Below are 57,671 nucleotides of genomic sequence, written 5' to 3' on the forward strand. Positions count from 1 at the left end.
AAGGTGTGTGCCGGCCCCGTCGGTGCTTCCCTCATCCGCAGGAGGAACCAGTATGACCGCCAGCCGCTCTCGTCGGCCGGGCATGGCCACCCCTCGGACACCCAGGTGGGTCGCCGTCGCCGCCTTCGCGGTCACCGGCGCCCTTCTGCTGTCCGGCTGCGGCGATCAGCGGGACAAGGTGGACGGCTCCGCTTCCGGAAAGGGCCTCTTCAACAAGCTGCCAAAAAGTGTCCAGAGTGCGGGCAAGATCAAGGTCGGGTCCGATATCGCCTTCCCGCCGGTGGAATTCAAGAAGAGCGGACGGACCGTCGGCATCGACCCCGACCTCGCCGACGCGCTCAGCAAGGAGTTGGGCGTCCGCTTCGTGTTCGCCAACGGCACCTTCGACACCCTCCTCACCGGGCTGCGCTCCAAGCGGTACGACATCGCCATGTCGGCCATGACCGACACCAAGGAGCGCCAGGAGGGCATCGACCCCGAAAAGGGCAAGAAGGTCAGCGAGGGCGTCGACTTCGTCGACTACTTCCAGGCCGGCGTCTCGATCTACACGCGTAAGGGCAAGACCCAGTCCATCGAGACCTGGGACGACCTGTGCGGCAAGAAGATCGTCGTGCAGCGCGGCACCGTCTCCCACGACCTGGCCAAGGACCAGGTCAAGGCGTGCGAGGACAAGGGCAGGGGGACGATCGCCATCGAGGCGTTCGACAACGACGTGCAGGCCCAGACCCGCCTGCGGGCCGGCGGCGCCGACGCCGCCGCGAGCGACTTCCCGGTCGCCGCGTACGCCGTGCAGACCTCGGGCGGCGGCGACGACTTCGAGATCGTCGGCGAGCAGGTCGAGGCCGCCCCGTACGGCGTGGCGATCAGCAAGGACAACACCCAGCTCCGGGACGCCCTCAAGGCCGCCTTCGACGAGATCATCAAGAACGGCGCGTACGAGAAGGTCCTCAAGAAGTGGGGCGTCGAGGCCGGCGCCGTCACCGAGGCGAAGATCAACGGCGGCTCCTGACCGCCCCGTTCGTGACGGTTCATGCTGAAAGGCAGCACCTGTGACTGTTGACATCGACAAGGTGACGGGGCCCTCGGGCACCCCGGCTCCTGCCCCCGAGGCGATCAAGGCCATCCCGGTCCGGCACTACGGCCGCTGGATCTCGGCGGTGATCGCGCTCGGCCTGCTCGGCCTGCTCGTCAACGCCTTCGCGCAAGGCAAGGTGAACTGGGGCGCCGTCCCCGACTACTTCTTCGACAAGGACATCCTCAAGGGCGTCCGCAACACGATCTGGCTCACGATCGTCGCGATGGCGCTCGGTGTGGCCCTCGGCGTCGTGCTCGCCGTGATGCGGCTGTCGAAGAACCCGGTCACCGCGTCCATCGCGTGGGCCTACATCTGGTTCTTCCGCGGCACCCCGGTCTACGTCCAGCTCCTCCTGTGGTTCAACCTCGGCCTGGTCTTCGAGTACATCAACCTCGGCCCCATCTACCAGGACGAGTGGGCGGACTTCATGACGCCGTTCCTGGCGGCGCTGCTCGGCCTCGGTCTCAACGAGGCCGCGTACATGGCGGAGATCTGCCGGGCCGGCATCCAGTCGGTGGACGAGGGGCAGACCGAGGCGTCGCACGCGCTGGGCATGAGCCAGGCCAAGACGCTGCGCCGGGTGGTGCTGCCGCAGGCGATGCGGGTGATCGTGCCGCCGACCGGCAACGAGTTCATCAACCTGCTCAAGACCACCTCGCTGGTGATCGCGGTGCAGTACTACGACCTGCTCCAGGCGGCCACCAACGTCGGCCAGACCTCGGGCGGCACGGTCGAGATGCTCTTCCTGGCGGCGATCTGGTACCTGGTGGTCACCAGCGTGCTGAGCGTCGGCCAGTTCTACCTGGAGCGGCGGTTCGCCCGCGGCTCGCTGCGTCAACTGCCGCCCACGCCGTGGCAGAAGGTCAAGGCCAACGTGGGCTCGCTGAGCACCCGCGGTACGAAGGGGGGTGGCGGCGCGTGACCGCCATGGTCAAGGCCGAGGGCGTGCACAAGTCCTTCGGACCCGTCGAGGTACTCAAGGGCATCGACCTGGAGGTCGCCCCGCGCGAGGTGTTCTGCCTCATCGGCCCCTCGGGTTCCGGCAAGTCCACGTTCCTGCGCTGCATCAACCACCTGGAGAAGATCAACGCCGGGCGGCTGTACGTCGACGGCGACCTGGTCGGCTACCGGCAGCAGGGCAACAAGCTCTACGAGCTGCGCGACCGCGAGGTCGCCGCGCAGCGCCGCGACATCGGCATGGTCTTCCAGCGCTTCAACCTCTTCCCGCACATGACCGCGGTGGAGAACGTGATGGAGGCGCCGGTCCAGGTCAAGCGGGAGTCCAAGGCCGTGGCGCGGGAGCGCGCGCTGAGGCTGCTCGACCGGGTGGGCCTGGCCGACAAGGCGGGCAACTACCCGGCCCAGCTCTCCGGCGGGCAGCAGCAGCGGGTGGCCATCGCGCGGGCGCTGGCCATGGAGCCCAAGCTGATGCTCTTCGACGAGCCGACCTCCGCGCTCGACCCGGAGCTGGTGGGCGACGTGCTCGACGTGATGCGCGACCTCGCCGAGTCCGGCATGACGATGATCGTCGTGACCCACGAGATGGGCTTCGCCCGCGAGGTCGGCGACGCGCTGGTCTTCATGGACGACGGCGCGGTGGTCGAGACGGGCCACCCGCGCGAGGTGCTGACCAACCCGCAGCACGAGCGCACGAAGTCGTTCCTGTCCAAGGTGCTGTGAGCCGCCGGCGCCCGACCCGGTTACCGGCCTCCCGGAGTCCGGAGTCCGGCGCCCGGGGCGGGCCGGGGCGGGGCGGCGCCTCGTGCGGACGAGGAGACGGACGAGACGGCGGCACGGGCCCACGCGGCCCGTGCCGCTCCCACACGCCCACTTGTCGCACGCCCACCCGCCGCGCGGCGTCCCCGGCTCCGGGGCGGCCGGCCACCCGTCGCGCCGCCGGCCCGGCGGGCGCCGAAATCACCGGAGTCTTCGGAGTCGCCGGAGCCTCCGGGCCTACTTGAGGCCGAGCACCAGGGCGTCGGTGGCCGAGCACCACACCGGGCGTGCCTCGTCGAACCCGGCCGCGCGCAGCGCCGCCACGTGCCAGTCCACCGACTCGTCGTTGCCGTCGTGGTCGTTGCTGACCTCGGTGGGATTGTTGAAGATCTTGAACCGCTCGGCCGCAGGCCCGCCCAGCACCTCGTCGGCGGCGACCGCCCGCCACCAGTCGGCCCAGTCCTGCACGCCCTCGGCCCGCTCGCGCTCCTGCCGCGCCTTGCGGAACCGGCGCTCGGCGGCATTGATCCGGGGCGTGGACGGGACGGGCATATGGTCGGCGTTCATGAACACCCCGCCCTCCCGTACCAGCTCCGCGACCTGCCCGTACAGCGTGCTCAGCGCGTCGCTGTTCAGCCAGTGCAGCGCGGTCGCGGTGAGCACCGCGTCGTACGAGGCGTGCGGCAGCTTGCTCCGCCACTCGGGGTCCCGCAGGTCGGCGGTGACGAACTCGACGCGGCGCTCGTCCGCGAAGTACCCGCGCGCGATGGTCAGCAGCGCCGGGTCGAGGTCGACGCCGGTGCTGGTGGCCTCGGGGAAGCGGGCCAGCACGCGGTCGCTGATGCTGCCGGTGCCGCAGGCCAGGTCGAGCACGCGCGGCGCCGGGCCGACCGTCGCCTCGACCATGTCGAGCATGGCCCGGAACCGCTCCTCGCGGTCCGGCATGTACCACTCCTGCTGCCGGTCCCAACTGGCCTGCCAGGCTCGCCAGTCAGCGCCCGCAGCCGTGATCGTCTCCGTCATCGCGACCCTCCCATGACCTCTACGTAATACCCTGATAGCCACAGCAGTCATTACCCCACTGCACCGACGACCATAGACCGCCTCCGTAAGGACTACAAGTGGAACTGGCCTATTACTCGGATCTCGCCGTCCAGCTCGTCAACAGCGAGGAGCCCGAGCGCGGCACCGACGGGCTCACCTCGGTCGAGGCCGTACGGGACCTGTTCGGCCCGAGCCAGCAGGTCGCGCGGCGGGCCACCGAGGCCGACGTGACCCGGCTGCGCGGGGTGCGGGGGCGGCTGCGCGCCGTCTTCGAGGCGGCCGACCGAGGCGACGAGGTGCTGGCCGTCGACCTGCTCAACGCGCTGCTCCTTGAGTTCCCGGTGAGCCCGCAGATCTCGGGGCACGAGGTACGGGACGAGGACGGCCGGCCCAAGTGGCACATGCACATCGCGGACTACGCCGCCAACGCTGGCGCCAGCTACGCGGCCACCGCCTCCATGGGGCTCGCGTTCCACCTCACCGAGCTGGGCGCCGACCGGCTCGGCATCTGCGAGGCGTCGCCGTGCCGCAACGCCTACCTCGACACGTCGACGAACCGTTCCCGACGCTACTGCTCCGACCGCTGCGCCACGCGCGCGAACGTCGCCGCCTACCGGGCCCGCAAGCGCCTGGAGAGCGAGCGCTCCGGACGCCCGGAGCGGCCGGCCAGCCGGCCGAGCGGCCCCCGCCCCGAGCCCACCGGCCGTACCGCCGAGGCCGCCCACGACAGCAGCCCCGCCACCGAGCGCTGACCGGCCCCCGGCGGCGGACGCAGCCGGGCCAGCGCCCGCGCCACCACCAGCTCGTCCGGGACGGCGCCGAACTCGCGGCTGTCGTTGTGGACGTACGGGTTGTCCCCCTCGACCCACCAACCACCGGGCCGCCGCCCCACGACGCGCTTGACGATCAGCAGGTCCTGCGCGAACGGGTGGCACAGCACGACCACGTCGCCGACCCGCACGCCCGCCCCGTACCGCACGACGAGCTGGTCACCCGGGCGCAGCGTGGGCACCATCGACGGGTTGTACACCTCGGCGAGACCGATCCGCAGCAGCCCGTGACGCTCGCCGTCTTCCCCCTGCCCACGCTCGCGGCCACGCTCCTGCGTCCGCTCCGGCATCACGGCACCTCCCGGTCCGTCGCTCCATCAGTCCCGGTCCGACACCGGACTTTTGTCCTAAGCCCCCCGGGCCACCCGAGAAAAGCCTTCCCTCACGGAGTAATCTCGCACCTGAGAAGACGATCACGAGGAAGGACAGCTCTATGCTTTCCCGCCTGTTCGCCCCCAAGGTAAAGGTCAGCGCCCACTGCGACCTTCCCTGCGGCGTGTACGACCCGGCCCAGGCCCGCATCGAGGCCGAGTCGGTCAAGGCAGTCCAGGAGAAGTACCAGGCCAACGAGGACGAGCACTTCCGCGCCCGCGCCACCATCATCAAGGAGCAGCGCGCGGAGCTGGCCAAGCACCACATCTCCGTGCTGTGGAGCGACTACTTCAAGCCCCCGCACTTCGAGAAGTACCCGGAGCTGCACCAGCTCATCAACGACACCCTCAAGGCCCTGAGCGCGGCCAAGGGCTCCACCGACCCGGCCACGGGTCAGAAGGCCCTGGACTACATCGCCCAGGTGGACAAGATCTTCTGGGAGACCAAGAAGGCCTGAGCCGCCCGCCGGCTTCTTTCAGCCTCTTTTCGGCGAGCCCCCACCAGGCGCCCGCCCCGCTCTTCCTCGCACCCGGTTCGCCCGCTGTCATCCGTGACGGGGGCGGGCCGGGTGCGGTCTTCTTCTCCGGGCCCGAGTCGCGCGTAGACCCGCAGCGTGCTCACGGCGGACGCGTGCCCGAGGGCCAGCTGGACCTGCTTGACTCTCGCGCCGCCGGCGATGAACGCGGAGGCGTAGAAGTGCCGCAGGTCGTGGGTGACCATGTTGGCAGCTCGACGGCTTGCGGCCCTCGTGCTTGGCCGTCTCGCTCTCCTCCGCCTGGAGCGCTCTGCGGGCACAGTTCCACTCAGTCTTCCAGCGGCGATAGTTGAGCGGCTCCCCCTCCTCCATCGTGAACAGCCACTCCTTGGATGGGCATGCAGCAAGATGCGCGAGGAGCGCGTCGGTGACGACCTGACTGAAGCCGCCGCCGGTCGACGTGGATGGTGCCGGTTTTGAAGTCGACGTCCGACACCTTAAGGCCGAGTAGTTCACCGATACGCAGTCCTGATCCGGCAAGGGTGACGACGGCCGCGCGGATGTACGACGACATCACGCGCGCCATCGCCTCGACCTGCTCGACCGTGGACGGCGTGACCTCCGCGTCCAGCATGGCCGGGAGGGTGATCCGGCGGCACAGGCTGGAGGCGATGACCTTGTCGTCCACGGCCGCCGTCATCACGCGCACCAGGACGTCGTAAACGTTCTGCGCGCTGCCGGGGCCGAGCTGGTCGTATAGGTGCTTGAAGAGCACCTGTACGTCGTTGCGGCGTATCGTCGCGATGGAGCGGGCGCCCGGCGCCGGTAGGAGGTGGAGCCGTAGCGCGTTGTCGGAGATGCGCTCGCCCGCCTCGCTGGCGATGAACGAGCTCTCCCGCTTCTCGGGGTACTTTTCGAAGGTGACGCGGCCGACACGGGGATCGACGTACTGGCCGGTGACCATGCTGGCCGTGTCTTCGCCGAGCCAGCACTGGGCGTCGAGCTTCCGCTCGACCTGCCGAGCGTGCTCCTTGCCGTTGAGGTCGCAGTAGCGGGCCCGCCATTTGCCGTTCGGGCGCTTCTGAATGTTGGCCAAGTGGGCTTCTCCTCTTGTGGCACGGTGGAGGGGGTATGTGATCCCGTGTTGCTTGGGGGTGACCATGGCGCGGCGGAAAGCCGTGGGAGGTCAGTGATGAGCTGTGGGCGGTGATCGAGCCGCTGTTGCCGAAGCATGAACGACGGTTCCGGCACCCGGGGCGCAAGCGGATCGATGACCGTAAGACGCTGCAGGGTGTGCTGTTCATCCTCTACACCGGAATCTAATGGGATTATCTGCCGCAGGAGTTGGGGTTCGGTTCCGGCCCTACCTGCTGGCGGCGACTGGCCGAGTGGCAGCAGGCCGGAGTGTGGCACGCGCAGCGGGTGCTGCTGGATCGGTTGAGGGCGGCGGACCGTCTGGACTTCTCCAAGCGTCACCGTTGACGCCTCGCATGTGCAGGCCAAGCGGGGGCCAAGCAACCCAAAAGTCGGTCCGAGTCCGGTTAGCCGTGCCCGGCTCGAAACACCACGTGCTGACCGACGCCCACGGCACCCCGCTGCGGGTGTCGTTGACGGGAGGGCACCGCAACGACGACACCCAACCCCTGCCACCGGCCGACAGCCTGCCGCCGGTACGGAGGCAAGCGGGGCCGGCCTCGGCGCAAGCCCCGCACCTCGTACGCGGACCGCGGCTACGACCACGACATCGCCTGGCTCCACGGCCCTCGACGCTCACGAACCCGCTGGGAGGCCCGAGACGACATGCGCGACGCCTTCCTCCAACTCGCTCACTCCATGCCCCACGCCCACAAGCACCAAGCATTCTGAAAGCCTCCCTAAGGGCGTGCAGATATTTAACTCGCTGTCTTGATCTTGCTTCGGTTGGGGCCGGCCGCGAGGAATGTTGCAATGACGACTGGGTGTGCGGAACCGGGCGGTGGAGGGGGTGACGTGGTGGCCGTGCGCTTACAGGAGCGGGCGGACTTCTTGGTTCGCGCGGCTGATGGTCACGCCGGAGACGTTGAAAAGTTGCCCGAGGAGGTTCACTGTGCCGAGTTTGCGCAGGTGGAGCACGGTGGCCAGGATGCGGCCAGCTGGGGTGAGCTTGGCTTTTGCGCCCGTGCCGGGGGCCACTAGCCTCGAGCTTTCGTGACGGTCCGCCGAAGGAGTCGGTGGACCGTTTTCGTGCCATGGGCTGAGGGTGGCCAGGCTGAGGGCCCGAGTGTCGTCTCGGGGTGGCGCCGGGTTCCACTGCTCCGGGTGTCGGGGTGCTGTCGTAGGGACGGAGAAGCTGCCGATTAGCCGGGGCTTGGTAGGAGTGCGAGCCGTTCGAGGGCGGCGGTGATGTGACTGGTCCAGGGCCAGTGCCCGGCCAGGCGGAGGATGCGGCGGCGGCCGGTGGTGACGAGCTGTCCGGCCGTGGTGAAAGGCGGAGCCGTAGTCAGCGGGGCTCCCAGAGGCAGGCCTTGCCTGTCAGGGCGAGCATCGGCACTCAGGCCAGCGGGTCGAGTGCGAGTTGCACGATCTCCTACCAGATCCGGTTCTGGGACGTGCGGTGCAGGGGGAGGTTGCGCAGTCCGGTGGCCCGGGCGGCGCGGATGCGGTCCTCGGCTCGGGCCCGCAACCGGTGACGGAGTTCGAGCTCGGTGATCGGCCGGCCGACGGTGTTGGTCGCGAAACACGTCAACCGCATGGCGTTCGCATCCGTGAGCCGCAACTGGGGCCCGGGATGCGGCCCCTCCTTCCTGACGACCAGCCGCGTCCCCTTCGGCCGACCGGTAAGGACATCACCGGTGAGCTCGGCGACCCAGGCCCCTCGCGGATCTCGCCGCCACTCTCGACGGCTAGCGTCCAGGCCGAGGTCGGAACCCGCAGCACATGCTGGTAAATCTGCTCGGTGACTGTCATGCCGACCGAGTAGGACAGCCACCGCCCCCGCCGGGCGAGCCAGGCCACGAAGTCGTGAGCCCCGCCTGCCGAATCGGTACGGACCAGGGTCCGGCGCCCGCGCCGGTACTTCTTCGGCAGCTGGGCCAGGGCCAGCCGGGTGGCGGCGATGTGGTCGGCGGCCGTGTTCGATCCCGCATTACCCGCTCTGAGTAGGGCTGTGAGTGGTTCGCCCGTGCCGCCCGGACCGTGGTCGACGAACCCCATCAGCGGGTGGTGGCCGTAGCTTCGCTTCCACGTGGGTGCGGCGTCCTCCTTGTCCGAGTGCGCGATCACCAGCACACCGTCCAGGTCCACGGTGACCGTCCCACCCGCATCAGGCGCTTCCTGGCCGGCTAACCGCCAGCCGTGTTGGCGGACTTCAGCTCGCGCGGCACGGATGGCCCGCAGGGCCTTCTCCCCGGAGGCGGCGAGGGTGTCGATGAAGCGGGAGACCGTTGGGTCGGAGGGGACCGGCCCGAACACGGCCGGCTCGGCCCGCAGCATGGCGACATCCGCGAGCAGTCTCCGCCCAGCGCGACCGCCAGGGCCGCGTCCAGCAGGATCTTGCCCGGATCGTGCACCGCCCGAGCCTTCCGCCACGGCGTCAGCGCCGCTGATATCGCCGTGTCCAAGCCGGCCTTGCGGACAGTCTCCACCGGCAGCACGCCCTCGGCCTGCGAGACCACCACCCGGCCGCCGCCCTCGACGCGTCATCCCCTCCCTGGCCACATCCCTGACCGCCGTCCACACCCAGCGACAGGCGATGGAAGCCCAGATCAACACGCTTTTGGAGGCCCACCCTCGCTCCCCGGTCCTGACGTCGATGCCCGGCGTCGGCGTCAGGACCGCCGCCGTCCTGCTGATCACCGTCGGCGACGGCACCAGCTTCCCCACCGCCGCCCACCTCGCCTCCTACGCCGGCCTCACACCCACCACCAAGCAGTCCGGGACCTCATTCCACGGCGAACACGCACCCCGAGGCGGCAACCGCCAACTCAAACGGACCATGTCCCTGTCCGCCTTCGCCTGCATGAACGCCGACCCGGCCTCCCGCGCCTGCTACGACAAGCAACGAGCCCGCGGCAAGACTCACACCCAAGCTCTCCTGCGCCTCGCCCGCCAACGCACCAGCGTCCCGTTCGCCATGCTCCGCGACGGCACAATGCACGAATCCCGGACACCGCAAGACGTCGAGCTCGCCGCATAACCCCAACTCCGAACCACACCAAACCCGACAGGGGCGCCTTGACGAAGGGCATAAAGGCACCCCCGAGGGGGACTCGGGAGGAGGCGCAGCCCATCGTCCGCCGCACGGAGCCGGTAGAGATCACGGCACACTTTCTCGGCACACGTGTCTCTCAAGTCGCGCCGGCTAGACGCTGGTTGGCCTATGCTTGCCAGGCGTCTGAAGGGGTGGGGCATGACGGCATCGGGCGAGACTGGACCGGAAGCTAGATCTGTTCGCAATGAGTTCGCACTAGAGCGCTATCGGTACATCCTGCAGCAGATCCATGCAGTGAATGAGAATGCGTATCGCTTTCTCGCTATCTACCAAACGCTCGCTACGTCCCTGGTTGGTGCGGCACTTGCACTCTTCGTTGGGTACCGGAAGTGGGGAGTGTCACCAGACACAGCACGGGGAGGAGTAACTGGGCTATTGATCCTTGCCACGATGGTTGCCGCGTTTACTGTGGCACTTGTCGTGGTGGGGGCCATCACCTGGCTTGATTACCGCAACGAGGAATGCGACCTTACTGATGATATTGTGGCTCCAGGATTTCGCAGGCGCCCGCGGCCCGGAAACCTGATGCGGTGGTATGAAACTTATGTGCTTCTATTCATCGGCGTCTCCGTGATTCTCATGTGGGTACTCGCCGGATTGTTTATTTTTCCGAAAATTGAGTAGCGCAGCAGTGTGAGGCTCTACCGGGTCACATGGCGACGTCAGCGCCACTACAAATAAACGCGGTCAAATTTACAGAAGATTCCTTGGGGGAGTCGTGGACGCATTTTCTACCTTTGCGGAGCGGAAGGCACGAGAAGCAGAAAGCTATGAGGCATTCGGCGGATTCAGCTTACTGCAGACGAGGCGAGATCTCGAAGAGCTTCTGGGTAGGATCGGGCAGCTCGGCTTCTTTGATGAGTACACAAAGCACGATATTACTCATATTGACGCAATGCTCGAGAAGCTCGATTGGCTCATCCCTGATGAAACCAAGAATAATTTGACGGCATCCGACTGGCTACTTATCGTTCTTTCTGCCTATTTTCACGATCTAGGCATGCTGGTCACAAGAGCAGAATATCGGCGACGTGACGAATCTGCATTTGCTAAATATCGCGACGAAGTATTGTTGACGGATGATCCTGGTGGGCGCGACTACTCCTCTCGGATTGCTGAAATGGACGACGATCAGCGGGAGAGGTTTCTATACCAGGAGTTCGTGCGCGAAAATCATGCTTTGCGGGTCAAGAACTGGATCTTGGGCGAGGACTCGTTCGACCCGGGAGTTTCCACCAGCATGATGCTTGAGGTTAAAAGAATGCTCGCTTCTCTGGAGCCGGTATTTCGAGATGACCTTGCGCAAGTATGCGAGAGTCATCATCTCCAAGACCTCTATGACACGAATATTTATCCGGTTCAGCAGTACTATGGGAACAGCAGCCAAGAGGTCGCTAATGTTCAATACGCGGCGATTCTGCTGCGTACCATCGATCTGCTCCATATCACTCGCGACAGAACGCCGTCTATCGCTTTCAGAGTCCTAAGTCCCGCCGACCCGATTAGTCAGGTTGAGTGGGCTAAGCAGATGGCGGTCAGGGCGGTGAAGCCCCTCTGGGGCCTGGATAGTGATGGCAACCGCAGCGAAACAGCCCCCCGTGAAGCTATTGCTGTCTATGCAAAATTTACGGACGGTGATGGATTTTTTGGCCTAACATCCTACCTCCGATATGCCGTGCAGGAGTTGCGTACAAGTCACGATTGGATTCAACGCAGCAACCTTGCGAACGGACTTAACTACCAGTTCCCGTGGAAATCCATCGACACTTCTCGCATCGAAGCCAAAGGTTTTCTGACACAAACGTTTCACTTTTCGCTTGATCAAGCGAAAGTGCTTGATCTGCTGACTGGGCACACGCTATACAATGATTCAAACGTCGTATTGCGAGAACTTCTGCAGAACTCGATTGACGCTGTCAGGCTCGAACATGGCGAGCTATCTCAAAGGGATGGGAAGGTCTGGGTCCGATGGGATGCCGAATCTAGGACACTGGAAATTCGTGACAATGGTTCCGGCATGACCCAAGAGATCATCGAAAGAAATCTCTTGAAGGCAGGGTCGAGTCGTTATCAGGATCCGGAATTTCGCAAAAAGAACCCGACATTCAGCCCAATTAGCCGTTTCGGTATCGGGGTTCTATCTACCTTCATGGTTGCCGATGAGGTTGAAATTATAACCTGTCACCCTGACGACGACGAAGCCCGCCAGCTTTCTCTGCGGTCTGTACATGGTGAGTACCTGGTTAGGACTCTCAGTAAAACTGAACTCGCCGAAGATATTCGCCCGCATGGCACCTGCGTACGCCTCAAGGTTCGCCCGAGCGCCGATGTCGGCGATGTTGCCGAAATCGCACAAAGGTGGATTGTATTGCCGGAGTGTAACGTAATGGTCGATTCGCGTTCTGGGGGCTGGACTCATATCGGCTACACGTCGGTGAGTGAGGCTCTGAGGCACGCCATTGCAGAACACAGAGCTGATTTGCATGAGCAGCTTGATCAGGCCAAAATTAGAATCGTTGAAAAGAACATCGACGGTCTGTCAATTGCGTACGCGGTGCGATGGAATGAGCACTTCAATGAGTGGACTTTTCTCCCCTTCCCGACGCCTTCCTATGCAGGTGGCCATGCCAGTCTTAGCCTCGCAGGCACCTGCATAGGCGGGATTAGAGTCGAAAGTTATCCTCCGGGATTTCGTCATCACTCTGGCGTTTGGGCTCTTGCCAATGCATGGGGCCCGCGGGCACCGCAAACCAATGTAGCCCGGTCAGCGATCGATGCAACGCCAGAATTTAACCAGGTCACCGAAAAGATCTACTCGGCTTATTGTGATCACATTCGCAATGAAGTCGAGGAGCTTCAGTCGGATCGTTCTTACTCCCTGACCTGGGCTACGGGCGAAGCAGCAATTATTTCTCAAACGCTTCTCCTTGGCGATGCCTTTCCGGTTTCCCGGTCATCGCTGAGACAAGGTTTGAGCCATGTTCCTCTCTTCCTGCTTGAGCAGAGTGGAACTCGTCGCCAAGCGTCAGCCGCCGAATTGCTTAAGTTTGATGCTCTCTATATGACAGAAAGTGCAGTCATGGAGCACGTCGAATACCTACTCCGTGAGCTGCCTGGTGGATCCAGGACATCTTTGATGAAAGTCCTGGCAGACGCTGAGGGGCAGGTCGATACATTCGAACCCGTGATCTGCACACGTCTCGGAAACCATGATAATGTGGACGACTTCTTTCTTTCGGCATGGCAAATTTCTGAAATCAGGGCCAGCAAAGAAGATCGCCGATGTGATTTGAAGTGGATTAAGCGCAACGGTACGTCTCTTTGGTCAGACGTGGATCTTCAGGAGGTTGGTCTGGGGCGGTTGCTTTCAGAACAAGAACCCTATGGACGACGCCGGAATCATCAAATGGTGCGTATTCCAATTGCACCCGTACCAGTGAGTGGATTCGTGGATAATGAGATCGGAGTCAATGTAGGTGGGTCGTTTTATCTAATTCCCGGCCATCCATGGGAACGAATGATAGAGGAGATGAAACAGAAGTCGGATTGGAGTGGCGCCTGTGATGAGAGAGCCGTCGCTTTGTCCTGGATGATCGGGGCCTTGATTTCTACAGGTTCCGCAGGTCGAATGATGGGCCAGCGCGCATACGCTCACATTAGTGATTCTCTCGATGATATGCGGATCCATTCCCGTAGGCTGGAGATCAGTCACCTTTTCGATTTTGAAGCCTTCGCTGATGGGGCAATGTCCAGATCGCTAGAATTCTTTGACACTCGCAGGTGGCAGCGATTGGGTGGGTTATTTTATTGAGCTGCTCGGCGAGCCGACATGTACCTCGGTCAATAGTCCAGATACTGTCTACTCTTCAGTTTGCTGGGACTGTGGCAAGCTGCCTATGCTAATGTCTCGGACGCCGTACTGGAAGCACTGGCCGGAGTGATTCGACCTCGAATCACTCATCATCCGTCTCGGGGGCTCTCGACAGACGTGTGCTGTCTGCAATGTCTTGATCGAAAAGACCGGAGAAGCCGCATTGCTCTTGCTGCAGCACCCGTAGATAAATCGCATCCTGCTTGCGTCAGGCGCACCCTCACTGCCTCATCTCCGCAGTGCTCCCGCTGGATGATGCCGTAGTCGAGCAGCCAGTAGAGCGCGCCGTAATTGAGTGCGTCCTGCTCGAGCAGGACGGAGTCGGGGCCATCGCCGACTGTTACGGAGGGCTAGGCTCTCTCGGCGATGGTAAGCAGATCGAAGCCCTCATCCTCAAATACTACCTCGAGGCTAACTTCACCGACCTGCAAAGTATGCTGAAGCGTCAGCAGGACTTCCGCGATCTTTCACGCATCGACGGCGAAAGCGTCGATGCCCGACTCGAGGCAAGAAGCTCTCGATCACTAGCCCCCACTGCCCACTTCTGCCCCGGGATCGCTCGACCTCTGCCCCTGCTGATACAAGAAAGCACTTTAGGGGTCATTGATCGTCGTGATCGGCGGGAACCTGCAAGGAATGACAGCCGAGGATGCCTCTTACGCGCCATGGCCTTGAGCTAAGCGGTCGGCGTCATCATGCCGCTGACCGTGGCGCGCCCCAGTAGAGACAGTCCCTGCCCATGCATGATGCGCACCGGATGCAAGCTCAGCACGGCCATGAAGTAGCTGCTGACTGGAGGGAAAGCCGCACAGAAGGTGGGCACAATTAGGCTTCGGAAGCACGCGGAGCGCCTGCAGCCCGCCGGTGTTCTGCGGACCCGCCACTCGGGCGACCCGCAGCTCACGCCCAGGCCAAGGAGTCCGCACGCAGTCCTCAAGACACCCAATCAAGACCGTCGCACCCCATCGCGGGCAACCGGGAGAAGGCCGGCTCGGTGACCTGCAGCAGCCAGCGCCGCAAGTCACCGACCTGGCCCGTTACGAGGAGACCAAGAGGGCTTGAGCCGGCTCCCGGCTTCTCTCAGCCTCTTTTCAGGCTCTTCCGACGAGCGCCCCACACGGCACCCGTCGGCAGCTCTTTCTCGCACCCGGTTCGCCCGCCGTCATCTCCGACGGCGTGGCGGGCCGGGTGCGGTCGTTCAGCGACCGGTCGCGGGCGCGCGCGTGCGCCCTGTCGCCCACACCGCCCCCGCCAGCGCGCCGGCGCAGACCGCCGACGTCGCCGCCACCGTCCGCACCACCCGCGGTACGTCACGCACCGCCCTGCGCTCCCCGTCGGCCAGGACACAGACGGTGCGCAGGGTGAGGAAGTCGACCTCGTAGTCGACCGCCCCCGTCAACTGGGCCCGGCACGGGTGGTTGTAGGGGAACGGGGCGGAGTCGGCCCCGCCGTCCTGTGCCACCGAGACGGTCATCATGAGGTCCAAGGCTCCCAGCGCGTAGGCGGCCGTGGCCGTCGCGGCACAGGCGAAGGCGGCGGCAGCAGCGGCGCGCCGCCACCCGGTCCAGCGCCCGCCGCCCGGCAGAGCGGCGCGAAGACACTGGAGTGCGAGGAAGACGACCACGGCGCATGCGGCGAGCAGCACCACCGGTACGAAGAAGATCACGACGTTCCCTTCGGCCGGGCTTCGCCGGCACAGCCGTCGGCACTGGTACGCGGGCAGGGCGCCCGGCAACGCCCGGCGAAGCCCATGGGCCAGCCGCCGTGTTGGCCCGGGGAGGTGCGTTCGTCCAGGGCCTCTCGCTCAGACATGTACGGATGCCGAGGCCCGGCCACGGTCACGGTCACCCCTGACGGCACCGCGCGACCGCGACGAGGAGGACAGTCCGTCGCCGAAGCCGGCGGACCACGAGCCCTCCCCCGTCAGTCCCCCTCCGCCCGCCGCGGCACCACCGTGATCGTCGTGGTCTCCGAGCCGAGCGACCCGCCGCCGCTGCGCTCCACCGAGTAGGCGACGGCCACCGCCGTCTTCGCCGCCGCGAGCACCTCGGTGGGGACGACGAAGGCCATCTCGCGACCGACCCAGGAGGTGGAGACGGGCGAGACGTCCGTGTAGAGGTCGCCGAACGTGACCGTGATGACGTCGCCCTTGGCCATGCCCGCGTACGGCGCGACCCTGACCGTCGCCCCGTACGGCGCGTCCGTCGCCGCGAGGGCTCCGTCGACCACGTCGTCCACCTCGGGGGCGGGCAGGTGGACGCTGCTGCCGTCAGCCGCTGATAGCTCGCTCATGGCGGGGCCCTCTCCGGAAAGCCGACGATGCGGTGGCGGGCGACGACGTCGGCGTGCGCCGCCGCTCTTCGGGGTGATCTTTCCGATGCTCGGCCGCTTCGACAAGGGGGCGAGAGCGGCCGGTTGGGCTCCGCCCGATTCGTCCCGGGGAGCGGACCGGCGCGCGGGAGGCGGCTGCCCGCCGGTCATCTGGTGGCCACCGGGAGGTCGCGCGCCGCGCGCCCGCCGGGTGCCGGTCGCCGCGTCGCCCGGGCGTGGCGAGGCGCCGCCCGGAGCCGCCCGGGCACCGCCGCACCGCCCCGTGGCAACCGGCACCCGGCATACTGAGCGCTCCCACACCTCGCAGGAGCCGCCGTGTCGATGATCCGCACCCTTCGGACCGCGGTCCGCATCGGGCGGCGGCGCCCGCGCGGCGTCGACCTCAGTCATCCGGCCCGTTCGCCGCTGGGCAGCGCCGTCGTCAACTGCGCGGTCTACCGCGACGGCCAGCGCCAGCAGGGCAACCTCCCCGCCGCCGACGCCATCCGGCGGGTCCGCGAGGACCGGCCCGCCGTCCCCGCGCAGGGCTCGGGCGGGCGTGGCCGGCCACCCGGGTTCGTCTGGATCGGGCTGCACGAGCCGGCGTACGAGGAGTTCGCGGACGTCGCCGAGTTGTTCGGGCTGCACCCGTTGGCCGTGGCCAACGCCCTCCAGGCCCACCAGCGCCCGAAGGTGGAGCGGTACGCGGCGGACACGCTGTTCGCCGTGTTCAAGACGGTGCGGTACGTGGGGAACGACCGGTCCACCGCGACCAGCGAGATCGTGGAGACCGGCGAGATCATGGCCTTCGTCGGGCCCGACTTCGTCATCACCATCCGGCACGGCGGACACGGCTCGCTCGGCCCGGTCCGCGAGGAGTTGGAGGCGCGGGCCGAGCTGCTGACCCACGGTCCCGCCGCCGTGCTGTACGCGATCGCCGACCACGTGGTGGACGACTACCTCGCCGTCACGGACGCCGTCCAGGACGACATCGACGCCGTGGAGAGCGAGGTGTTCGCGCCGGCGCCGCAGGGCCGCGCGCCGCGCCGCTTCGGCCGCGCCGGCCGCTCCGACCCGTCCGCCAGCTCCGCCCCGTCCGACGGCTCCGGCCGCTCCGTTCGCTCCGCCCGGTCCGGGCACACCGGACACGCCGGCCGCGCCGGCCGCACCGATGAGGTAGAGCGGATCTACCAACTCAAGCGCGAACTCCTGGAACTCAAGCGCGCCGTGGCCCCGCTCGAACGCCCGCTGCACGCCCTGGCCACCCAGCCGTCCCGGCTCGTCGACGAGGACGTACGGGCGTACCTGCGGCACGTGGCCGACCGGCTGACGCGCGTGGCGGAACAGGTCACCTCGTTCGACGACCTGCTGAACTCGATCCTGCAGGCCGGCCTCGCCCAGGTGACCGTCGCGCAGAACGAGGACCTGCGCCGGATCAGCGCCTGGGTGGCGATCATCGCCGTACCCACCATGGTCTGCGGCCTGTACGGCATGAACTTCGACCACATGCCGGAGCTGGGCTGGAGCTTCGGCTACCCGGCCACGCTGGCCTCCCTCGTCGCCGTCTGTCTCCTGCTGCACCGCGCCTTCCGCCGCAGCGGCTGGCTCTGACCCGCGCGACCCCGGCCGCGGGGCCGAGCCGCCGGGCCTGACCCCGGACCCCGCCGGGCCCCAGACCGTTCACCTCCGGCCACGCCCGCGCCACCCCGCGTCCACCGGCGGCCCTGAACATGCGTACGAGGAACGCCGTGCCGCGACGGCCCGTACGGCACCGTGCCGCCGTCCACGCCCCGCCCGGCAGGCGCCCGCAGTGCCACCCCGCCCCAGCCGCGCCCCACGCGAGACGAGAGAACCACCGATGGCCTTACACCGCCGCATCGGGCGGCTCGGCCCCGCCGCCGTCACCCTGGCGGCGCTGGCCGGGCTCTCCGGCACCATCGCCCTCACCGCCACCGCCGCCCCGCCCGCCGGCACGGGCCGTCACCTGCCGACCGACGACCGCACCGGCGCACACACCGGCGCACACACCGGCGACGCGCCCACCGCCTCGGACGGCGGCGCGCACGCGGGCGGCCACCGCGGGGCGCCCCGCCGGGTGGCCCCGTCCGGCGGGCCCGTCGGCGCCGCTACCTCCCGGGCCGCGAGCGCGCCGTAGTCAGCCGTCACCCCCGCCACGCCAGGCTCAGGGGGACGACTCACCGACGGTCGAGAGACATCTGGCCGAACGCGGCACCACATCCAAAGGGCACGCACCACCATTCATGACTGCCGAAGACTCCATATCTCGCCCCGGAACATTGGCGGATCGCACACCTACGCCTCGGCACGCGGCCCGCAGACTGGTAGGCACTGCAACGGTGGGACGACGCCACTGACGTCCCCCTGCGTCCCGCCGCCAGCTCGGAGAAAGGGGCGCGTCCGCTATGTCTGGCTCACGCGTACTGGCCCTCGGCCATTACCAGCCCACCAGGGTGCTCACCAACGACGACCTGGCGAGGATGGTGGACACCAGCGACGAGTGGATTCGCAGCAGGGTCGGCATCCGTACCCGCCACATCATCGGCCCCGACGAGAGCGTCGACATGATGGCGGCGCAGGCGGCGGCCAAGGCGCTGGCGAGCAGCGGCCTCGCGCCCGCCGAGATCGACCTGGTATTGGTCGCCACCTGCACGGCGGAAGGCCGCAGCCCCAACACGGCCGCCCGGGTCGCCGCCCGGCTCGGGCTCGGCTCGCCGGCCCTGATGGACATCAACGTCGTGTGCGCCGGCTTCACCCACGCCCTGGCCACCGCCGATCACGCGCTGCGCGCCGGGTCCGCGACGAAGGCGCTGGTCATCGGGGCCGAGGCGTTCACGTCGGTCGCCGACTGGACCGACCGCTCGACGTGCGTGCTCGTCGGGGACGGCGCGGGCGCCGCCGTGGTCGTGGCCTCCGATGAGCCGGGCATCGGCCCGGTGCTGTGGGGCTCGATGCCGCGGATGAGCGACGCCGTACGGATCGAGGGCAGCCCCACCCGGTTCTCCCAGGAGGGCCAGAGCGTCTACCGCTGGGCCACCACGCAACTGCCGCCGCTGGCCAGGGCCGCCTGCCAGCGGGCCGGCATCGAGCCCGAGGATCTCGGGGCCGTGGTGCTCCACCAGGCGAACCTGCGGATCATCGAACCGGTGGCGCGCAAGCTCGGCGCCGTCAACGCCGTGATCGCCCGGGACGTCGTGGACTCCGGCAACACCTCGGCGGCCAGCATCCCGCTGGCCCTGTCCAAGCTGGTCGAGCGCCGCGAGATCCCACCGGGCGCGCCGACCCTGCTGTTCGGCTTCGGCGGCAACCTCTCGTACGCCGGCCAGGTCATCGCCTGCCCTTGACGCCGGGCCCCGGCCACGGGGCCTGACCTGCCTGACCCGTCCCCGCTGGGGGCCCGGGCCGGGACCCAGCACCCCTGGGCGCGCGGCACGGGACGCGCGGGCTCAGAACACCGACCAGCCCGTGAGCGTGGTGAAGTGGTCGAGGGCGGCGACCCCGGCCACCGAGTTGCCGCGCTCGTCGAGGCCGGGGCTCCACACGCACAGCGTGCACCGCCCCGGGATGACCGCGACGATGCCACCCCCGACGCCGCTCTTGCCCGGCAGCCCGACCCGGTAGGCGAAGTTGCCCGCCGCGTCGTAGGTGCCGCAGGTCAGCATGACCGCGTTGACCTGCTTGGCCTCGCGCCGCGACAGCAGCCTGCCGCCGTCGGCGCGCAGCCCGTGGCGGGCCAGGAAACCGCCGGCCAGCGCGAGGTCGCGGCAGCTCATCCGGATCGAGCACTGCCAGAAGTAGTGCTGCAACACCGTGGGCACGGGGTTCTCCAGGTTGCCGTAGCTGGCCATGAAGTGCGCCAGGGCGGCGTTGCGGTCGCCGTGCTCGGTCTCGGAGAGCGCGACGGCCGGGTCGAAGGCCAGGTCCGGGTTGTCGCTCTCGGCCCGCAGGAAGTCCAGGAGCGTGGTGCTCGCGTCGTCGGTGAGGGTCTGCAACCGGTCGGTGACGACCAGCGCCCCGGCGTTGATGAACGGGTTGCGCGGCACGCCGTTCTCGTATTCGAGCTGCACCAGCGAGTTGAACGCGTTGCCGGACGGCTCCCTGCCGACCCGCCGCCAGATCGCCTCGCCGTCCCGCGCCAGGACCAGCGCCAGGCTGAAGGTCTTGGAGATGGACTGGACGGAGAACGGCTCCTCCCAGTCCCCCACCCCGTAGACGTCGCCGTTCATGTCGGCGACCGCCATGCCGAACTGCCCGGCGTCGACCGCGGCGAGAGCCGGTATGTACTGCGCCACCTGCCCCTGGCCCACCTGCGACCGGACCGCGGCGGCCACCACTTCCAACGCTCCCTGGTAGTCCACGTGCCCCCCGTGCTGTCGTGCGTACTGTCGTGTCCGTGCTCGCGGCGGCACCGCGGTGCGGGCGCGCCCCGGGCGGGCTCGCCACGGGACGTCGGCGCCATCATGCACTGCGTGGCACCACCAACCACACCGGCGTACGCCCCTGGGGCACACGCCCCCCGATCCACCCATCCGCCAACGGACAGCACCCCGCCCACCTGGGCCAGAGCCCACCGCGCACCGGGCCCGGCGGCCAAAACGGTTCGCACTGCCTCCGAACGGCTAGTCCGACGCCGAACGTTCCGGTACAAGCAGGTCATAGAGGCGGTTCGCGATCGGCGACCGCCGCGCGACCGAACGGAGGCGGCCATGTCCCCACCCATGTCCGCGCGGGACTTCATCAACGCGCTGCGCGACGAGGGCCTACGGGTCAGGGAAGTCGGCGACTGGGAACACCACAACCGCGACCACATGGGCCCCTGGGGCCCGGTGCACGGCGTCATGATCCACCACACCGTCACCTCGGGGGCCGAGGAGACGGTCAACCTGTGTCGCGACGGCCACTCGAGCCTGCCCGGCCCGCTGTGCCACGGCGTGATCACCAAGGACGGCACGGTGCACCTGGTCGGCTACGGCCGCGCCAACCACGCGGGGGCCGGCGACGACGACGTCCTGCGGGCCGTGATCGCCGAGAAGCGCCTCCCGCCCGACAACGAGAGCAACACCGACGGCAACCGCCACTTCTACGGCTTCGAGTGCGAGAACCTGGGCGACGGCGAGGACCCCTGGCCGGCGGCGCAACTGGAGGCCATCGAGCGCGCCGCCGCGGCCGTGTGCCGCCAGCACGCATGGACCGAGCGATCGGTCATCGGCCACCTCGAATGGCAGCCCGGCAAGGTGGACCCCAGGGGCTTCACCATGGACGAGATGCGGGTACGCGTCGGGGAACGACTGAAGTAGCGCACCGGGCACAGCACCGCCGCGCCCCCACCACCCCGGCGCTGTGCCCACCCGAGCACCCCGCCACGGCGGCGGCCCCACCACGGACCCCGGCGGCCCCGCCACGGACCGGCCGGACGCGCGGCGGCGGGCCACCCGGACGCCTGGCGGCGGGCCGGGCCGGGTCCGACCGACAATGGAACGGTGAGCAGCGTCCCCGGCCGACCCCAGCCGCCCCCGCACCCCGACCACGCCCCTGGCTCGCGCCCCGCCGCCGACCGTGCCGGCGCGCGGATCGACGCGCTGCGGCCCGCGCTGCCGTCGCCGCTCCAGACCGTGGCCGACGCGCGGTTCGCCCGCCGTGGCGTGCGTCTGCTGCTCAAGCGGGACGACCTGATCCACCCGGACCTGCCCGGCAACAAGTGGCGCAAGCTGGAGCTGAACCTGCGCGCCGCCGCCGCGACGGGCCCGCGCCCCCTGCTGACGTTCGGCGGCGCCTACTCCAACCACCTGCGCGCGACGGCCGCCGCCGGCCGCCTCCTGGGCCTGGCCACCATCGGCGTCGTACGCGGCGACGAGCTGGCCGACCGGCCGCTCAACCCGGTCCTCGCGCGGTGCGTCGCCGACGGCATGCGCCTGCACTTCCTCACCCGGTCCGCCTACCGGCGCAAGGCCGAGCCCGAGGTGCGCGAGGCCCTGCGCGCGCGGTTCGGCGACTGCTACGTCATACCCGAGGGCGGCAGCAACGCCCTGGCCGCCACCGGCTGCCGGACGCTCGGCCGCGAGCTGCGCGCGGCCCTCGACCCGGCCGACGGCCCGCACGTCGTCGGCGTCGCCTGCGGCACCGGCGGCACCCTGGCCGGCCTCGCCGCCGGCCTCGCCGACCACCGCCAACCGGCCGATCCCGCGACCGGCCTCACGATCGATCCCCCGGCCGGCCAGACCGCCGAGCAGACCATCGAGCAGACCGCCGAGCAGACCGCCGAGCGCGCCACGGAACGGGCCGCCGGCTCCGGGGCACGCCCGCGGGCCATCGGGTTCCCCGTGCTCAGGGGCGACTTCCTGGCGGCGGAGATCCTCGCGCTCCAGACCGAGGCGTTCGGCGCCCGGGTCGGCGACTGGGAGCTGGACGGCCGGTTCCACTGCGGCGGGTACGCGCGGACGACGCCGGAACTCGACGCGTTCGCCGCGGACTTCGCCGACCGGCACGGCCTGGCCCTGGACCGCGTCTACGTCGCCAAGCTGCTCTACGGCCTGACCTCCCTGGTCGAAGCGGGCGCCATCGCCGGCGGCAGCACCGTCACCGCGGTCATCACGGGCCCGGCCCCCGCGCCGTAGCCGACGCCCCCGCGCCCGGGGCGGCGCTACTCGCCCTCCCCCTCGCGGTAGGCAGCCGCCTCCTCCAGGTCCAGCCGGCGCAGCAGCGTCCGCAGCATCTCGTCGTCGATGCGCCGCTCGTCCCGCAGCCGCACGAACACCTTCCGCTCCGTCTCGATGACCTCGCGCGCGAGCCGCCGGTAGGTCTCGTCCGCTGACTCGCCCGTCACCTCGCTCACCGTGCCGAGCCGCTCCCAGACGGCGTTGCGGCGCCGCTCCACGACCGTGCGCAGCCGGTCGGCCAGCGGCTGCGGCAACTGGTTGTGCTCGTCGGCCAGCAACTCCGCCAGCCGCTCCTCGGCCGCCTGGGACGCCGCGCTCTGCGCCTGCGCCTCGGCCAGCGTCTCGGCCTGTACGTCGCGCCCGGGCAGCCGCAGCGCGCGGATCAGGGCCGGGAGCGTCAGCCCCTGCACGACCAGGGTGGCGATCACCGTGCTGAAGGTGAGCAGCAGGACGAGGTCGCGGGCCGGGAAGTGGTCCCCGCCGTGCGCGGCGGTGGGGATGGAGAACGCGATGGCCAGCGACACGACGCCGCGCATCCCGGCCCAGCCCACGATGGTCGGCGCGGTCCAGTTCACGTCGGGCTCGCGCCGCCTGATCCGCGCCGAGAGCAGGCGGGGCACGAAGGTGGCCGGGAAGACCCAGAGGTAGCGCACCACCACCACGGCCAGGAACACCGCCAGGGCGTACCAGAGCAGCTCGCCGGCCCCGTACCCGTCGAGCCCCCGCAGCACGACCGGTAGTTGCAGCCCGATCAGCGCGAAGACCGCCGACTCCAGGACGAAGGAGACCATCGCCCACACCGCGCGCTCCTGCAACCTGGTTGCGAAGTCCACCTGCCAGAGCTGGTGTCCCAGGTGCAGCGCCACGACCACCACGGCCAGCACCCCCGACGCCTCGACCTGCTCGGCGACCGCGTACGCCACGAACGGGATGAGCAGCGAGAGCGTGTTCTGCAACAGCGGCTCGGTGAGCCGGGTGCGCAGCCAGTGCAGCGGCACCATCAGCACCACCCCGACGCCGACCCCGCCCACCGCGGCGACCAGGAACTCCCGCAGGCCCGAGCCCCACGTGGCGCCCGTGCCGACCGCGGCGGCCAGCGCGACCTTGTACGCCGTGATCGCGGTCGCGTCGTTGACCAGCGACTCGCCCTGCAGGATCGTCGTGATCCGGGAGGGCAGCCCCGCTTTGCGCGCGATGGCGGTCGCTGCCACCGCGTCCGGCGGCGCGATCACCGCGCCGAGCACTAGCGCCGAGGTCAGCGGCAGGTCCGGCACCACGAGGTAGGCGATCCAGCCCACGGCCAGCGTCGCGAACAGCACGTAGCCGACCGAGAGCAGCGCGACCGACCGCGCGTTGGCGCGCAGGTCCAGGTAGGAGCTGTCCAGCGCGGCCGTGTGCAGCAGGGGCGGCAGCAGCAGCGGCAGCACGACGTGCGGATCGAGCACGTACGCGGGCACGCCGGGCACGTACGAGGCCACAAGGCCGGCCGCGACCAGCAGCAACGGCCCCGGCACGGAGGTGCGCCGCGCCGCGCCGGCGATCGCCGCGCTGCCCGCGATCAGCGTCAACAGGGGAACGACGTCCATCGGCCCAGGCCCATCCCATCTCGCGACCCGTACGTCGCGCACGGCTCTGACATCCCATGCATCCTCCACACCACGCGGCCCCACCCGCCCCGCGCGCCCGAACAGTCTCGAACACTCCGTCCCTTTCCAGCCACCCCGGCCACGCCCACGCCAAGCCTGCCGGCGCCCGCGAGGTTCCCGCCCCGCGCCGTCGCCGCCCCCGGTCGCCCGGCCACCGGCTGGTCGGGGCGTGTACCGCCGCACCGCCGGCGACCGCGCACGCCCGGCGCCCTACGCCGCCCGGCCACGCCGCCGCCCGCCCCCACCCGACGAAGCGACCTAATCTGGCCACCATGAGCGAATGCCCCCACGTCACCGAGCTGCCGTACCCCGAGCCCGCCGCGCAGAGCGAGACCTGCCCGGAGTGCGTCGCGGCCGGCACCCACCCCGTCCACCTGCGACTCTGCCTGAGCTGCGGCCACGTCGGCTGCTGCGACTCCTCCCCGCGCAGGCACGCGTCGGCCCACCACGCGGCCACCGGCCACCCCGTCATGCGCTCCTTCGAACCGAACGAGGACTGGCGCTGGTGCTTCGTCGACCAGGCCCTCGTCTGAACCCCTCGCTCGCCCCGAACCGGCCCCACGAGGCACCGCACGACGCACCCCCGGCCGGCCCGTGACCTGGCCCGACCCGCCGACTGTCAGAGGCTCCCGCTACCTTTGGCCGCATGATCCGACCTGCAACGCCCGCCGACGTCCCCGTGATCCACGCGATGATCCGCGAGCTCGCGGAGTACGAGCGCGAGCCGGACGCGGCCAAGGCCACCGAGGAGCAGCTTCACGACGCGCTGTTCGGCGCGCATCCGGCGGTCTTCGGGCTGATAGCCGAGCAGCCCGCCGCGCCGACGGCCGGCGCGGCGGGCTCCGGCGCGAGCGAGCCGGTCGGCTTCGCCCTGTGGTTCCGCAACTTCTCCACCTGGACCGGCACCCACGGCGTCTACCTGGAGGACCTGTACGTCCGCCCGGAGGCGCGCGGTGGCGGCCACGGCAAGGCGCTGCTGGCCGAGCTGGCGCGGATCTGCGTGGAGCGCGGATACGAGCGCTGCGAATGGGCGGTCCTCGACTGGAACGCGCCGTCGATCGCGTTCTACGAGTCCATCGGCGCGCGGGCGATGGACGAGTGGACGGTGCGACGGCTGACCGGCGCCCCGCTGCGGGAGCTCGCGGCGTTCGCCGAGAAGAACGGCTGACCTCTCCGGCCACCCCGCGCTGACCAGGCACGACGCCTTGGAGGCCCGGCGCGGACGGCGGGCGGGGTGAGCGACGCGAGGCCATCTCTTTCGATTTGAGGCCGCCAACCCCTAGCCACTGTGCGTACTCATATGCTTACCATGAGTGACAGTCGCGTGCCTCCGGCCCCGTACTCACCCTGGGCGAGCCATGCTCCGTCCGGGCGACACGAGGCCACAGATCGCGATAGCGTCGCAGGCGAACCGTGTGCCGCGCCGGATCGTCCGCCTCCACCATAAGGGCTGACGGCCGGCGTTCATATCAGCTCAACCAGCTTGTGTCACCTTGGAGGTGAGGGTGTCCCAGATCGCAGGCGAGCCCGGGACCCAGGACTTCGTGGAAGTCCGGTTGCCCGCTGAGGGTGCCTACCTGTCGGTGCTGCGTACGGCCACAGCCGGCCTAGCGGCCCGTTTGGACTTCACCCTCGACGAGATCGAGGACCTGCGCATCGCCGTAGACGAAGCGTGCGCGATCCTCCTGCAACAAGCGGTTCCCGGCAGCGTCCTCAGTTGTGTTTTCCGATTGGTCGGCGACGCGCTACGGGTGACCGTCTCAGCGCCCACCACCGACGGCCGCGCTCCCGAGCGCGACACCTTCGCCTGGACGGTGCTCTCCGCGCTGGCCGGCGAGGTCGACTCGACGGTCGCCGAAGACCGGACGGTCAGCATCAGCCTGCACAAGAAGCGCGGCGCCGGGCCCGGGCAGCCGTAACGGAAAGGGGGGCTCCGTGAGTACTGCATCATCGCGGGGGGTGCGCGCCCCGGCCATCCCGCAGCAGCCGGACGGGCCGCATCCCGCGGACCCGGAGCCGACCGGCGACGGACCAGAGCGGGCGGACCACATGGATCAGCACCAGCACGAGCAGCGGACCCACGATCCCCAGGACCGAAGCGGCGCGCGAGCGATGTTCATAGAGCTGCGCGAGCTCCCCGACGGTTCTCCTGAGCGGGCCGAACTCCGCAACAGCCTCGTGCGCATGCACCTCCCCTTGGTAGAGCACCTCGCACGCCGCTTCCGCAACCGCGGGGAGCCCCTCGACGACCTGACCCAGGTCGCCACCATCGGACTGATCAAGTCGGTCGACCGGTTCGACCCCGACCGTGGCGTGGAGTTCTCCACGTACGCGACGCCCACGGTCGTCGGCGAGATCAAGCGCCACTTCCGTGACAAGGGCTGGGCCGTGCGCGTGCCGCGGCGGCTCCAGGAGCTGCGGCTGGCCCTGACCACGGCGACCGCGGAGCTGTCCCAGCGACACGGCCGCGCCCCCACCGTGCACGAGCTGGCCGAGCACCTCGGCATCTCGGAGGAGGAGGTCCTGGAGGGGTTGGAGTCCGCCAACGCCTACAGCACCCTCTCGCTCGACGTCCCCGACACGGACGACGAGTCTCCCGCCGTGGCCGACACCCTCGGCGCCGAGGACGAGGCCCTGGAGGGCGTGGAGTACCGGGAGTCCCTCAAGCCGCTGCTTGAGGACCTGCCGCCGCGCGAGAAGAAGATCCTGCTGCTGCGCTTCTTCGGCAACATGACCCAGTCGCAGATCGCCCAGGAGGTCGGCATCTCCCAGATGCACGTCTCCCGACTCCTCGCGCGCACCCTCGCCCAGCTTCGGGAGAAGCTGCTCGTCGAGGAGTAGACGCGCCGTGTCCGGCGACCGGCGGCCCTGCCCAGCGGGGACGCCGGAGCCGCGGCCCGCGCGCCACTGACGGGCACGCCAGCGGTGTCCGGTAGCGGCGTGCGGCCAGGCGGTTCGTCACGCGTCCCGGGGCCCGATGCCGAGCGCCTCGGTCGCCGTGGGGTTGACGAGCAGCACGAGGGCCGCGAGGGCCACCACGCCGATGGCGATCCCGCCCGCGATCAGCGCGCCACCTGAGTTGATCAGCGTCCAGGCCACGGGCAACGCCATGATCTGCGTGATCATCGCCGGCCCCCGACTCCAGCGCCGGCGCAGCCACAGCCCGCGCGCGGCCACCAGCGGCAGCGCCGCCAGCGCGAAGAAGACCACCGCGAGGATCTCCGTCTGCTTCGGGCTGTCCGGATCACCGGCCAGGCCCATCACCATCAGGTAGACCCCGTACGCGGCGAGCAGCGCGCCCTCGGCGGCGGTGATGGCCGCGGCGCCGGTGAGCCGGGCAGGTCGCGGCCCGGACGGCACCTGCGGCGCGGCCGACGCCCCTAGCGCGGCCGATACGCCCGGCTCCCCGTCATGCCCAGCCGTACGCCCGCCCGCCGGGTCGCCGGCCCGGGCGGGTGTGACCGAAGACTCGTCCCGCGCGGCCGACTGGGGCGCGGCCTGGCTCGCGGCGGCCTTCTTGTCCGGTCGCGTCTTCCCGGCCGCTGCCGCGGGCTTCCTGCCGCGCTGCGCGGGGCGGCGGTTCTGCTTGCTGCTCACCCCAGCAGGGTAGTGCGTCGGCGACCTCCCACCGCGGGCCACCGGGGACCCGGTCCGCGCCGGCCCGCGGCCGTGCAACCACACCCAGGGGGTGGGGGCAGTGTGAGCAGGTAGGTAGTCTGCATCGCATGCGCGCGCTCCTCGTGGTCAACCCGGCAGCAACCACCACCAGTGCTCGCACCCGTGATGTGCTGACCCACGCACTCGCCAGCGACCTCAAGCTGGAGGTCGCGAACACGGAGTACCGGGGGCACGCCCGCGATCTGGCCCGCCGGGCGGCCGAGAGCGGCACGTACGACGTGGTGGTGGCCCTCGGTGGCGACGGCACGGTCAACGAGGTGGTCAACGGGTTGCTGCACCACGGGCCCGCGCCGAGCGGCCTGCCACGGTTGGCCGTGGTCCCGGGCGGTTCCACCAACGTCTTCGCGCGGGCGCTGGGCCTGCCCAACCACGTCGTGGAGGCGACCGGTGCCCTGCTCGCCGCGCTCCGCGAGGGCAGCGAACGCACGGTGGGGCTCGGTCTCGCGGCCGGCACCCCCGGCACCGCGGACGAGGCCGTGCCGGCGCGTTGGTTCACCTTCTGCGCGGGCTTCGGGTTCGACGCCGGGGTCATCGGCCGCGTCGAGCAGCAACGCGAGCGCGGCAAACGCTCGACCCACGCGCTGTACGTGCGGCAGGCGCTGCGGCAGTTCTTCGGCGAGCCGCACCGCCGGCAGGGCACCATCACGATCGAACGGCCGGGCGAGGATCCCATCACCGACCTGGCGCTGTCGATAGTCTGCAACACCTCACCGTGGACCTTCTTCGGCAACCGTCCGATCTACGCGTCGCCCAAGGCGTCCTTCGACACCGGCCTCGACGTGCTCGGACTGACCAAGCTGACGACCCCGGCGGTGACGCGTTACGCGACCCACCTGCTGACGTCAACGCCCGAGCGCGGGCCGCACGGCAAGCACGCGGTTTCACTGCACGACCTCGCCGACTTCACCTTGCAATCACAGGCGCCGCTCCCCCTCCAGATGGACGGTGACCACCTGGGACTGCGTACGAGCGTGACGTTCACAGGCGTACGGCATGCACTGCGTGTGATTGTGTGAGTGGCAGGGCCAAAACTCCTTCCACTCGAACGTTTAGCCTGGCTTCCACCCTGTGGAAGTACGGCTGTGACTGAGGCGACACCGTGGATTCAAAAAAAACTTTCCGGAAGGGGTTGTATCCGCCGCCGAGGTTTGCGAGTCTCTTCATGGCGATCGGGACGGCCGCACCAGGCCCCCTTGAGAGCCCGAATCCCCCTCCTTATGACTTCAGGTCCGCACCGGGCAACTGGGCGGCGGCCCTTCCGTTGCGGGGGGATTCGTGAAAGCGTTCACATTCACAAGCAATGAACCCGCAATACGAGGAGATGGAGCAGCCATGGACTGGCGTCACAACGCCGTTTGCCGCGAGGAAGACCCCGAGCTGTTCTTCCCCATCGGCAACACCGGTCCTGCGCTGCTGCAGATCGAGGAAGCCAAGGCCGTCTGCCGTCGCTGCCCCGTCATGGAGCAGTGCCTGCAGTGGGCGCTGGAGTCCGGCCAGGACTCCGGCGTCTGGGGTGGCCTCAGCGAGGACGAGCGCCGCGCGATGAAGCGCCGCGCCGCTCGCAACCGGGCGCGCAACGCCAGCGCCTGACCCGCAGCCCCTCGGCCCCCGAGCCGCAGCGCGCAGTACCCCCGATGCTCTGCCAGGCTCCGCCCCCGGTCCCAGGACCGGGAGGTGCCAAGGGCGGTGCCCCCACAGCAACGTGAGCTTTGAGCCCCGGACCAGATGGGTCCGGGGCTCAGTGCTGTGCCCACTCACCCTGCCCCACGGGCCCGCCACGCGAGCCCTCCTCCGCCGCCGCGGGGCGCTTCACACCGCGCGAACCGCCGGATGCGGGGTCAGATTCCGTACGCCGGAGCACGTGGCGACCGTCGTACCGCTGACGTGATGTCCGGACAGCCGCGCCGCACGACGCCCCGCGCACGGCCCGAAGGGCGTCGGCGGAGGCAACGGTCCGATATCGATCGACGGTGCGCCCGCACGCGGAGCCGGCGGGCGACCGCCGCGCGCACCCGCCGATCGGCCATCCGGGGTCCCGCGCGGCGCCGCCGCCCATAACAAATGGGCGACTTTGCCTGACGCATCGTCAACTTCGCGTGATGCTCTCGCTCCCGCGCACATCCGTAGGGCACGCGAAGGCCGTTCGGCCGCGCGTGTGATGTTCATGCCCGCGAACACCGTTGCCGAGGTGTGCCACGGGGCGTGCGAGGCAGGCACACGGGCCGTCCTCCCGCCGCCGCGGTACCGGGCGAGCCGAGGGCGTGCACGGGGGCTTGTGCCCCGGTGCCCAGCGCCGCTGGCGTCAGTTCTTCTCCGCGCGCACCGGCAGGTCGAGGACGACCCGGGCACCGCCCGTGGGGGCCGGGACCATGGTGAAGGTGCCGCCCAACTCCCCTTCCACCAGGGTCCGTACGATCTGGAGGCCGAGGTTCCCCGCCTCGCGCGGGTCGAAGCCCTCGGGCAGGCCGCGCCCGTCGTCCTGCACGGTGACCAGCAGGCGGCCTTCGGTCCTGGTGCCGCCGCGGACCGCGCCGACCTCGACCGTGCCCTGCTCACCCGGGCCGAAGCCGTGCTCGAGGGCGTTCTGCAGCACCTCGGTGAGGACCATCGCGAGGGGCGTGGCGACCTCGGCGTCGAGGATGCCGAACCGTCCGGTGCGCCGGCCGGCGACGGTACCGGGCGCGATCTCCGCGACCATCGCCAGCACCCGGTCGGCGATCTCGTCGAACTCGACGCGCTCGTCCAGGTGCTGCGACAGCGTCTCGTGCACGATCGCGATCGAACCCACCCTGCGCACGGCCTCGTTGAGCGCCTCGCGCCCCTGTTCCGAATCCATCCGCCGGGCCTGGAGGCGCAGCAGGGCGGCCACGGTCTGCAGGTTGTTCTTCACCCGGTGGTGGATCTCGCGGATCGTGGCGTCCTTGGTGATCAGCTCCCGCTCCCTGCGCCGCAGTTCGGTGACGTCGCGCAGCAGCACGAGCGAGCCGATGTGGGAGCCCTTGGGCTTGAGCGGGATGGCTCGCACCTGGATGACGCCCTCGTCGCCCTCCACCTCGAACTCGCGCGGTGCCCAGCCGCTCGCCAACTTGACCAGCGCCTCGTCCACCGGGCCACGGGCGGGGGCGAGTTCGGCGGTGGTGCGGCCGAGGTGGTGCCCGACCAGGTCGGCGGCGAGGCCGAGGCGGTGGTAGGCGGAGAGGGCGTTGGGGCTCGCGTACTGCACGAGGCCCTCCGCGTCGAGCCGGATCAGCCCGTCCCCCGCGCGCGGCGAGGCGTCCATGTCCACCTGCTGGCCGGGGAACGGGAAGGCGCCGGCGGCGATCATCTGGGCGAGGTCGGAGGCGCTCTGCAGATACGTGAGCTCCAGCCGGCTCGGGGTCCGCACGGTGAGCAGGTTGGTGTTGCGGGCGATGACGCCGAGCACCCGGCCGTCGCGGCGGACCGGGATCGACTCCACCCGCACCGGCACCTCCTCGCGCCACTCCGGGTCCCCCTCGCGCACGATCCGCCCCTCGTCGAGCGCGGCGTCCAGCATCGGCCGGCGTCCGCGCGGGACGAGGTGCCCCACCATGTCGTCCTGGTACGAGGTCGGCCCGGTGTTGGGCCGCATCTGGGCGACCGAGACGTACCGCGTCCCGTCCCGGGTGGGCACCCAGAGCACGAGGTCGGCGAAGGACAGGTCGGAGAGCAGTTGCCACTCCGAAACCAGCAGGTGGAGCCACTCGAGGTCGGAGTCGTCCAGAGCGGTGTGCTGGCGTACGAGATCGTTCATGGAGGGCACCCGGCGAGCCTACCCGGGCCCTCCCACGAGCCAGTCCGCGCACAGCCGTAGACAGCGGAGAATGGTCTAGTCCACAATGGGCCGTACACGACCTCCACTCTCCCCGCACAGGAGAGTGGACCGAGGCTCACGGCGCTCTCTGCCCTGACCGCGCCGAAGCCTCAGGTCGGCCGAACCGGCCGATGCAACTCCGGGCTGCGGTGCCGGGCGGGTTGAGGGTCCCGCCCTGGCGCCGCGGCCCGCGGGTCTTCCCCGAGGCCGCCGGCCTGTCTCGCGGGCACGCTGACCCGCCTCCGCACTCCCCTACGCGACGTCCGTGGGCTCCACCGCGTCCCGTCCGCCCGCGCCGGTCCGCGCCGACGCTCAGCCGGGTATGTCGTCCGTCTCCGCCGGCCAGGCCGCCATCGCCGTGTGGGCCACGATCTCCAGCGTCGCCCGGTCGACGCCGTCCCTGGCCTGCTGGGCCATGCCGTGCAGCACGACCGTGCAGTAGACGGCGAGGGCGTGCGCGTCGGTGTCGCTCGGCAGTATGCCGGCCTCGACGTCGGCGGCGATCCGCCGCTCGACCGCCGCGATCCCCTCGTTCCGACGCTCGACCAGGCCCTGGGCGATCTCGTTGGACTGCGGGGTGCAGTTGGTCGCGGCGCTGATCAGCATGCACCCGCGCGGATACCCCGGCAGCGTCTGCCAGGACGCGGCCTCGTGCAACATGCGCGCCACGGCGCGGCGCGCGGTCGGCTCCTCCTCCAGGGCGCGGTCGATGAAGCCGCCGAACTCGCGCACATAGGACTCGATGGCCTCCTCGAAGAGCGTCTTCTTGTCCCCGAAGGCCGCGTAGAGACTCGGCGCCTTGACGCCCATCGCCCGCGTCAGGTCCGCGATGGAGACCGCCTCGAAGCCGCGGTCCCAGAACTCCATGGTGGCGGCCCGCAGCGCCGCGTCCCGGTCGAAGGAGCGGGGCCTCCCCCGCCTCACCGTCCCCTCAGAACCCTCGTTCGTGGTAGCCATGCCGCCATTCTATAGCGCCCACTAGATAATGTGCTACGGTCTTTATGTATCGACTCCTAAAGAAAAAAGGGGGGCGTGACCATGGGCGCGCTCAAGGGCAAGACAGCGCTGGTCACCGGCGGCAGTCGGGGCATCGGGCGGGAGATCGCCGAGCGACTGGCGCGGGACGGCGCCAGGGTCGCGGTGCACTACGGGAGCAATGACGAGGCGGCCAAGGAGACGGTGACGGCCATCGAGGGGGCGGGCGGACAGGCGTTCGCGCTGCGGGCCGAGCTGGGCGTGCCGGGAGACGCGGAGACCCTGTGGTCCGCCTTCGACGAGCAGGCGGACGGCCTCGACATCCTGGTGAACAACGCGGGGATCGTCGAGGCCGGCAAGCCGATCGCCGCCGTGACACCCGAATCGTTCGACCACGTCTTCGCGGTCAACGCCAAGGCACCGTTCTTCATCACCCAACTGGGTCTCCCGCGCCTGCGGGACGGGGGGCGGATCGTCAACATCTCGACGGGGCTGACGCGCGGCGCCGCGACACCCGAGCTGATCTCCTACTCGATGACCAAGGGCGCCATCGACGTGCTGACCCTGACCCTGGCCAAGGAGCTGGGCCCGCGCGGGATAACGGTGAACGCGGTGGCGCCGGGCGTGGTCGACACCGACATGAACGCGGCCTGGCTGCGCGGCGATGCCGAGACGTGGAAGGCCGTCGCCGCGCAGTCCCCGTTCAACCGGGTAGCGAAGGGCGACGACGTGGCCGACATCGTCGCCTTCCTCGCCTCATCCGACAGCCGCTGGGTGACCGGCCAGTGGATCGACGCGACGGGAGGTGCCCTGCTGTAGCCCACACACCTCGGACCCCGGTGCGGCGCTCCCCCTACGGCCTCGTGTCGCCTGCGGGGTGACGCGGTGTCTGGGTGGGTTGCCTGTTGGTGCCCGCGCCGCGTGGTCGCTGGCGTGGTGTGGCGGCGCTGGCGTGGTCTGGTGGCGCTGGCGTGGTGTGGCGGCGCTCGCACGGTCTGGTGACGCTCGCGCGATCCGACTGGACGGGTGCGCGCCCGGGCTTCACGTGCTCTGGGCGGGCCGCGGGTCGGGGCGGCGCACAGGTCAGTGGCGCGTGCGTCTGCGAGGAGGCACAGGGCCGGCGTGCTGGCGGCACGGGTCGGGCAGCGTGGGGGTCGTGACGGCGGGGCGTCAGGGAGCTGTGCCTCGTCGTCGGGTTCGCCCTGGCTGCGCGCTCGTTCGGTGCTGGCGGGGTGCCGGGGGCCGTGCGATTGCCGTTGCCGAGTGTCGACTGCCGTCTTCGGGTGCGGTGCGGCTGCGCTTGCCCTTGCGTGGGGACCAGGGCGGAGACCGCTTTCAGGGGCGGCCCGCTTTCGGGGGACGGCCCAGGCAGGCGTACCCGTGGACCGGGCTGCTCCGGCAGGCGGGCGGGGAACGGGGACGCAAGCCGACGGTCGGGCGGTGAGCGGTGGGCGCACTCGCCGGAGGCTCTGCCGGCACGCAGGTGGGCCGGCCTGCACGGGGAGGCCGACCTGACCAGCGGGTCGTGCACGGTGAGCCGGCCAGTGGGCCCGAACTCCGGGCCCCGGGTCGAGGTTAAGCGGCGGGGGCCACCGAGGTGGCGGAGCGGCAACGCGTGCCGCCGTGGCGGCCCGGCCCGGCTTGGACTGCCCCGGGGTGGCCCGGGCTGGGCTGAGCCAGGCGGGACCTCGGGGCCGCAAGGGGCGGGGAGGGTGGGCGAGGGGGAGGGGGGAGGGCCTCCACCCCCACCCGACAAGCTCCCCCGCTCCACGACCCCACCCCAGCAACGCCCCGAGCGCTAGCCCCCCGTGATGACCTCGGCGGCGGCGCGGCCGCAGACGCGGGCGGCGCCGTGGGTGGCGATGTGGAGGGCGCCGACGGGGGCGGCCTGGGGGACGCCCATCTCGACCACGATCGTGTCGGGTCGCGCGGCGACCAGGGCGGCGAGGGCCTCGGTCATCCAGGTGTGGCGGTGGACGTCGCGTACGACCGCGACGATGGGGCGCTCCCCCGCCTTCGCGCACACCTGCGCGATGGTCTCGGGTACGCCGTACTCGGTGACCCGCGCGTTGTTGAGTGCCTCGGTCTTGGTGCCGGGGAGGAGGCGAGCCAGTTCGGCCGCGACGCCCCACGGGGTGTCGTCGCCGACCGCGATGCTCGCCATCGGGGTGAAGGCGGCGACGTAGGCGGGCCGCGTGAGGGGGGCGGTGGCGCGCGAGCCGGCGGTCACGCGGACCGCGCGGCGTGCGGCGGCGAGTCCCACCTCGGGGGCGGCGGCTACGGACGGGGCCGAGCCCTCGGCCGATCCCGCGCCCCGGGTGTCCAGGCGGGCCCAGTCGGCCAGGGCGCGGACCCGAGCCGCCGCGTCGGCGAGCCGCTCCTCCTTCAGCTCGCCGGCGCGGACGGCCTGGACGAGGGCGTCGCGCAGGCGTCGCACGGTCTCCTCGTCGGCCAGCCCGCCGCCGACGCAGATGGCGTCCACTCCGGCGGCGAGGGCCAGTACGGTGCCGCGTTCCACGCCGTACGCGGCGGAGATGGCCTTCATCTCGATGGCGTCGCTGATGATCAGCCCGTCGAAGCCGAAGCCGCCGTCGGCCACGGGGCGGCGCAGCAGTCCGTGCAGCGCCTCCGGGCTGAGGGTGGCGGGCCGGTTCGGGTCCAGCGCGGGCACCAGGATGTGAGCGCTCATGACGGCCTTGGTGCCGGCGGCCACGGCGGCCCGGAAGGGCACCAGGTCGCGGTCGGCCAGGACGTTCAGGTCGGCGTCGATGCGCGGGAGGTCGTGGTGGGAGTCCACGGCGGTGTCGCCGTGCCCGGGGAAGTGCTTGACGCTGGTGGCCACGCCGGCCGCCTGCATGCCTTCGACGTAGGCGGCGGTGTGCCGGGCGACCAGCTTCGGGTCGGCGCCGAAGGAGCGGACGCCGATGACCGGGTTGTCGGGGTTGGCGTTGACGTCGGCGGACGGCGCCCAGTCGAGGTTGACGCCGACCTCGGCGAGGCGGCGGCCGATCTCCTGGGCGACGGCCCGGGTGAGGTCGGGGTCGTCCACGGCGCCGAGGGCCAGGTTGCCGGGGAAGGAGGAGCCCTCGTTCACCTCGAGGCGGGTGACGTCGCCGCCCTCCTCGTCGATGGCTACCAGGAGGTCTCCGCGTTCCGCCCGCAGTTGCCCGGTGAGCGCGGCGACCTGTTCGGGCCGCTCGATGTTGCGGCCGAACAGGGCGACGGACGCGAGCCCCTCGTCGATCCTGCGGAGCAGCCAGTCGGGGGCGGTGGTGGTGCCCCGGAAGCCTGGCTGGAGGACGGCGAGGGCGTCGCGGCTCAGGGAGTCGGTGCGGGCGGAGGCGGAGGTGGTGCTCATCGTGCGGTGTGTCCCTTGCGGTTAAGGCGCGTTGACCCGTTATCCCTTGACGGCGCCGGAGGTCAGGCCGCCGACGGCCCGGCGCTGCAGGAAGAGGAAGAGGATCAGGATCGGGAGGGCGAACAGGGAGGCGGCGGCCATGGTGGCGCCCCAGTCGTTGCCGAAGTTGCTCTGGAAGCTGTAGAGCCACACGGGCAGCGTCTGGGCCTGGTCCTGCTTGTTGAGGATCAGCACCATCGGGAACTCGTTCCAGGCGGTGATGAAGCCGAAGAGGGAGGTGGCCATCAGCCCGGGGGCGAGCAGCGGGAAGATCACCTTGCGGAACGCCTGGACGCGGGAGCAGCCGTCGACCATGGCGGACTCCTCCAGTTCCTTGGGCACCGCCGCGATGTAGTTCCGTAGCGTCAGGATGGTCAGGGGCAGCACCATGACCGTGTAGAAGAGGGTGAGGGGGACCAGGCTGTTGAGCATGTCAGCATCGCGCACCAGCATGTAGATCGCGATGACCATGACCTCCCAGGGGGCCATCTGGGCGATCATGAAGACCAGGATGACGCCCCGGCGGCCCTTGAACCGCATGCGGGCGATGGCGAACGAGGCGCCCAGCGCGACCAGCAGCGACAGGCCCACGGCCAGCAGCGTGACGGTGAGGGAGTTGCGGACCAGCGTCCAGAAGTTGTCCGCGTTGACCGCTGTCTCGAAGTGTTCGAACGTCAACGAGGACGGGAACCAGACCGGGTCCTCGCTGAGGATGTCGCCGGTCGGCTTCAGGGCCGTGTTGAACATCCAGTACACGGGGAAGACGAACCCGATGAACAGGACGATCGCCGTCGCGTTGGGCCAGATGCGGCCGAGGCGTGAACGCTTCACAGCTCGTCCCTCTCTTGCTTCAAGACAATGCGGAGGTAGTACGACGTGAGGCCCAGCAGCACCAGGATGGTGAGCAGCGAGATGGCGGCGCCCATGCCGTAGTGCTGGTTTCCGACGCCCTCGACGAAGGCGTAGACCGGGAGGGTCTCGGTGAGCCGGTCGGGTCCGCCCTCGCTGAGCGCGAAGATCTGGGGCAGTGCCTTGAAGACCCAGATGACCTCGAGGAAGGTCGTGGCGAAGAGGAACGGCTTGATGAAGGGGAAGGTCACCGTGGTGAAGCTCTTCCAGGCGCCGGCGCCGTCGAGGGACGCGGCCTCGTACAGCTCGTTCGGGATGGTGGTGGTCGCGGCGTACAGGCTCAGGGCCACGAAGGGTATGGACTGCCAGACGATCAGCAGGGTGATGACGAAGAAGGCGGAGAACTGGGAGCCGATCCAGTTGTAGTCGGCCATGGAGTGCCAGCCCAGCTTGTCCAGGACCCAGTTCACGACGCCGAAGCGCTGGGCGAACAGCCACTGGTACACGGTGGTGGCGGCGATGATGGGCATGGCCCACGCGAGCACCAGGCCGATCTGGAGCGTCAGCCGCATCTTCTTGCCGAGCCGGGCGAGCAGCAGGCCGACGAGGGTGCTGATCCCCATGATCAGGATGACGTTGACGCCGGTGAAGACGATCGAGCGACCGACGACGCGCCAGAACTCTTCGCTCTTGAGGGTCGCTTCGTAGTTGTCGAACCCGGTCCACTCGGTGAGCCGGCGGATCAACTGTCGTCGGTTGACGTTCTGCAGGGACAGCGTGGCGTTCTTGACCATCGGCCAGCCGAGGAACACCAGGGTCGTGGCTAGCGCGGGGAGAAGCAGCACGTACGGCAGGAGACTGCCGCTGGCCCCCTTCCGTTTCGCGTGTGGCCCGCCCTTGGGCGGTCCTCCGCTCTTGCGGACGGCAGTTCCCGGTGCCGTCTTCGCACGTTCGGTCTGCACAGACATGCTCGTCTTCTCTTCCTGGGCCGGACGTAGTCGGTGCGCTGCCGGGGGTGGCGACTCCCAACCCCCGGCAGCGTGCGCGTGTGAGCCTGCGGCTAGAGGTCCTGGCTCAGCCGCTTGTTCAGCTCGCCCTCGACCGACTTGGCGGCTTCCTCATGCGACTTGCCGTTGAGAACGGCGGTCATGTAGGTCTTGATCGGGTTCGGGGTGTTCTCGACCGCGGCCCACTCGGGGATCAGCGGGGTGGTGCCACCCACGGTCGCCGGCGCCATGGCCTCGGCGGCCTTGTTGCCCTTGAGCTGGCTCTGCAGCGACTGCTTGTTCGGGATCACGCCGCCTTCCTTGGCGAGCTGGCCCTCGAACTTGTCGGAAAGCGCGATCTTCAGGAATTCCTTCGCCAGTTCCTGCTTGTCGCTGCCCTCGGCCACGGCGAGGTTGGAACCGCCGAGGAAGACGCCCTCGGGCTTGTCCGCCGTCTCACCCGGGACGGTGAAGTAGCCGATGTCCTTTTCAATCTTCGGGTTGGCCTTGATGGCGGTCGCGGCTTCCCAGCCCATGCCGATGAAGGCACCGGTCTTACCCTCGGCGAAGACCTCGGCCTGCTGCGGAGTGGCCTCGTCCTTGTCCTTGGGGGCCTCGCTGAAGTCGGCGTACTGCTTGTAGATGTCCATGGCCTTGCCGACCTTGGGGTCGGAGAGGTTGGAGACGTACTTGTCGCCGTCCTTCTTTACCAGCTCGGCACCGGTGCCAATGGTGAGGCCGTCGAAGAAGTACCAGTTCTGGCCGGGCATGTAGATGGGCTCGGCGTCGGTCTTCTTGTCGATGGTGTCGAGCGCCTTGAAGAACTCGGTACGGGTCTTCGGCAGTTCCTTGATGCCGGCTTCGTCCCAGATCTTCTTGTTGTAGAGGACGACGCGGCTGACCGCGAACCACGGGGCCGCGTACTGCTTGCCCTCGTAGACGGAGGACTCGTTGATGTTCTTCGTCCAGTCGGCGCCGATCTCCTTCTTGAGGTCGGACAGGTCGGCCAGGCCACCGGTGTGCGCGTAGGCCGGCGTCTGCGTGTTGCCGAGCTCGATGACGTCCGGCGGATTCGACTCAGAGAGTGCCGTGGTTATCTTCTGCTGAATTCCGTTCCACTGCTGAACTTCAAACTTCAGCTTGGCTCCGGTCTTCTTTTCGAAGGCAGCCGTCACATCTTTGGTCCACCCGTCAGGTGTGGAACCGTCCATGGCCCAGACGGTCAGGGTCTCGCCCTTCCAGCCGTCTTTGCCGGAGCCTTTGTTGTCGTCGCTGTCAGACCCACAGGCCGCGACGCTCACCAACATGGCCGCGACACCCGTCGCCGCTATGAGCCCACGCTTCACAGCACTCTCCTCAAAGAACCGGAATTGGTCTTTAATGGTTTAGACCAGTTCCCGCAGCTTGGCCTAGACCTTTAGGGGTGTCAAGGGTGTATAAGAGTCGCTGTCAGGTCCGTTATCGGACCGACACCTGGGGCCCGCCAGCACGTTGATGAGGGTGCCCCGGGGCCCACCCATGCCACGATGTGAGCCGCGCTGCGTTGTCCGGGGAGACCCCCCGTACCTCCAGCCGAAGTAACGGAGGAGCCGGTGACGGCAACAGGATCGGAGTCGGGGCGTCACGCCATGGGGAGCGACGGGGGCATCGCCCAGAGCGCCGGCGGCGCACTGGGCAACGGGAACGGAACGGCTGCGAGTGGCACGCGCACCGCGCGCGTCCCCAAGTATTACCGACTCAAGCGCCACTTGCTGGAAATGACCGAAACCATGCCCCCGGGCACGCCGGTCCCTCCCGAGCGCACCTTGGCCGCCGAGTTCGACACCTCCCGTACGACGGTGCGCCAGGCGTTGCAGGAGCTGGTCGTCGAGGGGCGGCTCGAGCGCATCCAGGGCAAGGGCACCTTCGTCGCCAAGCCCAAGGTCTCCCAGGCGCTGCAACTGACCTCCTACACCGAGGACATGAAGGCCCAGGGACTGGAACCCACGTCCCAACTCCTGGACATCGGCTACGTCACGGCCGACGACCGGCTCGCCGGGCTGCTGGACATCACCGCCGGCGGCCGGGTGCTGCGCATCGAGCGGCTGCGGCTGGCCAGCGGCGAGCCGATGGCCATCGAGACGACGCACCTGTCCGCCAAACGCTTCCCGGCCCTGCGCCGCAGCCTGGTCAAGTACGCGTCCCTGTACACGGCGCTGGCCGAGGTGTACGACGTCCGCCTGGCCGAGGCCGAGGAGACCATCGAGACCTCGCTGGCCACCCCGCGCGAGGCGGGGCTGCTCGGCACGGACGTCGGGCTGCCGATGCTGATGCTCTCCCGGCACTCGCTGGACGACAACGGCGAGCCGGTCGAGTGGGTGCGCTCGGTCTACCGCGGCGACCGGTACAAGTTCGTCGCCCGCCTGCGCCGCCCGACGGACTGACCCGCCCCGCCCGGGCCCACCCGCCGGGCGCGGGCGCGGGCGCGGGCGCGCGGGCGAGGCGGGCGCCCCGCGTCGGGGCGCCCGTCGTAAGCCCGGCCGCCGGCCCGCCACCGCGCGCCCCCACCTACGCGGCGGGCGCCGCGTGCGGTTCCAGGGCCCACACCCGCTCGGTGCGCAGCGGCCCCGTACGGTGCAGGAACAGGCCGTGGCCGAGCGCGCCGAGCGGGGCGAGCTGCGAGCCGTAGCACTGCACGGCCAGGCGCTTGCTGGCCCACTCCGCGTCGTCGAGGCGCACCTCCCAGCGCGGGGTCAGCCGGAAGCGCTTCGCCAGGCTCCGGTAGGACTCCCCGCGCTCGGGGTCGGCCGCGAGCGCCTGCTCGGCCCCGTCGGTGTGCCAGCCCGGGGTGTGGCCGGTGTAGGGCAGGTCGGCGTAGATCAGCGGCGGCGGCGCGCCCTGCGTGGCGCGGGTCAGCAGCACCTGTTCGCGGACCAGGGCGTGGTGCTCCTGGCGGGTGCCCATCGGGGCGAGCACCTCGGTGTCGGCGGGCAGTTCGCGCAACCACTGGTCGAGGTGGCCGAGTTGGTCGGGGTTGCCGTACGGGCCGTCGGGGTGCGGCAGCGCGATCTGGGCCACCCCGAGCAGGCCGAGGGCCTGGGCGTCCTCGACCACGCGGGCCGCGTGGGCCTCGTGTGGCGTGGTGAAGCCGCACATCTCGTCCCATTCGGAGACGGCGGCCCCGTGTTCCGGTGCCCCGCCGTAGGCGGTGACGACGGCGACCGGGCCGCGCAGCTTGGGGAGCACGGCCGCCAGCGACAGCACGGCGTCGTCGAAGTGTGGCGAGATGACGACGGTTCCCCACGGTGGCGTGCCGGGTTGGGTGGTGGTGGGCGTCGCTGTGGACGGGGTCGTCTCGGTCATGGACGTGCGGTCCTTTCTCAACGGGAGCGCGCCGCGGGCGGCGGCGTTGGTGGGCTGAGCCGCGCCGCGGTGCTGGACACCGTGATACGCCACGCGTCGTGGCGGTGGAACGGCGGGTCCACCCTGTGGACCGGCGCGGCCCCGGGTGGCGCGTGCGGCGTGGCGCTGATCAGGGGGCCGGCGGCGCGGGGTGGGGCGTCGGACCTGGCAAAGCCTTGGTCAAACGCGGTCGGGCCGCCCCGCGCGGATTCCGGCCGCGCTGGTGGCTGGTAAGCCGGCGCGGCTGGCACGCGTCGCCCAGGCGGGGCAAGGCCGCGCGGCCGTGGCCGCCGCTTTTCGGCCAGGTCTCGCGCGGTCTCGTGGGGTGGCCGGCGCGGGGCGTCGGGCGCGGGGGAACGGGGTGCCGGCCAGGGAGTCGTGACCGGCGGAGGCTTCCCTTCCCCTGGTCACCCGCGCGAGGATTTCCGCCTGCCGCCCAGCGTGGGCGGCGCCGAGGGGCGGCCCACCGAGCGGTCCACCGGCCAGACCGACGAACGGAGCGGACGGATCGGCGGGTTCCAGATGAGGCGCGCACCGGGCCCGCGCTGCCAGGGCTGGTACGCGCGTGACGTGTGAGGCCGAAGGGAAGGATGACCCGGTGTCGGCGAGGGCGAGGGGCGTCTCCGCGTTCCGGTTGTGGACGCGATGGACGCCACGAGGCACGCCCTGGGCCCGCAGTACCACCACGATGTCGAGCACGTTCAGGTCCCATCGCAGGCGTGGGGAAGCGGAGTTGAACCAGATGAAGGCGATCGTACGAGCCCTCGGGCAATTGGTCCAGACCACACCAGATGAGGAGTCAGCCGGGCGCACCTCGCCCGCGCATTCCCCTCTTCGGCCTCTGACCTGGGCTGTCGCGGCGAGCCGTGGCGCTGTGGCGCCGGCCCGGATCGACGGAGGGTGCGCCCGGTGAGCACTCCCAGCCCACGGAACATCTCCCCGCGCACCGTCCTCGTCTGGACCGCCGTCGCCCTCGTCGGCGCCCTCGGCTGGGCCATGCTCGCCCTCTCCCGGGGCGAGGAGGTCTCCGCCGCCTGGATGGTGGCGGCGGCGCTGGGCTCGTACGCCATCGCGTACCGCTTCTACTCGCGTTTCATCGTCACCAGGGTGCTGCGCGCCGACAAGACGCGGGCCACTCCGGCCGAGCGGCGCAACGACGGCGTCGACTTCCACCCGACCGACCGCCGCGTGCTGCTCGGCCACCACTTCGCGGCCATCGCGGGTGCGGGGCCGCTGGTCGGGCCGGTGTTGGCCGCGCAGATGGGCTATCTGCCGGGCACCATATGGATCGTCGTCGGCGTGATCTTCGCGGGCGCCGTGCAGGACATGGTGACGCTCTTCTTCTCCACCCGGCGAGACGGCAAGTCGCTCGGCCAGATGGCGCGCGAGGAGATCGGCCCGATCGGCGGCGCCGCGGCGCTGCTCTCGGTGTTCATCATCATGATCATCCTGCTCGCGGTGTTGGCGCTGATCGTCGTCAACGCGCTGGCCGAGTCCCCCTGGGGCACCTTCTCCATCGCGATGACCATCCCGATCGCCCTCGGCATGGGCTTCTACCTGCGCGTGCTGCGGCCCGGCCGGGTCACCGAGGTCTCGCTCATCGGCCTCGTCCTGCTGCTGCTGTCCATCGTGGGCGGCAACTGGGTGGCCGAGTCCTCCTGGGCCGACACCTTCACGCTGGACCACAGCACGCTGGTGCTGTGGATGGTGGCGTACGGGTTCATCGCCTCCGTGCTGCCGGTGTGGATGCTGCTCGCGCCGCGCGACTACCTGTCCACCTTCATGAAGATCGGCACCATCGGGCTGCTGGCCGTCGGGGTCGTCTTCACGCTGCCCACCCTCAAGATGGACGCCGTCACCGACTTCGCGGGCCGCGGCGACGGGCCGGTCTTCGCCGGGTCGCTGTTCCCCTTCGTGTTCATCACCATCGCCTGCGGCGCGCTCTCCGGCTTCCACGCGCTCATCGCCTCCGGCACCACGCCGAAGATGATCGAGAAGGAGACGCAGGTACGGATGATCGGCTACGGCGCCATGCTGATGGAGTCGTTCGTGGCCGTCATGGCGATGGTGGCCGCGTCCATCATCGACCCGGGCCTGTTCTTCGCGATGAACGCGCCGGCGGGCGTGGTCGGCGACAGCGTGCGATCCGCGTCGGAGGCGGTCGCGGGCCTCGGCTACTCCATCTCGCCCGAACAACTCGCCGCGGCGGCCAAGGCCGTGGAGGAGAGTTCGCTCCTCTCGCGCACCGGGGGCGCTCCCACGCTGGCCGTCGGCGTATCGGAGATTTTCTCCGACGTGATCGGCGGCGACAGCATGCGGGCGTTCTGGTACCACTTCGCGATCATGTTCGAGGCGTTGTTCATCCTCACCGCCCTGGACGCGGGCACCCGGGTCGGCCGGTTCATGCTCCAGGACATGCTGGGCAACGTCTACAAGCCGTTCCGCGACGTGGGCTGGAAGCCCGGCATCTGGATCTGCAGCGCCATCGTGGTCGCCCTGTGGGGCTACTTCCTGTGGGTCGGCGTGCACGACCCGCTGGGCGGCGTCAACCAGCTCTTCCCGATCTTCGGCATCGCCAACCAGTTGCTGGCCGCCGTCGCGCTCGCGGTGTGCACCACGCTCCTGGTGAAGTCCGGACGGCTCAAGTGGGCCTGGGTGACGGCGGTCCCGCTGGTCTGGGACGTGGTGGTGACGCTGACCGCGAGCTGGCAGAAGATCTTCTCGGACGATCCGCGGGTGGGCTTCTTCAGCCAGCGCGACCGCTACCAGGACGCCATCGACGCGGACAAGGTGCTCCCGCCCGCCAAGAACATGGACGAGATGCACACGGTCGTCACCAACTCGACCGTGGACGGGGTGCTCTCCGCGCTGCTCGCCGTCCTCGTGATCGTCGTCATCGCGGACGCGGCCCGCACCTGCGTCCGGGCCATCCGCGACCCGGAGGCGGCCCGGCTGCACGAGGCGCCGTACGTCGAGTCGCGGATCGTCGCGCCGGCCGGGCTCGTGGCCACCCCCGAGGAGAAGCGCGAACTGGCCGAGGCCGCCGCGGCGGCCGGCCGGCCCGAACGCGTCTCCCAGGGCGACCCCTCCGCCTGACCGTCACCCGCGCGGCGGGCGAAACCGGCGCCGCCCCGGCGCCCGGCCCGCCGCGCGGACCCCGCCCGCGCCAGGCACCACCCGCCGGCCCCGCCACGCGGGCACCGCACGCGCCACCCGGTGCTCCACCGAAGCCGCTGGCCCGCCCCCCCAGCCCCACGGCCGCGCGAGGCCGCACCATGGGCAGGGGGCCGGGCCCGCGCACCCCGCGGGCACCACCCGCCAGCGTCCGCACCCGACAAGGAGCCGATCGCGATGACCAACACCGCCGCGCGCCGGGCCGCGCACTGGGGCCGCCGACTGCGCTGGTACGTACGCGAGTTCACCGGCGAGGGGACGTACGACCGGTACGTCGCGCACACCCGCCGGCAGCACCCCGACACCGAGCCGGCCAGTCGCGCCGAGTTCGAGCGGCGCCGGATGGACGAGCGCGAGGCGGACCCCCGCAACGGCTTCCGCTGCTGCTGACGCCGCCCCGCCCACCCACCAGACGCCCGCCGACCGGCTGCCGCCCCACTCGCGCACCCGACGCCCCGCCAACCCGCCGCCCCCGCGCCCCGCGCGCCACGCACCCCCACGTGGCGCGCGGGGCGCCGCCGCGCCCCCTCCCGCGCCCGCGTCGCCCCGTCCCGCGCCCGGCGTACGCCGCCGCGCGCCATGAACGGCGACGGCGACGGTTTCGGCGCCGGCTTCGGCTTCGGCGGTGAAGATGTCGCCCTGTCACGTCCCCACCGCCGCCGCGCGCGCCGCATCCCATTCCCCCCTCTTCGGCCAGTGATGTCCGCGCCGACGGCAACCGGCGCGCGTCGCGTTCCGCTTCGCGCCGAGTGGGCCGCCAACACGCCGGGGACTGTGGCAAGCCACCAATCGACGGGGCCTCGGCCGAACCGTTCGGGCCCTTCATGACGGGCCCGACGGGCACTCAGACCCCTGGATCGGTTAGCACATCCGTACGGGATTCACCGCGCCGCGACACAAGATGTGGGGGCACCCGCCATCGCCGACACAAGATGTATGCTCGTGCTCGCTGTCGCCGCAGGGGAATCCGGTGCGAATCCGGAACTGTCCCGCAACGGTGTACGTGTGCCGTTTTGCGCGCCGTGAGTCCGAGGACCTGCCGACAGCGCGCCCATGGCCGGACACGCTTGCCGGCCCCGGGCGTCGCATACGTCCGGGCCCCGTGGGTTGGGCCGGTGGACGCCGCGTGGCATGCCCGACCACAGGTCGTGGCCCGCCCGTGCGCGCCTTCCATACCTCCCGCGCGGCCCCCTGCCGAGCGAGGGAGAGCCACCCGTGACCATCGCGCCAGCGGACCCCGTTTCACGTGAGTCCGTCTCAGAGTCAGCGGTCGAAGGAGCCGGCACCGCGCTGTTGCGCGTACTGACCGACCTCACCGCCGACCTGCCCGCCACCGACCCGGGGAAGGTGGCCGCCGCCGCGCTGCGCGGACGCCATCCAGGTTCGGACGAGGCGGAGTTGCGGTCGCTCGCGACCGAGGCGGCGGCCGGTCTGATCGCCGAGGAGCCGCAGTACTCGCGGCTCGCCGCGCGGCTGCTGACCCGGGCCATCGCGGAGGAGGCCGCCGGGCAGGGCGCGGTGTCCTTCTCCGCCTCGGTCGCCGTCGGCCACCGCGAGGGGCTGATCGCGGACGCGACGGCGGACTTCGTCCGCACCCACGCCGAGGCCCTGGACGCGCTGGTGGAGGAGACCAACGCGGCGGGAGCCGGGCACGGCGTGGGCCGGGCCGACGACCGCTTCGGCTACTTCGGCCTGCGTACCCTGCACAGCCGCTACCTGCTGCGGCACCCGATCACCCGGCAGGTCGTCGAGACCCCGCAGCACTTCCTGCTGCGGGTCGCCTGCGGCCTGGCCGAGGAGGGCTCCGCGCGGGCGCTGGCCGACGTCAGCGAGCTGTACCGGCTCACCAGCTCGCTGGCGTACCTGCCCAGCTCCCCCACGCTCTTCAACTCCGGCACCCGGCACCCGCAGATGTCCTCCTGCTACCTGCTGGACTCGCCGCTGGACGAGCTGGACTCGATCTACGACCGGTACCACCAGGTCGCGCGGCTGTCGAAGCACGCGGGCGGCATCGGCCTGTCGTACTCGCGCATCCGCTCCCGGGGTTCGCTGATCCGCGGCACCAACGGGCACTCCAACGGCATCGTGCCGTTCCTGCGCACGCTCGACGCCTCGGTCGCCGCCGTCAACCAGGGCGGCCGGCGCAAGGGCGCGGCCTGCGTCTACCTGGAGACCTGGCACGCGGACATCGAGGAGTTCCTCGAACTGCGGGACAACACCGGCGAGGAGGCGCGGCGCACCCACAACCTCAATCTCGCGCACTGGATCCCGGACGAGTTCATGCGCCGGGTCGAGGCCGACGAGGACTGGTCGCTGTTCTCCCCCGCCGACGCGCCGGACCTGGTGGACCTGTGGGGCGATGAGTTCGACGCCGCCTACCGCGCCGCCGAGGCCGCGGGCAGGGCCAGCAAGACGGTGCCCGCCCGGACGCTGTACGCGCGGATGATGCGTACCCTCGCGCAGACCGGCAACGGCTGGATGACGTTCAAGGACGCCGCCAACCGCACCGCCAACCAGACCGCCGAGCCCGGCGCGGTGATCCACTCGTCCAACCTGTGCACCGAGATCCTGGAGGTCACGAACGACGGCGAGACCGCGGTCTGCAACCTCGGCTCGGTCAACCTCGCCGCGCACCTGCGCACGGACGTGGACCCGGCCTCCGTCGCCGACCCGCTCGACGCCGTCGACTGGGCGAAGCTGGACCAGACGGTGCACGTCGCGGTCACCTTCCTGGACCGCGTGGTGGACATCAACTTCTACCCGACCGAGCAGGCCGGCGCCTCCAACTCCCGCTGGCGCCCGGTGGGCCTCGGCGTGATGGGCCTGCAGGACGTCTTCTTCCAACTGCGGCTGCCCTTCGACTCGCCGCGGGCCAGGGATCTGTCCACGCGGCTCGCCGAGCGGATCATGCTCGCGGCCTACGAGGCGTCCGCCGACCTCGCCGAGCGCCCCCGGGCCGGCTCCGACGCGCAGGCCCCCGTCGGCCCGCACCCGGCCTGGGCCGCCACCCGCACCGCGCGCGGCGTGCTGCACCCGGACCACTACCCGACCGCCACCGCGCACTGGCCGGAGCGCTGGGAGGCGCTGCGCGCGCGGATCGCCAGGACCGGCATGCGCAATTCGCTGCTGCTGGCCATCGCGCCGACCGCGACGATCGCCTCCATCGCGGGCGTGTACGAGTGCATCGAGCCGCAGGTCTCCAACCTGTTCAAGCGCGAGACGCTCAGCGGCGAGTTCCTCCAGGTCAACGCCTACCTGGTGGAGGACCTGAAGAGGCTCGGCGTGTGGGACGCGCAGTCCCGCGACGCGTTGCGCGAGGCCAACGGGTCGATCCAGGACTTCGGCTGGGTCCCGCAGGAGGTGCGCGACCTGTACCGCACCGCCTGGGAGGTCCCGCAGCGCGCCCTGATCGACATGGCCGCCGACCGCACCCCGTACCTGGACCAGAGCCAGTCGCTCAACCTCTTCATGGCCCAGCCCACCATCGGCAAGCTCAGCTCGATGTACGCGTACGCCTGGAAGCGCGGCATCAAGACCACGTACTACCTGCGCTCGCGCCCGGCCACCCGGATCGCGCACTCCGCGCGCGGCGCCGAGGCGACGGCCAGCGTCCCCGTACCCGCCCAGCAGACGCCCGTCGAAGCCGACGCGGTCGCCTGCTCCCTTGAGAACCCCGAATCCTGCGAGGCATGCCAGTGACCAGCCCGGCCACCACTCCGGCCACCACCGACACCACCAACGCCACCGGCGAGGCGGTCACGGTGCGCAAGAACCTGCTCGACCCGGGCTTCGAGCTGACCCTGCGGCCGATGCGCTACCCCGAGTTCTACGACCGCTACCGCGACGCGATCAAGAACACCTGGACCGTCGAGGAGGTGGACCTCCACTCCGACTTCGCCGACCTGGCCAAGCTCTCGCCGGGTGAGCAGCACATGATCGGCCGCCTGGTCGCGTTCTTCGCCACGGGCGACTCCATCGTGGCCAACAACCTCGTGCTGACGCTGTACAAGCACATCAACTCGCCCGAGGCGCGGCTGTACCTGTCGCGGCAGTTGTTCGAGGAGGCCGTGCACGTCCAGTTCTACCTGACGCTGCTCGACACCTACCTGCCCGACCCGGACGACCGCGCCGCGGCGTTCGACGCCGTGGAGAACATCCCCTCCATCCGCGAGAAGGCGCAGTTCTGCTTCAAGTGGATCAACGAGGTGGAGAAGCTCGACCGGTTGGAGTCCAAGGCCGACCGGCGCCGCTTCCTGCTCAACCTGATCTGCTTCGCCGCCTGCATCGAGGGCCTCTTCTTCTACGGGGCGTTCGCCTACGTGTACTGGTTCCGCTCCCGTGGCCTGCTGCACGGCCTGGCGACCGGCACCAACTGGGTTTTCCGCGACGAGTCCATGCACATGGAGTTCGCGTTCTCGGTCGTGGACACGGTCCGCGCGGAGGAGCCCGACCTCTTCGACGAGGAGATGGGCCGCGAGGTCACGGCGATGCTGGAGGAGGCCGTCGAGGCCGAGCTGCAGTTCGCGCGCGACCTGTGCGGCGAGGGGCTGCCCGGCATGAACACCGAGTCGATGCGCGCCTACCTGGAGTGCGTCGCCGACCAGCGGCTGCTGCGGCTTGGCCTGCCGGTCCGGTACGGCACGGAGAACCCCTTCTCCTTCATGGAGTTGCAGAACGTCCAGGAGCTGACGAACTTCTTCGAGCGGCGGGCCTCGGCCTACCAGGTCGCCGTGGAGGGCTCGGTCTCCTTCGACGACGAGTTCTAGGCACGGCTCGCGACACGGCTCCCGGCGCCGGTTCCGACACCGGCGCCGGGAGCCGGCCTCGTCTGACGAGCGCGGGGCGCGCACCTTCGGGGCGCGCCCCGCGCGGCGCGTCACGTTGCTGCCAGGCACCGTCCTGCCAGGGTGAGAGGGGCCGAGTGGGCCCGCGGGGACGTGACGCGTCGCTAGCGTTTGGCCCATGCATGGTTCCCAGCCTCCCGGCCAGTCCCCTGTCCCGGGCCCCGGCCCAACCCCCGGGGCGCACCCGGCCCCGCCGCACGGCTACCCGCTGCCCGAGTTCCCGCCGGGGCCTGGCGCGGCCCCGTCCGCGGCGCACCAGATGCCGGGGGTCGTACGGACCGCCCAGGTGCTGTTGTTCGTGGGGGCCGGGTTCTTCCTCTTCCTCGCCGTCGTGACGGGCCTCGCCGATGGCTCCCGGTCGGCGGGCCAGGCGATCGGGACCGGGTTGTTCTGGTTCGTCGGGGCGGGCTGCGCCTTCCGGTTCGGCAAGGGCGAGCACGCGACGCGGGTCACCGCGATCGTCGTCGCGTCGATGGCCATCGCCACCGGCCTCGGCTCCATGCGGGAGCACCCCACCGGCCCGACGGCGATCCTCGCGATCGTCGTCGTGGTCCTGCTGTCCCAGCGCACCACCGGCGACTGGTTCCGCCGCCCACGCTGATCACCACCCCTGGCTGTCGGCGCGGTGAGTCGAATCGGTGCGCGGCGCCGGCCACCTGCCGAGGCGGCCCGCCCCGGCAGCACGAGGCGGCTCGCCCCGCAGGCCAACGGGCCGCCGCCGACCGGTGTTCCGGTCGTCGGCGGCCCGTTGGCCGTGCCCGTAAGGGGGCGACTCAGGCGTTGGGCACCGTCTCGTAGCGCGGCGTGCCCTCCTCCATCTGGCGCAGGGCGTCCTTGCGGTCCCGCTTGGAGAGCCGGTCGATGTACAGGTAGCCGTACAGGTGGTCCGTCTCGTGCTGGAGGCAGCGCGCGAAGTAGCCCGTGCCCCGCACCTTGATCGGCTTGCCCTGGGCGTCCTGGCCGCGCACCTCGGCGTAGTCAGGGCGGGCCAGCGAGGCGTACGCGGTGGGCACCGAGAGGCAGCCCTCGTTGGAGTCGTCCAGGTTGCGGCGCTCGGCGGGCAGCTCGATCAGGACCGGGTTGCAGACGACGCCGACGTGCCGTACGCCCTCGTCGTCCATGCAGTCGTAGACGAAGACCTTGCGGTCCACGCCGATCTGGTTGGCGGCCAGGCCGACGCCCTCGGCCGCCCGCTGGCTGGCGAACATGTCGTCGATCAGCGCGGCCAGCTCGTCGTCGAAGGCGGTGACATCCTGGCACTCCTTGTGCAGTACCGGATTGCCCACGACGGTGATCGGGCGGGCCGTGCCGCGCTCGCGGTGCGCCTGCTCCCGCTCCGCGCAGTCCTGGGTGTCGATGACGAACCCGTCCTCCGCCTCCGGCAGTGAGGACCCCTCGTTCACCTGCTGGTCGGTCTCTTGCTGCGCCATGGTCCGCCGTAAGCCTTCCTGGAATCCCTGCTTCGTCGCCCTACAGGGTACGGGCATCGCCGGGCACCCGACCCGCGCTCGCCCGGTCCGGGCCACCACGGGGCCCGAGCGCCCGCGCCGCACGGGCCGCCCGGGTTCAGCAGACCTCTTCCAGGTCCCGCCATTCGCGGGTGTCCGGGCTGTCCGCGACCCAGCCGTCGAGCAGGCCGCGCACCAGGCCGGCCGGGGCCGCGATGCCGCACTCGCGCTCGGGGACCCACAGCGAGCCGGAGCCCGCCGTGCGGTGCCCGAGCGGGCCGGGGTGGCCCGGTTCGCTGTGGTCGTGCGGGTCCAGGTGCTCGCCGTCGCCCTCGTCGCTCGGCATCCGGCTCTCGGAGCAGGAGCGGCACAGCAGCCGCACCGACGACGACCAGTCCTCGGCCGCGAAGCCGGCGTCGGCCGCCAGCCGCTCCAGGGCGTCCCGGTCGGCCTCGCGGGCCGCCTCGATCAGGACGACCCAGGTCGGGACGGGTGAGGGAGCCCACAGCTCGATCTCGTCGAAGACGGGGTAGGACGGGCCGGCGGCGGTGGTGCGCTCCCCGTGCGGGACCCCGTCGTGCAGCACGACCTCGCCCCAGCGCCGGCCCGAGGACGGCAGCGGGATGCTCAGCACCTCGATCCGGGCCGGGTCGAGCCGGCGACCCCACACGACCTCGGCCTCGCCCTCGGGTGAGAGCCGCACCGCCGCGCTGCCCAGGTCCATGTCCACGGGGGCGTTGTCAGGACCCGAGGTGGCCGCCTGGTCACCGCGCGTCTTCAGGCCGTACGCCTGCCAGGCCCGGCGGGCCAGCGGCCAGTCCTGGAGCGCGGTGGCCGCGATGCCCACGTTCCACCAGTCGGGGGCCCCGGAGTCCCGGTCGAGGAGCGCGACGGCGCGCAGCCCGGCGGCGCGCGCCTGCTCCCAGTCGTGCCGGAACTTGTGCAGCAGGGCCAGGTTGAACCAGGACTCGGAGAGCCAGGGCTCCAGATCGACGGCGCGCGTCAGCAGCGCGCCCGCGTCCTCGTACCGGCCGTCGCCGATGAGCGTGAACGCGCGGTCGGTGGCCTGCCGCCAGGAGGCGGATGGCCGGCGCCGCACCTTGCCGAAGATCCTCACGATTCCCGCCTGCCGATTGCTGCGTCATTCCGCGCCGGTGCCCTTGCGGGCGGCGTCGCCCTCCCTGACGACAACCTGCCACATCTTCACGGACATCTCAGCCCGGCCCCTGCGATTGCGTCGGAGCAGCCTGTGCGCTACTGCTCTCCTTGCCGCTGGCCTGGGCCGCGACACCCCCTTCTCCGCATCCAACCATGCCCATTCCGGGCCCCGCTCATTACCCACGGGTTGTGACAAGGGCCTGCCAGATGAGCGGCCACCACGCCATTCGGCGGGCCACCCGTCGGAGCGCATCCGTTGCGCGGAAGGAGAGTTTCGCAGGGCGGTATCAGGCGTCGGCGTCGCGGCGCACCACCCGGGCCAGCGCGGCCACCACCTCCGGGTCGTACTCCCGCTCCGACCCCTCCCACAGCCGCCCCAGCGCCCACGACGACCCACCCGCCGCCGCGCGCCCCTCGTCCCCGTCGCGCCCCGCACGCCCGCCGGCGCGCTCCCCGGTGCCGCACACCCCGGTCGGCTCCCGGCGCGAGGGCGCGCCAGGATCACCCGTGAGATCCGCGTACGCGTTGACCACCCGGATGACGCGCGCCGGCAGCGGCTGTTCGCGGTACGGGGCGGCCTGCCGTTCGACCGCGTCGGCGACCTCGGCGGGCATGCCCGTCTGGCGCGCGACGGCGCCCCCGAGTCGGGCTATGCGCCGCGCCTCCGAGGCGGGCAGCGGCTCGGTGGCGCCGGCCGGGTACGGGTCGACCAGGGAGAGTTGGCCCACGTCGTGCAGGAGGGCCGCGTCCTCGATGACGGCGAGCGCGCGGCCGGAGAGTCCCAACTCCCGGCCGACCGACCGGCCGAGCCGGGCCACCCGCCGCGCGTGGCCGGGCGGCGTGTAGCCGGCGATCTCCGTGGCGCGGGCCAGCGAGGCGACGGTCTGCCGGTCGGCCTCGCGCCCCGCCGCGCGCCGGCGCACCGCCAACTGCGCGAGCAGCAACGGCACACCGCAGAGCGGCAGCGCCCACTCCCCCGCCGTGCCCACCGCGAGCGCCAGCACCCCCGACGCGGCGCCCACCGCCGCCCCCACCACGCGCCGGGCCCGCAACTCCGTGCCCAGCAGGGCCGCGTACGGACCGCCGCCGCGCGCCCACGCGAACAGCGCGGCCAGCGCCGCCTCGCTCAGCAGGGCGAGCCCGAGGAGCGCGAGCAGGCAGGGCACGACGAGCGACTCGACGCCCACAGGCAGCCCCAACGGCGTGCCGCTGTGCAGGAGTTGACAGCCCAGTGCGGCGCAGGCGACCGCGAGCACCCGGCGCGCGACGCGCTCCGGGTGGGCCGGCTGGCCGAGCGCGACGGGTGGCACGAGGCCGGCCAGGCTGGCGGCGACGACGACCGCGACGGCCTGCGCCCAGCCGAACGGCCCAGTCACCTGTGCCACTTCGCCGCCCGCTCCCGCCACCTCCCCGAGTGCCACATAGCCGAGCGCGCCGGTCGTCGCCAACGGGGCCGGCTCCCGACACCGGGCCGGCGCGACCCGGCAGCGGACCGCCTCCCCGACGGCGATCAGCGCGCCGAAGGCGAGCGCCGTACCCGGTGCCTCCACACCGCGCCGGGCCGTCAGGCCGAGCGCGGCGACGGAGAGCGCGAGGGCGGCGCCGTAGGCGGCGAAGACGAGGAGGGGGGCGGGGACGGGGACGGGGACGGAGACATGGACGGGGGCGGGCGCGGGGGCGCCACCGGCGCGTTGGCGCTCGGCCGTGTGCGCCGGGCGCCGCTCGTGTCGCGACCCTCGCTCCCCGCGCCCGTCGGCCGCGCCCGGCGCGGTGCGGCGCGCCGGCTGGTCCGGCGCGGACGCGTCAGCCCTGGCCATCGGTGTGCGGGGCTCGGCGCGCCGCGTGCGCGGGGGCGGCCACCGACCGCAGGGCGCCGGCGCGCGGGAACGAGAGATCGCCGGACAGTTCGGGAACGCCGCGCGCGCCCGCCGGACCGGGGGCCGCGCCCCCGCCCACCGCCGGGCCGCCCCGCTCACCGGCCACCCCGGAGAATGCCTCCCGCTCCTCGTCCGTTGGCCATAACTCGCCCGACCTGGCGCCCAGTTCACCCCCGGGCCAGACACGCTCGGTGGCGTCCTCCGCGTCGCAATCGGCGTCGTACGCGGCGCCGTAGGCGCTGGCGTACGCACCGCCGTACGCGGCACCCGGGTAGGCCGCGCCCACGCGGTCGTGCGACGCGTCGGCCTCGTGCGACGCTTCGTCCTCATGCGGCGCGCCGGCGTCGTGCGGCGCGCCGGCGTCGTGCGGCGCGCCGGCGTCGTGCGGCGCGCCGGCGTCGTGCGGCGCGCCGGCGTCGTCCCGGTCGTCCGCCGCCGCCCGCGCGGTGCCGCCGTCGCCCGCTCTCTCGCGAGCGCCGGCGCTCGCGGCGTCGGGCGCGACCTCGGACGCGGCACCGCGCACGGGGGCCGTGCCGGACGCCGGGGCGGCGTCCGGCACGCCGCACGCGGCTCCCGTCGCCCCGTCACACTCGCCCGTTCCGTCGGCGGCGCGCGAGCCGTCCGCCCCGCTCGCCCCGGCCACTTCCGGGGTGACGGCCTCGGGCTGCCAGCCGTGTCGGTCCAGCGCGCGGGCGAGGGCGCGCACCATGCGGGGGTCGAACTGCGAGCCGGCGCAGCGCCGGAGCTCCTCCACGGCCACGGACACCGGGCGCGCGCGGCGGTAGCTGCGCGTCGAGGTCATGGCGTCGAAGGCGTCGGCCACCGCCACCACCCGGGCCACCTCGGGGATGTCGCGCCCGGCGAGGCCGTGCGGATATCCGCTGCCGTCCAGCCGTTCGTGGTGGTGCAGGATCGCCGACCGGGCCTCCGCCAGGCACGCGATGTCGCGCACCATCGCGTCCCCGTGCTCCGGGTGCAGCTCGATGACGCACCGTTCCTGCGGGGTCAACGGGCCGTTCTTGCGCAGCAGTCGGGTCGGCACGCCGAGCTTGCCGACGTCGTGCAGGACCCCGGCCACCCGCAGCACCTCAAGGCGCTCCGCCGCCATGCCCAGCTCGCGGGCGATCAACACCGAGGCGGCGCCCACGCGTTCGCCGTGCCCGCGCGTGTAGCGGTCCTTGAGGTCGACGGCCTGCACCAGGGCGCGCACGGCCGCGTGATGCGTGGCGCGCTCGGGCGCCCGGGGGCCGAAGGCCCAGCCGGCGACGGAGATCGGCACCAGCACGAGGAGCGCGGCCGGCGGCCCGTAGGGGCTGTGCCACAACAGCGCCATCACCAGCCCCACCAGCCCGTGCACGGCGTACGGGGCGCAGGAGCCGCACAGGTCGCGCGGGCGCCCCCACCCCGCGCCGCGGCCACCGACGGCGGCCCGCGCCCCCCGGTCCAGGCCCGCCTGGAGCAGCCCGTACGCGAGCGCCGCCCCGGTGGCGGGCAGGAGGGCGCGGGGCAGGTCGGCGGCGGCGAGGGCGGCCGGGCCGCCGAGCGCGGCGAAGGCCGCGGCGCTCCCGTACGTGGCGAGCGCGAGCCGGGCGGCGCGCCAGCCACGGCTGGCGGTGGCCGGCCCGCCGCCCAGTTCGGCGGGTGCGGCCCGGCCGATGAGGGCGCCGGGGACGGGGACGAGCGCCGCGGCGGCGGGCGGCAACAAAAAGGCCCCGGCCAGGAGCGCGGGGCTGCACCAGTCGAAGGGCGGGCGGCTCGCCGGGGCGGTGGTGCCGTGCGGGGAGCGGCGGAGCGCGGCCCGACAGCCCGCGTACCCGAGCGCCAGCAGCGCCGTCGGGAACCAGGCGTCGGCCCCGACGCCGCCGGGGCCCGTGAACGGCTCCGCGACGTCGGCGCCCAGCGCCGCGGACGGGGCCGTGACCAGGGCCGGAGCGGCACAGAAGGCCGCCGCGCACACGGCACCGACGATGTAGAGGCGCGCGCTTTGCGGGAGCGTCCGCACGGTCCCCTCCTCCCCCCAGTCGCACGGGCTTCGACGTCAGGTTGGGGAGAATAGGACGGCCGCGTGGGAAAAACGTCCACTCAGGTGGAATCAGGTGCTCGGCGGGAACAGATACACACCTTCGGGTGACAGTCAGATGGCGCGGTGGTGGCCCACGGCCCGACGCCCGCCCAGGCGTTCGACAGTCACTCGGATGCCATCCCGCCGCGGGCCCCACCGAGCGCCGACGCGTCTCCACCGGCTCGTACCGGCGTGTCATCGACCCCGCCACTCCGACGCGCCCCGCTCCGCCAACGCCCTTACGCGCCGCGGCAGTTGGGGGCGGCGGCGTCCCGGGCCCGGCCCCGGGGCGAAGCTGGCGGTCGGCCGTCGGCACGCGTACGTCCGCCCCGTACTCCGAGGGCATGGGCATGCCGATGGCGTACGGGGCGGACGTGTGAAAGGGATCGAAACGCCGGGCGGTGCAGCCCTGGACCGGGCGGCGCCCGGGTGCGTCAGTCGCGGGTGGCGCTCTCCGGGCCACCGCGATCGACCGAACCGCTGCTCGGCGCGGCCTGCAGCGGCTGCGCCGCGGCGGCCTGGGTCGACGCGGCGGCCGAGGCCGCGCCCGTGACCGGCGTGGAGTCGGCGGCCGGGGCGGAGCCGACGGCCGAAGCGGAGTCCGCGGGGCCCGGCTCCCGGCCGGCGGCCTCGGGGCCACTGACGCGGTGCAGCGGCCGGCTCGGGTCGGTCTCCAGCAACGCCTGGTCGGGCACGGTCTCGCCGGCCCTTATCAACTCGATCCGGCCCATCACCTTGGAGCGGAGGTCGGCCGGTACGTCGTCCTGGCCGCAGCAGCGCTTGACGAGCTTCTTCACCGCCTGCTCCAGGCCGTACTTCTCCAGACACGGCGAGCACGCGTCGATGTGCACCTCGAACTTGGCGCAGTCACCGTCGGGCATCTCGTGGTCGAGGAACTCATACAGGTGGTCGAGGACCTCGGAGCAGTCCGTCTCTCGCGGGTCACCGCAGCTCATGAGCCCGAGCCTTTCCGATCGTGCGACTCTTCCCCTGACGATGCCGGGGAGACCCCACTCGACACAGCCCCCGCGCCCGCCGGCACCAGCCCGCGACCACGGGCGTAGTCCTCTAGCAGACCGCGCAGTTGGCGGCGCCCACGGTGCAGTCGGGACATCACCGTACCGATGGGTGTACCCATGATGTCCGCGATCTCCTTGTAGGCAAAGCCCTCAACGTCGGCGAGATACACCGCGATGCGGAACTCCTCGGGGATCGCCTGCAGAGCCGACTTCACGTCGGAGTCCGGCAGGTGGTCGAGGGCCTGGGACTCGGCGGAGCGCAGGCCGGTCGACATGTGCGACTCGGCGCGCGCGAGCTGCCAGTCCTCGATCTCCTCGGCGGCACTGCGCTGCGGTTCTCGCTGCTTCTTGCGGTAGGAGTTGATGAACGTGTTGGTGAGGATGCGGTACAGCCACGCCTTGAGGTTGGTGCCCTCGCGGAACTGGTGGAAGGACGCGTACGCCTTGGCGTAGGTCTCCTGCACCAGGTCCTCGGCGTCGGCCGGGTTACGCGTCATCCGCAGCGCGGCCGAATACATCTGGTCAAGGAAGGTGAGGGCATCCCGCTCGAAACGGGCGTTCCGCTCGGCCGCGGTCTCGCTCCCGCTCCCGGCCGCTTCGGCCTGGGCGGTCTCGTTCTCAACGTGGCTGACCTGGGCGGCGGCCTTCTGCTGCCCCGCGCCGGTCGAGCCCCGCGTCGTGCCGTCGGTCCCCGCGTCCGTCCCAGTGACCGGACCCACCTCCTCCAAC

General features: G+C 70.8%; 43 protein-coding genes, 7 pseudogenes and 1 riboswitch. Of the genes and pseudogenes, 27 read left to right on the top strand and 23 right to left on the bottom strand.

Annotated elements, in window-relative coordinates:
- Positions 1 to 52 precede the first annotated feature (52 nt).
- Genes H7H31_RS10050 through H7H31_RS10060 form a run of 3 tightly spaced genes read left to right on the top strand, consistent with a single transcriptional unit; the run spans position 53 to position 2,755 of the window.
- Positions 53 to 1,009, top strand: a complete 957-nt coding sequence (locus H7H31_RS10050; protein ID WP_187063604.1) for an ABC transporter substrate-binding protein — start codon at positions 53 to 55, stop codon at positions 1,007 to 1,009.
- Positions 1,010 to 1,049: 40 nt separating this feature from the next.
- Positions 1,050 to 1,997: an amino acid ABC transporter permease gene (locus tag H7H31_RS10055; RefSeq protein WP_187063605.1), complete on the top strand. Its 948-nt coding sequence runs from the start codon at positions 1,050 to 1,052 to the stop codon at positions 1,995 to 1,997.
- Between the two features lie 5 nt (positions 1,998 to 2,002).
- Positions 2,003 to 2,755, top strand: a complete 753-nt coding sequence (locus H7H31_RS10060) for an amino acid ABC transporter ATP-binding protein (RefSeq protein WP_176166401.1) — start codon at positions 2,003 to 2,005, stop codon at positions 2,753 to 2,755.
- A gap of 273 nt (positions 2,756 to 3,028) precedes the next feature.
- Here H7H31_RS10060 and H7H31_RS10065 read toward each other — a convergent pair whose 3' ends face one another.
- Positions 3,029 to 3,814, bottom strand: coding sequence for a class I SAM-dependent methyltransferase (locus H7H31_RS10065; RefSeq protein ID WP_187063606.1), 786 nt, complete (start codon positions 3,812 to 3,814; stop codon positions 3,029 to 3,031).
- A gap of 98 nt (positions 3,815 to 3,912) precedes the next feature.
- Between H7H31_RS10065 and H7H31_RS10070 the strand changes: the two genes are divergently transcribed.
- On the top strand, positions 3,913 to 4,587 hold the full coding sequence (locus H7H31_RS10070) for a CGNR zinc finger domain-containing protein (RefSeq protein WP_232109770.1): 675 nt from the start codon (positions 3,913 to 3,915) through the stop codon (positions 4,585 to 4,587).
- Between the two features lie 44 nt (positions 4,588 to 4,631).
- On the opposite strand, the pseudogene sodX reads toward H7H31_RS10070, so the two are convergent.
- Positions 4,632 to 4,955 (bottom strand): annotated as a pseudogene (gene sodX, locus H7H31_RS34945) (nickel-type superoxide dismutase maturation protease); the annotation flags it as partial.
- 143 nt (positions 4,956 to 5,098) lie between these two features.
- On the opposite strand from sodX, the gene sodN reads away from it, so the two are divergent.
- Positions 5,099 to 5,494 carry a superoxide dismutase, Ni gene (gene sodN / locus H7H31_RS10080; protein WP_176164017.1) on the top strand — a complete coding sequence of 132 codons (396 nt, stop codon included), beginning with the start codon at positions 5,099 to 5,101 and terminating at the stop codon, positions 5,492 to 5,494.
- Here the strand turns inward: sodN and H7H31_RS34570 are convergent.
- A pseudogene (locus H7H31_RS34570) lies at positions 5,446 to 6,608 on the bottom strand (tyrosine-type recombinase/integrase). The gene sodN and the pseudogene H7H31_RS34570 overlap by 49 nt on opposite strands.
- Positions 6,609 to 6,672: 64 nt before the next feature.
- Between H7H31_RS34570 and H7H31_RS10090 the strand changes: the two are divergent.
- Positions 6,673 to 7,378: pseudogene (locus H7H31_RS10090) on the top strand (IS5 family transposase).
- A gap of 26 nt (positions 7,379 to 7,404) precedes the next feature.
- On the opposite strand, the pseudogene H7H31_RS35140 reads toward H7H31_RS10090, so the two are convergent.
- Positions 7,405 to 7,705: pseudogene (locus tag H7H31_RS35140) on the bottom strand (transposase family protein); the annotation flags it as partial.
- 143 nt (positions 7,706 to 7,848) lie between these two features.
- Positions 7,849 to 9,168, bottom strand: a pseudogene (locus H7H31_RS10095) (IS1380 family transposase).
- A 20-nt stretch (positions 9,169 to 9,188) separates the two neighbouring features.
- On the opposite strand from H7H31_RS10095, the pseudogene H7H31_RS10100 reads away from it, so the two are divergent.
- The 3 genes and pseudogenes from H7H31_RS10100 to H7H31_RS10110 form a co-directional block, all read left to right on the top strand.
- Positions 9,189 to 9,686 (top strand): annotated as a pseudogene (locus H7H31_RS10100) (transposase); the annotation flags it as partial.
- A gap of 213 nt (positions 9,687 to 9,899) precedes the next feature.
- Positions 9,900 to 10,385, top strand: coding sequence for a hypothetical protein (locus tag H7H31_RS10105; protein ID WP_232109771.1), 486 nt, complete (start codon positions 9,900 to 9,902; stop codon positions 10,383 to 10,385).
- Between the two features lie 94 nt (positions 10,386 to 10,479).
- Positions 10,480 to 13,572 (top strand): HD domain-containing protein, encoded by a 3,093-nt coding sequence (locus tag H7H31_RS10110; protein WP_187063608.1) that lies wholly within the window; start codon positions 10,480 to 10,482, stop codon positions 13,570 to 13,572.
- A gap of 1,258 nt (positions 13,573 to 14,830) precedes the next feature.
- Here the strand turns inward: H7H31_RS10110 and H7H31_RS10115 are convergent.
- Positions 14,831 to 15,298: a hypothetical protein gene (locus tag H7H31_RS10115; RefSeq protein ID WP_187063609.1), complete on the bottom strand. Its 468-nt coding sequence runs from the start codon at positions 15,296 to 15,298 to the stop codon at positions 14,831 to 14,833.
- A gap of 257 nt (positions 15,299 to 15,555) precedes the next feature.
- On the bottom strand, positions 15,556 to 15,924 hold the full coding sequence (locus H7H31_RS10120; RefSeq protein ID WP_187063610.1) for a hypothetical protein: 369 nt from the start codon (positions 15,922 to 15,924) through the stop codon (positions 15,556 to 15,558).
- A gap of 360 nt (positions 15,925 to 16,284) precedes the next feature.
- Between H7H31_RS10120 and H7H31_RS10125 the strand changes: the two genes are divergently transcribed.
- The 3 genes from H7H31_RS10125 to H7H31_RS10135 all read left to right on the top strand — a co-directional run bounded on the left by H7H31_RS10125 (position 16,285) and on the right by H7H31_RS10135 (position 19,304).
- Positions 16,285 to 17,553, top strand: coding sequence for a magnesium and cobalt transport protein CorA (locus tag H7H31_RS10125; protein WP_187063611.1), 1,269 nt, complete (start codon positions 16,285 to 16,287; stop codon positions 17,551 to 17,553).
- A 247-nt stretch (positions 17,554 to 17,800) separates the two neighbouring features.
- Entirely contained in the window at positions 17,801 to 18,097 is a 297-nt protein-coding gene (locus H7H31_RS10130) for a hypothetical protein (protein ID WP_187063612.1), read from the top strand.
- A gap of 268 nt (positions 18,098 to 18,365) precedes the next feature.
- Positions 18,366 to 19,304: a beta-ketoacyl-ACP synthase III gene (locus H7H31_RS10135; RefSeq protein WP_187063613.1), complete on the top strand. Its 939-nt coding sequence runs from the start codon at positions 18,366 to 18,368 to the stop codon at positions 19,302 to 19,304.
- Positions 19,305 to 19,406: 102 nt separating this feature from the next.
- Here H7H31_RS10135 and H7H31_RS10140 read toward each other — a convergent pair whose 3' ends face one another.
- Positions 19,407 to 20,318, bottom strand: a complete 912-nt coding sequence (locus H7H31_RS10140) for a glutaminase (protein ID WP_187063614.1) — start codon at positions 20,316 to 20,318, stop codon at positions 19,407 to 19,409.
- Positions 20,319 to 20,666: 348 nt separating this feature from the next.
- Between H7H31_RS10140 and H7H31_RS10145 the strand changes: the two genes are divergently transcribed.
- Together H7H31_RS10145 and H7H31_RS10150 are read left to right on the top strand one after the other, a co-directional pair.
- Positions 20,667 to 21,257, top strand: a complete 591-nt coding sequence (locus H7H31_RS10145) for an N-acetylmuramoyl-L-alanine amidase (protein ID WP_187063615.1) — start codon at positions 20,667 to 20,669, stop codon at positions 21,255 to 21,257.
- 273 nt (positions 21,258 to 21,530) lie between these two features.
- A complete protein-coding gene (locus H7H31_RS10150; RefSeq protein ID WP_308284214.1) occupies positions 21,531 to 22,574 on the top strand; it encodes a 1-aminocyclopropane-1-carboxylate deaminase/D-cysteine desulfhydrase in 1,044 nt (347 codons plus the stop codon).
- Between the two features lie 26 nt (positions 22,575 to 22,600).
- On the opposite strand, the gene H7H31_RS10155 is transcribed toward H7H31_RS10150, so the two are convergent.
- Positions 22,601 to 24,202, bottom strand: a complete 1,602-nt coding sequence (locus H7H31_RS10155; RefSeq protein ID WP_187059826.1) for a Na+/H+ antiporter — start codon at positions 24,200 to 24,202, stop codon at positions 22,601 to 22,603.
- A gap of 332 nt (positions 24,203 to 24,534) precedes the next feature.
- Here H7H31_RS10155 and H7H31_RS10160 point away from each other — a divergent pair, with 332 nt between their 5' ends.
- From H7H31_RS10160 to H7H31_RS10175, 4 genes are all read left to right on the top strand, one after another.
- Positions 24,535 to 24,795: a UBP-type zinc finger domain-containing protein gene (locus H7H31_RS10160; RefSeq protein WP_187061445.1), complete on the top strand. Its 261-nt coding sequence runs from the start codon at positions 24,535 to 24,537 to the stop codon at positions 24,793 to 24,795.
- A gap of 113 nt (positions 24,796 to 24,908) precedes the next feature.
- Positions 24,909 to 25,430, top strand: a complete 522-nt coding sequence (locus H7H31_RS10165) for a GNAT family N-acetyltransferase (RefSeq protein ID WP_187061446.1) — start codon at positions 24,909 to 24,911, stop codon at positions 25,428 to 25,430.
- 337 nt (positions 25,431 to 25,767) lie between these two features.
- On the top strand, positions 25,768 to 26,181 hold the full coding sequence (locus tag H7H31_RS10170; RefSeq protein WP_176164006.1) for an ATP-binding protein: 414 nt from the start codon (positions 25,768 to 25,770) through the stop codon (positions 26,179 to 26,181).
- Positions 26,182 to 26,221: 40 nt separating this feature from the next.
- Positions 26,222 to 27,103: an RNA polymerase sigma factor SigF gene (locus H7H31_RS10175; protein WP_176166399.1), complete on the top strand. Its 882-nt coding sequence runs from the start codon at positions 26,222 to 26,224 to the stop codon at positions 27,101 to 27,103.
- Positions 27,104 to 27,220: 117 nt separating this feature from the next.
- Here H7H31_RS10175 and H7H31_RS10180 read toward each other — a convergent pair whose 3' ends face one another.
- Entirely contained in the window at positions 27,221 to 27,622 is a 402-nt protein-coding gene (locus H7H31_RS10180; RefSeq protein WP_187061450.1) for a hypothetical protein, read from the bottom strand.
- 365 nt (positions 27,623 to 27,987) lie between these two features.
- On the opposite strand from H7H31_RS10180, the gene H7H31_RS10185 reads away from it, so the two are divergent.
- Together H7H31_RS10185 and H7H31_RS10190 are read left to right on the top strand one after the other, a co-directional pair.
- Complete coding sequence (locus tag H7H31_RS10185) at positions 27,988 to 28,956, top strand: diacylglycerol/lipid kinase family protein (RefSeq protein WP_187061447.1); 969 nt, start codon at positions 27,988 to 27,990, stop codon at positions 28,954 to 28,956.
- A gap of 316 nt (positions 28,957 to 29,272) precedes the next feature.
- Complete coding sequence (locus H7H31_RS10190) at positions 29,273 to 29,530, top strand: WhiB family transcriptional regulator (RefSeq protein ID WP_003953983.1); 258 nt, start codon at positions 29,273 to 29,275, stop codon at positions 29,528 to 29,530.
- A 712-nt stretch (positions 29,531 to 30,242) separates the two neighbouring features.
- Here H7H31_RS10190 and H7H31_RS10195 read toward each other — a convergent pair.
- On the bottom strand, positions 30,243 to 31,712 hold the full coding sequence (locus H7H31_RS10195) for a sensor histidine kinase (protein ID WP_187061448.1): 1,470 nt from the start codon (positions 31,710 to 31,712) through the stop codon (positions 30,243 to 30,245).
- 372 nt (positions 31,713 to 32,084) lie between these two features.
- Positions 32,085 to 32,729 (bottom strand): TetR/AcrR family transcriptional regulator, encoded by a 645-nt coding sequence (locus tag H7H31_RS10200; RefSeq protein ID WP_187061449.1) that lies wholly within the window; start codon positions 32,727 to 32,729, stop codon positions 32,085 to 32,087.
- Between the two features lie 81 nt (positions 32,730 to 32,810).
- Here H7H31_RS10200 and H7H31_RS10205 point away from each other — a divergent pair, with 81 nt between their 5' ends.
- On the top strand, positions 32,811 to 33,566 hold the full coding sequence (locus H7H31_RS10205; protein WP_187061451.1) for an SDR family oxidoreductase: 756 nt from the start codon (positions 32,811 to 32,813) through the stop codon (positions 33,564 to 33,566).
- A 979-nt stretch (positions 33,567 to 34,545) separates the two neighbouring features.
- Here the strand turns inward: H7H31_RS10205 and H7H31_RS10210 are convergent.
- The 4 genes from H7H31_RS10210 to H7H31_RS10225 all read right to left on the bottom strand — a co-directional run bounded on the left by H7H31_RS10210 (position 34,546) and on the right by H7H31_RS10225 (position 39,325).
- The gene (locus tag H7H31_RS10210) at positions 34,546 to 36,105 is read right to left on the bottom strand and encodes a glycoside hydrolase family 3 protein (RefSeq protein WP_187061541.1); all 1,560 of its coding nucleotides are present in this window, start codon (positions 36,103 to 36,105) and stop codon (positions 34,546 to 34,548) included.
- 39 nt (positions 36,106 to 36,144) lie between these two features.
- On the bottom strand, positions 36,145 to 36,975 hold the full coding sequence (locus tag H7H31_RS10215) for a carbohydrate ABC transporter permease (protein WP_187061542.1): 831 nt from the start codon (positions 36,973 to 36,975) through the stop codon (positions 36,145 to 36,147).
- Positions 36,972 to 37,961: a carbohydrate ABC transporter permease gene (locus tag H7H31_RS10220; RefSeq protein WP_187061543.1), complete on the bottom strand. Its 990-nt coding sequence runs from the start codon at positions 37,959 to 37,961 to the stop codon at positions 36,972 to 36,974. Before H7H31_RS10220 ends, H7H31_RS10215 begins: the two co-directional genes overlap by 4 nt.
- A gap of 92 nt (positions 37,962 to 38,053) precedes the next feature.
- Positions 38,054 to 39,325, bottom strand: coding sequence for an extracellular solute-binding protein (locus tag H7H31_RS10225; RefSeq protein ID WP_187061544.1), 1,272 nt, complete (start codon positions 39,323 to 39,325; stop codon positions 38,054 to 38,056).
- A 282-nt stretch (positions 39,326 to 39,607) separates the two neighbouring features.
- Here H7H31_RS10225 and H7H31_RS10230 point away from each other — a divergent pair, with 282 nt between their 5' ends.
- The gene (locus tag H7H31_RS10230) at positions 39,608 to 40,402 is read left to right on the top strand and encodes a GntR family transcriptional regulator (RefSeq protein WP_187061547.1); all 795 of its coding nucleotides are present in this window, start codon (positions 39,608 to 39,610) and stop codon (positions 40,400 to 40,402) included.
- A 124-nt stretch (positions 40,403 to 40,526) separates the two neighbouring features.
- On the opposite strand, the gene H7H31_RS10235 is transcribed toward H7H31_RS10230, so the two are convergent.
- On the bottom strand, positions 40,527 to 41,321 hold the full coding sequence (locus tag H7H31_RS10235; protein ID WP_187061545.1) for a PIG-L family deacetylase: 795 nt from the start codon (positions 41,319 to 41,321) through the stop codon (positions 40,527 to 40,529).
- A 948-nt stretch (positions 41,322 to 42,269) separates the two neighbouring features.
- On the opposite strand from H7H31_RS10235, the gene H7H31_RS10240 reads away from it, so the two are divergent.
- The 5 genes from H7H31_RS10240 (at position 42,270) to H7H31_RS10260 (ending at position 49,979) form a co-directional block, all read left to right on the top strand.
- Positions 42,270 to 44,456 (top strand): carbon starvation CstA family protein, encoded by a 2,187-nt coding sequence (locus H7H31_RS10240; RefSeq protein WP_232109773.1) that lies wholly within the window; start codon positions 42,270 to 42,272, stop codon positions 44,454 to 44,456.
- 255 nt (positions 44,457 to 44,711) lie between these two features.
- Positions 44,712 to 44,924, top strand: a complete 213-nt coding sequence (locus H7H31_RS10245) for a YbdD/YjiX family protein (protein WP_187061546.1) — start codon at positions 44,712 to 44,714, stop codon at positions 44,922 to 44,924.
- A gap of 546 nt (positions 44,925 to 45,470) precedes the next feature.
- Positions 45,471 to 45,592: riboswitch (cobalamin riboswitch) on the top strand.
- Positions 45,593 to 45,749: 157 nt separating this feature from the next.
- Positions 45,750 to 48,233 (top strand): ribonucleoside-diphosphate reductase subunit alpha, encoded by a 2,484-nt coding sequence (locus H7H31_RS10250; RefSeq protein WP_187060999.1) that lies wholly within the window; start codon positions 45,750 to 45,752, stop codon positions 48,231 to 48,233.
- A complete protein-coding gene (locus H7H31_RS10255; RefSeq protein WP_187061000.1) occupies positions 48,224 to 49,300 on the top strand; it encodes a ribonucleotide-diphosphate reductase subunit beta in 1,077 nt (358 codons plus the stop codon). Before H7H31_RS10250 ends, H7H31_RS10255 begins: the two co-directional genes overlap by 10 nt.
- Before the next feature lie 196 nt (positions 49,301 to 49,496).
- The gene (locus tag H7H31_RS10260) at positions 49,497 to 49,979 is read left to right on the top strand and encodes a hypothetical protein (RefSeq protein WP_187061001.1); all 483 of its coding nucleotides are present in this window, start codon (positions 49,497 to 49,499) and stop codon (positions 49,977 to 49,979) included.
- A gap of 172 nt (positions 49,980 to 50,151) precedes the next feature.
- Here H7H31_RS10260 and def read toward each other — a convergent pair whose 3' ends face one another.
- The 6 genes and pseudogenes from def to H7H31_RS10290 form a co-directional block, all read right to left on the bottom strand.
- A complete protein-coding gene (def, locus tag H7H31_RS10265) occupies positions 50,152 to 50,808 on the bottom strand; it encodes a peptide deformylase (protein ID WP_187061002.1) in 657 nt (218 codons plus the stop codon).
- 136 nt (positions 50,809 to 50,944) lie between these two features.
- On the bottom strand, positions 50,945 to 51,943 hold the full coding sequence (locus H7H31_RS10270) for a tetratricopeptide repeat protein (RefSeq protein WP_187061003.1): 999 nt from the start codon (positions 51,941 to 51,943) through the stop codon (positions 50,945 to 50,947).
- A gap of 328 nt (positions 51,944 to 52,271) precedes the next feature.
- Positions 52,272 to 53,801 (bottom strand): HD-GYP domain-containing protein, encoded by a 1,530-nt coding sequence (locus tag H7H31_RS10275; RefSeq protein ID WP_232109774.1) that lies wholly within the window; start codon positions 53,799 to 53,801, stop codon positions 52,272 to 52,274.
- Entirely contained in the window at positions 53,788 to 55,863 is a 2,076-nt protein-coding gene (locus H7H31_RS34950; protein ID WP_187117887.1) for an HD-GYP domain-containing protein, read from the bottom strand. Before H7H31_RS34950 ends, H7H31_RS10275 begins: the two co-directional genes overlap by 14 nt.
- A gap of 716 nt (positions 55,864 to 56,579) precedes the next feature.
- Positions 56,580 to 56,879: pseudogene (rsrA, locus tag H7H31_RS10285) on the bottom strand (mycothiol system anti-sigma-R factor); the annotation flags it as partial.
- The gene (locus tag H7H31_RS10290) at positions 56,876 to 57,661 is read right to left on the bottom strand and encodes a sigma-70 family RNA polymerase sigma factor (protein WP_232109775.1); all 786 of its coding nucleotides are present in this window, start codon (positions 57,659 to 57,661) and stop codon (positions 56,876 to 56,878) included. The pseudogene rsrA and the gene H7H31_RS10290, both read right to left, overlap by 4 nt.
- Between the last annotated feature and the right edge of the window lie 10 nt (positions 57,662 to 57,671).

The sequence above is a fragment of the Streptomyces buecherae genome (genome assembly GCF_014295035.1).
GTDB classification, from domain to species: domain Bacteria; phylum Actinomycetota; class Actinomycetes; order Streptomycetales; family Streptomycetaceae; genus Streptomyces; species Streptomyces youssoufiensis.

Coding starts and splice junctions, on each gene's coding strand:
- H7H31_RS10050 (WP_187063604.1), top strand. CDS start 53: ATGACCGCCAGCCGCTCTCGTCGGCCGGGCATGGCCACCCCTCGGACA.
- H7H31_RS10060 (WP_176166401.1), top strand. CDS start 2,003: ATGGTCAAGGCCGAGGGCGTGCACAAGTCCTTCGGACCCGTCGAGGTA.
- H7H31_RS10065 (WP_187063606.1), bottom strand. CDS start 3,814: ATGACGGAGACGATCACGGCTGCGGGCGCTGACTGGCGAGCCTGGCAG.
- sodN (WP_176164017.1), top strand. CDS start 5,099: ATGCTTTCCCGCCTGTTCGCCCCCAAGGTAAAGGTCAGCGCCCACTGC.
- H7H31_RS10105 (WP_232109771.1), top strand. CDS start 9,900: ATGACGGCATCGGGCGAGACTGGACCGGAAGCTAGATCTGTTCGCAAT.
- H7H31_RS10120 (WP_187063610.1), bottom strand. CDS start 15,924: ATGAGCGAGCTATCAGCGGCTGACGGCAGCAGCGTCCACCTGCCCGCC.
- H7H31_RS10125 (WP_187063611.1), top strand. CDS start 16,285: ATGATCCGCACCCTTCGGACCGCGGTCCGCATCGGGCGGCGGCGCCCG.
- H7H31_RS10130 (WP_187063612.1), top strand. CDS start 17,801: ATGGCCTTACACCGCCGCATCGGGCGGCTCGGCCCCGCCGCCGTCACC.
- H7H31_RS10135 (WP_187063613.1), top strand. CDS start 18,366: ATGTCTGGCTCACGCGTACTGGCCCTCGGCCATTACCAGCCCACCAGG.
- H7H31_RS10145 (WP_187063615.1), top strand. CDS start 20,667: ATGTCCCCACCCATGTCCGCGCGGGACTTCATCAACGCGCTGCGCGAC.
- H7H31_RS10155 (WP_187059826.1), bottom strand. CDS start 24,202: ATGGACGTCGTTCCCCTGTTGACGCTGATCGCGGGCAGCGCGGCGATC.
- H7H31_RS10160 (WP_187061445.1), top strand. CDS start 24,535: ATGAGCGAATGCCCCCACGTCACCGAGCTGCCGTACCCCGAGCCCGCC.
- H7H31_RS10165 (WP_187061446.1), top strand. CDS start 24,909: ATGATCCGACCTGCAACGCCCGCCGACGTCCCCGTGATCCACGCGATG.
- H7H31_RS10185 (WP_187061447.1), top strand. CDS start 27,988: ATGCGCGCGCTCCTCGTGGTCAACCCGGCAGCAACCACCACCAGTGCT.
- H7H31_RS10190 (WP_003953983.1), top strand. CDS start 29,273: ATGGACTGGCGTCACAACGCCGTTTGCCGCGAGGAAGACCCCGAGCTG.
- H7H31_RS10195 (WP_187061448.1), bottom strand. CDS start 31,712: ATGAACGATCTCGTACGCCAGCACACCGCTCTGGACGACTCCGACCTC.
- H7H31_RS10200 (WP_187061449.1), bottom strand. CDS start 32,729: ATGGCTACCACGAACGAGGGTTCTGAGGGGACGGTGAGGCGGGGGAGG.
- H7H31_RS10205 (WP_187061451.1), top strand. CDS start 32,811: ATGGGCGCGCTCAAGGGCAAGACAGCGCTGGTCACCGGCGGCAGTCGG.
- H7H31_RS10210 (WP_187061541.1), bottom strand. CDS start 36,105: ATGAGCACCACCTCCGCCTCCGCCCGCACCGACTCCCTGAGCCGCGAC.
- H7H31_RS10220 (WP_187061543.1), bottom strand. CDS start 37,961: ATGTCTGTGCAGACCGAACGTGCGAAGACGGCACCGGGAACTGCCGTC.
- H7H31_RS10230 (WP_187061547.1), top strand. CDS start 39,608: ATGGGGAGCGACGGGGGCATCGCCCAGAGCGCCGGCGGCGCACTGGGC.
- H7H31_RS10235 (WP_187061545.1), bottom strand. CDS start 41,321: ATGACCGAGACGACCCCGTCCACAGCGACGCCCACCACCACCCAACCC.
- H7H31_RS10245 (WP_187061546.1), top strand. CDS start 44,712: ATGACCAACACCGCCGCGCGCCGGGCCGCGCACTGGGGCCGCCGACTG.
- H7H31_RS10255 (WP_187061000.1), top strand. CDS start 48,224: ATGCCAGTGACCAGCCCGGCCACCACTCCGGCCACCACCGACACCACC.
- H7H31_RS10260 (WP_187061001.1), top strand. CDS start 49,497: ATGCATGGTTCCCAGCCTCCCGGCCAGTCCCCTGTCCCGGGCCCCGGC.
- def (WP_187061002.1), bottom strand. CDS start 50,808: ATGGCGCAGCAAGAGACCGACCAGCAGGTGAACGAGGGGTCCTCACTG.
- H7H31_RS10275 (WP_232109774.1), bottom strand. CDS start 53,801: ATGGCCAGGGCTGACGCGTCCGCGCCGGACCAGCCGGCGCGCCGCACC.